The following is a 57,406-nucleotide window of genomic DNA, read 5'->3' on the forward strand; positions in this document are numbered from 1 at the left end:
CCAGGAAGAGGAAGTCGACGTTGTCCGTGATCTCGGACAGCAGCGCCACCCGGGAGTGGGCCAGGGGCGCGACGGCGTCGAACACCTGCTGGTCGAACTGCTCCGGCGTCCACGGCGCGGCCGGGGCCTGGAGCCACGGCGTGCAGGCCGCCGCGAAGTCCTCGACGCTCAGGGCGCGGATGTACTCGCCGTTGAACGCGGTGAGCTTCTTGATGTCGAAGAACGCGGACGACGAGTTGATGTCCTCCACGCGGAACCGGCGCACCAGCTCGTCGAACGGGAGGATCTCCTCGTCGTTCCCGGGCGCCCAGCCGAGCAGCATCAGGTAGTTCACCATCGCGTCGGGCAGGATGCCCTCGGCGAGGTAGTCCTCCAGCGCCACCTTGTCGCGGCGCTTGGAGAGCTTCTGCCGCTTCTCGTTGACGATCACCGGCATGTGCGCCCACTGCGGCGGCGTCTTGCCCAGGGCCTCCCAGAGCAGCTGCTGCTTCGGGGTGTTGGGCAGGTGCTCCTCGGCGCGCATGACGAGCGTGATGTTCTCGTCGATGTCGTCCACGACGTTGGCCAGCAGGAACACCGGCGAGCCGTTGCCGCGCGCGATGACGAAGTCCTCGAGGTTCGCGTTCGGGAACGTCGGGTTGCCGCGGATCAGGTCGACCACCTGGGTCTCGCCCTCGTCGGGCGTGCGGAACCGCAGCGCGCGGCCCTCGGCGTACTCCAGGCCGCGACCGCGGCAGAAGCCGTCGTAGCCGGTCTGCTGATTCCCGGTGCGCGCGATCAGGGCCTCGCGGGTGCAGTCGCAGTAGTACGCCTTGCCCTCGGCGAAGAGCCGCTGCGCGGCGTCCTTCTGGATCCCGGCGTTCTCGGACTGGAAGTACGGGCCCTCGAAGGCCGGGTCCTCCTGGCGGATGCCCAGCGCCTCCATGGCCGACAGGATGCCGTCCACCCACTCGGGCTGGTTGCGCGAGGCGTCGGTGTCCTCGATGCGCAGCACGAACGTGCCGCCCTGCTGCTTCGCCACGGCCCAGTTGAACAGGGCGGAGCGGGCGCCACCCACGTGGAACATGCCGGTCGGGGACGGCGCGAAGCGGACGCGCACGGCGGCGCCCTCGGGCGCGCCGTCGGTGGGGGTATCGGTCACGGAAGTCACGCCCACAGCCTAGGCGTTGCGGGGCCCGGCGGCGGAGCCGGGCCGACGGCGGGACGTCCGGCCGCGCCAGCCACGGACCAGCAGCGCGACGGCGTAGGCAGGCCACACCGGGATCGAAGCGACCGCGGGCCCCACCACGTAGAGCAGGCTCCACCCCTCGTCGCCCGCCGGCAGGCTCGCGGCGATGGCGGCGTAGCAGACCGCCAGAAGCACCGTCGCCAGGATGAGCCCGGTGCCCAGCGCGGCCCAGTCGCTACGTACCGCCAGCAGCCGGAGCAGCGCGGCACCGGAGAGAATCATCAGGAACGCGCCCACCGTGACGATGACAGCGCTCACGACGCCCAACCAGACCCCGCCCCACGAGAAGTCCTCGCGGTTCTGGAGGTAGACGAGCACCGCCGCGGTGATGCCGAACGCCAGGGGGGTCAGGGCGAGAAAGCGCCGCATTGTCTGCACCGGACCATGATGCGTGTCGCGCTCCGGGGGGACCACGAATTGAGCGGCCCGCGCGTCGCATCGGTCCGCCCTGCTACCGCAGGCGGCGCGGCTACCGCAGGCGGCGCGGCTACCGCAGGCGGCGCGGCTACCGCAGGCGGCGCGGCTACCGCAGGCGGCGCGGCTACGGCAGGTGGCGCACGTACCGCCGTGTCGCGACCGGCACCGGCCCCAGCGGGGTCTCCGCCTGGTAGTCGAGCGGGCCGCCGTCGGACCAGCCTGCCCGTTCGTAGAACCGCCGCGCGCGGGTGTTGCCCGCCACGACGGCGAGCCACGCCTCGGGATGTCCGGCCGCCGCGATCCGGGCCTCGCCCGCGGACAGCAGGTCGGCCGCGACACCAGAGCCCCGGTGGGGCGCGGCAACGAACAGCTGCTCCAGCTCCTCGCCCCGGACGGTCACGAAACCGACGACGCGGGACTCCGCAGGCTCGGCCGGTCCGTCCACGACGGCGACGGTCGTGCCCGGCACCCGGGCCACGGCGCGCGGTCCGAACGAGTCCCGCGTGCGGGCCGCCTCCAAGGCGGCCGGTACCAGCCCGCGATGCCCGTCGCCCCAGGCGGCGTGCCAGACGTCGGCGATCGCCGGGGCGTCCTCCGGGACGGCGCGCCGGAGCTCCACGTGGCGCACCGCCAGCGGCTCGACGAGGAACCGGTCCTCGTCCTCCAGCACCACCGGCTCCGTGCGCCACCGTGGACCGGCGTACGCCGCGAGCGCCGCGGCGTCCCGCCAGCGGCTCACATAGGTGAGCGTGCCCGGGCCCGACCCGGCCGGTCTGACGACGATCTCGTCGCTCACGAACCCGTCGAGCGCGGCGAACCCCACGGTGCCCGCCTCGATGAACGCCCGGAACTCGTCGAGCAGACCGGGCCGGACGCGCGCCGTGGAGCGCCTGATGATCATCGTCCGATCATGCTCCACCAGCCTGGTCCGGGCCAGGCCGGTCCGGGCCAGCATGCTCCGGGCTGGTCCGGGCGCGGGCCAGGCGCACGAGCTCGGTCAGCTCGGGATCCGGCAGCGCGTCAGCGGGCCACCAGCGCAGGGCCAGCGACTCGTCCGACAGCGCGGTCTCGGCGTCGGGCCCCGCGACCGCGACGAACCGGACGTCGAGGTGGTGCACCGGGCTGTCCGGGTCGCCCGTCCCGGGCCGGCAGAACGGCACGACGTGCTCGTCGAGGTGCACGGGGACGGCGTCGACCACGAGGTCGGCGATGCCCGACTCCTCGCGGGCCTCGCGGGCGGCGGCGTCGGCCAGGGTACGGTCCCCGGGCTCGAGGTGCCCGCCGAGCTGGAACCAGCGCCGTGCCTTGGCGTGCAGGGTGAGCAGCACGCGCGCGCCGTCGTGCGAGAGCACGAGGGTCGATGCCGTCAGGTGGTCCGGGACGGATTCACGGAGCACCCCGAGACCGGGCGTACCGGCGGCATTCTCCCCTGTGGGCCTCTCCCCCGCGCCGTCCTCCCCTGCGCCGTCCTCCCCTGCGGACTCGAGGTGCGCGACGTACCGCGCCCGCAGCCGCTCCTGCTCCGGCGTGGCACCCGTCCAGGCGCGCAGGGTCGCGAGGGCATCCCGGTGCAGGGCGGCGCCGGTCTCATGGGAGGCACCGAGGTCGGCCCCCGGTCCGGCACCGGAGCCGGACGCGGGCCCGGCCCCCGGTCCGGCACCGGAGCCGGACGCGGGCCCGGCCGTCGCGTCGTTCGCTGTGCCGTTCCCTGTGCTGTTCCCCGTGCTGTTCGCTGTGTTGTTCGATGTGTTGTTCGCTGTCTCGGCCGTCACGTCAGCGGCGCCGCAGCACCGGGTTGGCCAGGACGCCGACGCCCTCGACCTCCACCTCGACACGATCGCCCTGGTCGATGCGGCCGACGCCGGCAGGCGTGCCGGTGAGGATCACGTCGCCGGGCAGCAGCGTCATCGCCTCGGAGATGTACGAGACGAGGAACGGCACGTCGAACACCATGTCGCGGGTGCGGCCGTCCTGGCGCGGCTCCCCGTTGACGCGCGAGCGCACGGCGACGTCCTCCGGGTTCAGGTCCGTGTCGATCCACGGCCCCAGCGGGCACGAGGTGTCGAAGCCCTTGGCGCGGGCCCACTGCCCGTCGGTGCGCTGGGCGTCCCGTGCGGTGACGTCGTTGGCCACGGTGTAGCCGAGGATGTACGACGGCGCGTTCTCGGGCGTGACGTCCTTGCAGACCTTGGAGATCACGACGGCCAGCTCGGCCTCGTAGGAGACCTCCTGCGTGAAGTCGGGCAGCACGATCGGGTCGTCCGGGCCCACCACCGCGGTGTTCGGCTTGAAGAACAGCAGCGGCGTCGTCGGGACGTCGCCGCCCATCTCCTTGGCGTGGTCGGCGTAATTCTTGCCCACGCACACGATCTTGGAGCGCGGGATCACCGGGGCGAGCAGCCGGACGCCGTCGCCCAGCTCGATGCGCTCGCCGGTCGGCATGGCCGGCATGTAGAGGGGGTCGCCGCCCAGCACGGCGAGGAAGGTCTTGTCGCCCTCCTGCTGCACGAGGGCGAAGCGGGGGTCGTCTCCGGTGGTGAATCTAGCGATACGCACGGGCTCAGCGTATGCCGGACGCCGCCGTGCCCGGGAGCGGTGGGCGCCGCACTGTCCGCTATCCCGCCCGCTCTCTCGACGAACCGCGACTCTCGCACGTCCGGCGTAGGCCCTCTCCGGGTCGGATCAGGGGCCGGTCAGGGGCGCGGCCCAGGTGATCCCCGATGCCTGAGTCACGTTTCCTTTCCTAGCGTCTGCGGACAGGAGAGCCCGCCGCGCACGGCGCCGGGCCGCGGGAGGACACGGCGACGAGGAGCTCGGATGAGGAACGACCGGATCGGGGCGCGGCGGGTGCGCCTCCGCGCGGCCCGAGGCATCGCGCTCCTGACGGCGGCGGTGATCGCGTTCGCCCCGGCGGCGGTGGGGGCTGCAGCGCCGCCGGGGGCCGCGTCGGCAGAGGCGGCGCCGGCAGGAACTGCGTCCGCAAACGGAACAGGCGCTCCGTTCCGGGAGAACGTGAGCTCGGCCCGGGCAGACGGTTTCGGCTCCGACAGCGGCGCGGCGGACGGTGTCGACGCCATCGACGAGCACCTCGCCGAGTACCTCCGCGTGCACCGCACCCCCGGCCTGGCGCTGGTGACGCTCGCCGACGGCGACGTGCGCGTCCGGGTGCACGGGACGACGGGCGCCGGCGAGCCGGTCGGCGAGGACACGCCGATGCGCATTGGCTCGATGAGCAAGGCGTTCACCGCGCTGGCCGTGCTGCAACAGGTCGACGCCGAGCGGTTCGACCTGGACGACCCGGTCGCGGGGCTGCTCCCAGAACTGCACATGGTCGACGACCGGTACCGGTCGATCACCGTGGAGCACCTGCTGGCCCACCGCTCGGGCCTGGCCGCGACGGCGCTGGAGTACGCGTCCGACCCGGCGTCGGCGCCCGCGGAGACCGTGGCGCGGCTGGCTGACGAGGGGCTGGCCAGCGCTCCCGGGACGGCCACCCTGTACAGCAACGCCGGGTACGCGGTGCTGGCCCGGCTGGTCGAGCGCACTGCCGACGCGGACTTCGGTGACTACCTGGAGCGGGAGATCTTCACGCCCCTGGGCATGGCGTCCACGATCACGACCGACCGTTGCGACGTCGAGCCGGCGGGCCTCGCCCGGGGCTTCACGCTGTTCGGCCCCGTGCGGCTCGCGGTGCCGGAGCTCCCGCTCGCCTGCGCGGGCAGCGGTGGGATCGTCTCCACCGCGCGTGACATGGCGGCCTGGCTGCGGTTCCAGGTGGGCGACGGCACGTCGCCCGACACCGGCGAGGTGCTGCTGCGCCCGGAGACCTTCGCCGCGTTCCACAAGGTGCCGGACGACGAGGCTCGGGGCGACGAGGGGCCCGACGAGAGTACGTACGGCTACGGCTGGCACAGCACGACCGCCGACACCCCCACCAGCACCCCCGGCGGCAGCGACGCCGGGACCGACGGTGAGGGTAACAGCGAGAGGGCCCAGCTGGTCGGCCACGGCGGCACGCTGGCGACCTTCGCCTCCGGGATCGAGTTCTCCTCGCGCACCGGCGCCGGCGCCGTCGTGCTCGCCAACGGCGCCGGCGACCCCATGGTGCTGACGCACAACGCGATCGTCGCGGTCGACGGCGGCACGACGCTGCCGACCAGCAACCCGTTCGACACGTTCAACGCCGTGCTGTCCGGTATCGCGGCGCTCGTGCTGCTGGGCGGCGTCCTCGTCGTGGTCCGGTCCCGTCGTTGGGCCGAGCGTCGGGCCGGACGCAGGGCAGAACGCCCCGCCGAAGGCAGGACTGAAGGAAGGACCGAAGGAAGCATCGCCAGGACCCGGCTCGCCACGGTGCTGCGGCTCGTGCCGCTCGCCCTGTTCTTGCTGCTCGGGGCAGCGCTCCCCTGGCTCGGCGCCACGCTCATGGGCGTGGGCGAACCCGTGGCCGCCTACCGGATCGTCCTGTGGCTCTACCCGGCCGTGCTGCTGCTCGGCGTAGCGATCGTGCTCGCCGCAGGCAGCGGTCTGACGGTGCGCCTGGTGCAGCTGATGCGCCACGAACGGCCCCGGCAGGTCAGGCAGCGCACGCCGGTCACGCCCGGGCGAGGACCTCGCCGTTGAGCACCGCGAACCATCCGTCTGGCGCGGCGGCCCACTCGCGCCAGCCCTGGGCGAGCTGCTCCAGGGCGACGTCGTCCGCGAGACCCGAGTCCTTGGCCTGCACGGCGAAGTTGGACTCCGTGCAGCGCTCGGCCCACAGGCCGCCCCACCAGGTGCGGTCGTCGGGGGTGGCGTAGCACCAGACGCTCGCGCCGGGTTCGATCGTGGCGGGGTCGAACCCGGCGTCGCGCACCCAGGAGGCGAGGCGGCGTCCGGCGTCGGGCTCGAAGCCGTAGGCGTGCGTGACCTCGTGGTAAAGCATGTTCCACTCGGTGAGCTCGGCGGACTCCGGGTACCAGGTCATGGCCTCGTAGTCGGCGTCGCGCACGGCGACGAACCCGCCCGGCTTGGCGACGCGCTTCATCTCGCGCAGGGCCGCCACCGGGTCGGAGAGGTGCTGGAGCAGCTGGTGGGCGAAGACGACGTCGAACGAGTCGTCCTCGAACGGCAGCTCGTAGGCGTTGGCGTGCTCGAAGGTGATGTTCTTGGTGCCGTGCGCGTCCGCGAGGCCGCGGGCGGACTCCAGCACGTCGTCGGAGGCGTCGACGCCCACGACGCTGCCCTGCGTGAGCCGCTCGGCGAGGTCCACGGTGACGGTGCCGGGGCCGCAGCCGACGTCGAGCAGCGTCATGTCGGACAGCAGGTGGGGCAGCAGGAACGCGGCGGAGTTGGCCGCCGTCCGGCGCCGGTGCGAGCGCAGCACCGACTCGTGGTGCCCGTGCGTGTACGACTCGGACTCCTTGGTCAGGTCCGTGCCGGCACCCGGGCTGTCGGGGCCCTCCTGCCCGGCGGCACCTGTGCCGCCGGTTCCGCGGGTCAGGCTCGACAGGCTGCTGGGAGCGTCGACCGCGTCGATCGGGTCGGTGCCCGCGGGCTTGGTGCGGTCCCGGGCGGGACCGCCGCTCCCCTCGTTCGCGGGGAACCTACCGCCGAACGTGTCGCCGAGCTTGTGGCTGGGCGCGTCGGTTCGGGCCGTGTCGATGCGAGCGATGTCGTGCTCGTTGGCGCTGCCGGTCATGGCCGCACTGTATGTGCGCCGCGCCACGCTGCACATCCGCGTTCTCATCCTTCGGGACGGCTGTCCAACAAGCCGGCCCCGGCGGGTCCCACGAGCGTCGGGCCTCGGGACGCGCAAGGATGCGCGCATGTCCACGCTTGCTCAGCCGTCCGGGGCGTCGTCCGAGGCATCGTCCGGAGCCTCGTCCGAGGCATCGTCCGGGGCTTCGTCCGGAGCCTCGTCCGGCCAGCTCGCCGGTTCCTCCGGCGGCCGGCTCGCCGGTTCCTCCGGCGGCGGGCTCCGGAGGGTGCGCGACAACCTGCTCGGCGGTCCGGGCCGTGTGCTGGGGGCGGACATCGCCCGGGGCGTCGCGGTGCTCGGCATGTTCACCGCGCACGTCGGGGTCACCTCGGACGACCTCGCCACGTTCGAGGGCTGGCTGAGCCTGGCGCACGGGCGGTCTTCGATCCTGTTCGCGACGGTCGCCGGGCTGTCGCTGGCGCTGGTCACGGGCGGGTCCCGGCCGCTGACGGGCGAGGCGATGCGCACGGCGCGCGCCCGGATCCTCGTACGGGTCGTGCTGCTGCTGGCCCTGGTCGCGGTGCTCGACCTGTTCGGCACCCGCGTGCTGCTCATCCTGGGCTTCTACGCCGCGTACTTCGTGCTCGCGCTGCCGTTCCTGCGCCTGCCGCCGGCTCGGCTGGCGGCGATCGCGGTAGCCATCGCGGTGGTCGGGCCCGTCCTCGTGTACTACGGACCCGAGGCGCTGGCCCGGGCCGGGCTGCGGTCACCTCACGACGGGTCGGGGGCGGCCACCGATTTCCTTCTCACGGGCCACTACCCCGCTCTGGTCTGGATGGCGTACGTGCTCGCCGGGCTCGCGGTGGGCCGCTGCGACCTGCGGTCGCCCACGGTGCACCTCGGCCTGGTCGCGGGCGGGTTCGGGCTGGCGGCACTGACGTCGGTCGCCTCGGCGGTCATGGTGGCCGACGCCGGCGGGCTGACCGCCGTCGAGGGGCAGGTCGCCGTGACGTCGTCGCAGTACGTGCAGCCGGCACCCGCCTGGTCCGATCCGTGGCCACCCCTGGCCGGGCTCTACCTCGAGGGCCCGCACGACGACACGACGTTCGAGACGCTCGGCTCCGGCGGCTTCGCACTGGGCGTGCTCGGGCTGTGCCTGCTCCTGGGGTCGGTGGCCCGGGGCGGCGGGCAGTACGGCGGGCAGTACGGCGGAGCTGACGACGGGCAGGACCATGGGCAGGAGAACAGGCTCCGGCGCATCGCACGCGGGATCGTGCTGACTGTCACCACGCCGCTGGCCGCCGTCGGTGCGCTGGCACTGACCGTCTACTCCCTGCAGATCGTCACCATCTGGTGGTGGACGCGCACCTACTGGGACCTGCTCGACCCCGCGACCAACACGCCGCTGGGCTGGATGGTGGTGGTCACCCTCGTGCTGGCGACGGCGTGGCGGGCGCTGCTGGGCCGCGGCCCGCTGGAGCGCCTGTTCGGGTGGGTCGCCAGGCGGGCCTTCCCGGACCGGCCGACGGCCCGGGGCACCAGTTCCTAGAGCGCCACCTCGCCGACGATCGTGGTGACGGTGTCTCCGCCGACCCACACCTCGCCGTCGGGCAGCTTCTCGACATGGACGCGGCCCGCCCGGCCCATCGCGGTCCCCTGCGACGCGACGTACGACGACGGCAGCACGTCGCCGGCAAGCCACTGGCCGAGACCGGCGTTGAGGCTGCCCGTCACCGGGTCCTCCCCCACTCCGATGGACGGGACGAAGGCGCGCACCTCGACGGCGGGGACGCTCTGCTCCGCCGTCTGCGGGGCGGTGGCCCGGACCGGCGCGTACTCGCCGACGACGCCCAGCTTGAGGTCACCCATCACCACCAGGTCCGGCTCCAGGCCGAGCACGACGTCGGCGTCCCGCAGCTGGACCGCCACCCAGCCGGGCCCGTTGTCCACCCAGGCCGAGCGGACGACGTCGGACACCTCGAGGCGCAGCGAGCGCGCGATCTGGGCGAGGTCGGCGTCGTCGACGGCGCCGGAACGGATCAGGGCCGGGCCGGCGAACGCGAGACGCTGACCCACGCCGGTGTTCTCGCGGCGGACCCGCACCAGGCCCACACCGCACTCCTGGACCACGTCCTGCCCGCGCGGAACGCCGCCGGCCTCCAGCCAGGCGTGCGCGGTGCCGAGCGTGGGGTGCCCGGCGAAGGGCAGCTCGCCGCCCGGGGTCCAGATGCGGACGCGGTAGTCGGCGCCGGCCGCGCGGCCGGCCTCGGTCGGGTCGAGCAGGAACGTGGTCTCCGATAGGTTGGTCCACCGGGCGAAGTCAGCCAGCTGCTCGTCGGTGAGACCTTCGGCCCCGTGCACGACGGCGACGGGATTGCCGGCCGTCGGCTGCGCGGAGAAGACGTTGACCTGGCGGAACGGACGGTTCATGCCCGTCACGCTACCCCGACTGCGCGCGTGCCCGGCCGGGCGGGTCCGGTTGGGATCATCCAGCCGGGCTCAGCCCGGCAGAGTGGCCGGGCCGGGCCGTCAGACCGAGCCGGGCCGTCAGACCGGGCCCGGCCGTCAGACCGGGCCCGGCCGTCAGACCGAGCCGGGCCATCAGACCGGGAAGATCTCGTCCAGCTCCGCGAGGTCCTCCGCCGTCGGCGTCCAGGTCCAGGCCCGGGCGTTCCCTCGGACCTGTTCGGGCCGTGTCGCCCCGGCGATCACCGACGACACCTCGGGCCGGGTCAGCAGCCAGGAGAACGCGACGTCCGTCTCGGTGACGCCGCGCTCCCGGCAGAAGGTGCCGAACCGGTCCAGGGCCGCCCATGGCGCCGTGTCCAGGAGCTGCTGCTTGGTCGTGACCAGACGGGAGCCGTCGGGCCGGGCACCGCCGGTGTACTTCCCGGTGAGCAGGCCGTTCTCCAGCGGGTGGTACGGCAGTACGCCGATGCCGTACTCCCGTGCCGCGGGCAGCACCTCACGCTCCAGGCCGCGGGCCAGCAGCGAGTACTTGTTCTGCGCGGAGACGAACCGGGTGCCGCCCGTGCCGCCGGTCCTGCCGGTCCCGCCGGTCCCGCGAGCCACGTGCTCGGCGTCCGCCACCTGCCAGCCGCGGAAGTTGGAGTGGCCCACGTAGCGGACCTTGCCCGCGCGGACCAGGTCGTCGAGCGCGGCGAGCGTCTCGTCGAGCGGGGTCGCCGGGTCGGGGGCGTGCAGCTGGTAGAGGTCGATCCAGTCGGTGCCCAGCCGGCGCAGCGACGCCTCGGCCGCCCGCACGATGTACCGGCGCGACCCGCGAGCGCCGAAGTCCTGGCCGTTCGCGCCGTGCAGGTCGAGCCCGAACTTCGTCGCGATCAGCATGTCGTCGCGCCGGCCCCGGAGCGCGGCTCCGAGCAGCTCCTCGGACAGCCCGGGACGCGCGCCGTAGGCGTCCGCGGTGTCGAAGAAGGTCACGCCGGCGTCGATGGCGGCGTCGATCAGGGCGGCGGTGCCCTCCGCGGTCTCGGTGACGGTGCCGGTGCGGCCGAGGTTGTTGCACCCCAGGCCGACGACGGGAACGGACAGGCCGGAGCGCCCGAGGCGGCGCAGGGGGAGGTCGGACATGGTCGCACCCTACGGCGTCCGGACTGCGGGGCTGGTGGTGCCCTGCCCAGCTGCGAAGCCGGGTACGTCCGGGGACCGCCGTACCCTGGACCGGTGAGCACAGTCCTCGACGGGCCGACCGCGCCCCGTGGGCGCGCCACCGTCCTGCACCCGGCCGAGGTGGCTCGCCAGCCACTCGCACAGGACGAGCCGGGTGTGGCGCCGGACGGGCCGGACGCCGGTGCGGGCGCTGGTCTGATGGGCGCTGGTCCGGGCGCTGGTCCGGAGCCCGCGCTGGACACCGCTCGGGACCAGGCAGTCCTGCCGCCCGACGAGTGGCTGCCCCTCGCGACCGCGCACGCCGAGCGCGCCGACGCGCTCACGGCGGTATGGCGCGCGGCGCGCGCGGAGGGCCGCAAACACGCGATCGAGGACTTCCTCTTCACCTACTACCCGACGCGGATCGCGCACCTGCGCCGGTGGCATCCGGGCGCAGGCGTCGCACTGCTGCTGCCCGGTACCGGCGTGACCAGCCCGGCCGACGGCGAGAGCTCGAACGGCAGCGGCGCGAACAACGGTGCCCCCGACCCGGACGACCGCACGACCTGGCGCTGGCACCGGACGACGCGGCTCGACGGCGCCACCCACGGCGGCGCCACTCACGACGGCGCCACCTACGACAGCGCCACCCACGGCGCCGCCCAAGACGTCGTCGACCTGGACGCCGCAGCATTCCTGGCCGACCGGGGTGACACGGTGCGGTACGTCCGCGACCTGCTCGCGGCGACGTCGTCGCGTCCAGGGACGTTCGGCTGCTTCGGGCTGCACGAGTGGGCGATGGTCTACCGCGACCGGGAGGCGGGCCGGGACCAGCGACACCCACTGCCGCTCCGGCTCGGACACGCGGGCACCGACGCCGTGGTCGAGGCCAACCCCGTGCGCTGCTCGCACTTCGACGCGTTCCGGTTCTTCACGCCGGAGGCGACCCCGCGCAACCAGCTCCAGCCGACCCGCGCCGCGCAGGTCGGCATGGAGCAGCCGGGCTGTCTGCACGCCAACATGGACCTCTACAAGTGGTGCCTCAAGCTCGGTCCGGCCGTGCCCGGGGACCTCTTGCTCGACGCGTTCGAGCTGGCCCGGGACATCCGGTGGACCGACATGGCGGCGTCCCCCTACGACGTCTCCGGGTACGGCGTACCGGCAGTGCAGATCGAGACGCCGCAGGGCAAGGCCGAATACGTGCGGCGACAGCGCGAGTTCGCGCAGCGGTCCGGCGAGCTCCGGCTGCGGCTGCTCCGGGCCTGCGACGCGGTGCTCGACGCGGCACCCGCTGAGTCGTAGCCGGCGCGGCGCCGTGGTCGGCGCCGGGGCGTGACCCGCGCCGCGGCTGCCGACCGCCCGCCGCTGACGCACCGGCCGACGGTCGGACCGCACCGCCCGTCGGACCGCACCGCCGTCGCACCATCTCGCTGTCGCACCGCGCTGCCGTCGCACCGCCCCGCCGTCGGACCACCCCGCCGTCGCACCATCTCGCCCAAAACGCGCCCCGAACTGCTTACACGTACCCGCACCCGAGTACGTAGTTGCCCTACTTGTCGCCGGGTACCGCCGTTTTCTAGCGTCGGATCGTCGCACCCAAGCACTCAGGAGTAGTCCAGGAACTTCCCAACTTCAGATCACGAGGTGAGCGCCATGAGAGCAACCGCACCGCACACACCCGCCACCCGAGTCGTGCTCGGCATCTTCGCCGTGCTGGCCCTGACCCTGACGGCACTGGTCGCCACACCCAGCGCCATGACCCCCCGGGCCGAGGCCCACGGCTGGGTCGTCTCTCCGCCGAGCCGCCAGGACCACTGCGCCAAGCGGACCGTGAGCTGGTCCTGCAACGGCGTCGAATGGGAGCCGCAGAGCGTCGAGGCGCCGAAGGGGTCCATGCTCTGCTCGGGCGGCAGCCGCTTCACGACGCTCGACAACGCCTCGCTGGCCTGGCCCCGCACGAACATCGGCAGCACGCACACCTTCCAGTGGACACTGACCGCCTTCCACCGCACGGCCAGCTGGGAGTACTTCGTGGACGGCCGGCTGTTCAAGACCGTGAACGACAACGGGGCGACGCCGCCCGCAACCGTCACCCACACGCTCTCAGGCCTGCCGAGCGGCAACCACACGATCCTCGCCCGGTGGAACGTGTACGACACCGCGATGGCGTTCTACGCCTGCATGGACGTGAACATCGGCGGCGGGTCCAGCGCCGCCAAGACCGCTGTCGACGCCGACCGGCAGCTGGGCGGAGGGCGCCTGCTGGCCGCGCAGCTGTAACGGTTCGCTGAGGCCCGAACGGCAGCAGAGACCGCGTCACCAACCGCACGAGGGTCCGCACGGAGCGGCCGTTGTCCCGACTCGGGGCAGCGGCCGCTCTCGCGTTCAGCGACCAGCGACCGGCGACCGGCCGTCAGCGACCGGCCGGACGCTGACCCAAGGCCGATCTGGCGCCGATCCGGAGCCGTTCGGGGGTCGATCGGGCACCACTCCGGACCCGTTCCAGAGCCATTCCGGACCCGTTTCGGACCCGTTCCGGGGCCGCCCCGGAGCCATTCCGGGGTCGATCCGGGAGTCGGTCCGGGAGTCGATCCGGGTCGGCAAGGTGCCGAAATACGGGGAACCGCGTACGAATTCACCCTCATTGTCAGCAACGCGAACATTTCCTAGGTTCGATGCCATCACCGAATTTCACCCGCTGGTCCAGCGCAACCCCGGCAGACCGCCAAGCCACGCCCGGACCAGCAGTCCCGCTCGAACTACGGAAGGCATCACCGTGAATCGTGCACGCACCGCCAGCCCGCCGACCCGACTCCTGCTCTCCGCACTCGCCGCCATGGCACTCGCAGGAGCCTTCCTCGTCTCCGCCCCGAACGCCCTGCTGCCGCAGGCGCAGGCTCACGGCTGGATCACCAGCCCGCCGAGCCGCGCGGACCACTGCGCCACAGGCACCGTGAGCTTCGACTGCGGCGGCCTCCAGTACGAGCCGCAGAGCGTCGAGGCACCGAAGGGCTCCACCCAGTGCTCGGGCGGCAGCGGCTTCACCGTGCTCGACGACGACTCCCTGGCCTGGCCGCGCACCACCATCAGCGGCAACACCACGTTCCGCTGGCAGATCACCGCCCGACACTCCACGTCCACCTGGGAGTACTTCGTCGACGGCCAGCTCTTCAAGACGTTCGACGATGGCGGCGCACAGCCCGGCGCGACCGTCGAGCACACGCTGAGCGGCCTGCCCGCGGGCGACCACACCATCTTCGCCCGCTGGAACATCGCCGACACCGTGAACGCGTTCTACCAGTGCGTCGACGTGACCGTGTCCGGTTCGGCCGCCGCCGACGTCGACGCCGAGTCGGGCTCGCAGGCCCCAGCCGCCCTCGGGACGAAGAAGCTGGGCGCAGGCGCCCTGAGCGCGGTCTGACGGGACCCGACCTCCCATACCGGACCGCATAACCCGCCCGCATCACACCGTCCCGGAGCGCACCGTCCCGAGCGCACCGTCCGGGCATGCACCGTCCGGGTATGCGCTGTCCGGGTATGCACCGTCCGGGTGCACACCGTCCGGGTGCACACCGTCCGGGTGCACACCGTCCGAAAGCGCATCATCCAGGCACGGCCCAGAAACGCACCGTCCAGAAACGCACCGCACCGTTCCGGCCCGAGCCGGGTGCCCGACGCCGTCACACGCGTCGGACACCCGGCCCGGACGCGTTCCAACGCTCGCGAGGTGGCGGCGCCCGCAGACGGGCAACGCTCACATGGTGCTCATGCAAGGCCCTCGCACAAGGCCCACACCCGAGACCCACACGCGCGACCCTCATGCAAGGGTGGGCTCACACCACGGCGGTGCCCACGCGTTGACTGCAACCCGAGCTCCTGGCGCTTCGGTTGCCCGGTGCCCGCCCGCGCGGTGAACTCGGAGCCATTTTTCACCCGCTCTATGGGACGATGGTTCCGTGTCGAGCGCGCTGGTCGGCATCAGTCCGACGCCCGTCCAAGTTCCGCCCGTCGTGCACATCCTGGCCGGACGACTGCGGCCCGGCACGACGGTCGTTCCCGTGTGGCGCAACGAGTACGGCGGTTTCACCGCTCGCCTTGAGGACCGGCGGACGCAGCCGGGCGCAGCGGCTTCCCGGTCAGTGCCGGATCCGTTCCCCGGGAGTCCGCACTCCAACGGCCAGCGCCTCCAGAATCAGCACTCCAGGGGCCAGGACTTCTGGATCCCGCCCCGTGAGCACCGGTACGCCAAGAGCTCGTACCTCAAGTGGGTGCCCCGTTTCTCGTCCTGTCCTGACCCGGTCGCCGAGGCCGACCGGCTCGTCTGGGCCGGCACATTCACCACGGTCCCCCGCGTGCTCGACGCCGGGCGCGACGCACACGGCGCCTGGCTCCTGACCGAGGCTGTCCAGGCAAACGACGCGATCGCGACGTCCGCCATCGAGCCCCGGTGGCGCACCCGCGCCCAGCAGTCGGCGATCGCGATCGGCATGGGCCTGCGCCGATTCCACGATGCGCTCCCGACGGACACCTGCCCGTTCGTCCGCACCGCGGAGCTGAGGGTCGCAGCCCTGCAAGGTAATGGCCTCGGGCCGGCCGTTGCCTTGGAGGCGCCCGCAGCCCTGGGGACGTCCCCAGCCCCCGCGAAATCCCCAGCGCCCGCGAAATCCACAGTCCCAGCGAAGTCCGAGGCGCCAGGGATCACCGGGCCCGCGGTCCGCTCAAGGGCTTCAACCGTCCCGGTGCCCCTGGGAAGCCCACCGTCCGAGCGCGCTGCTTCCATCGGACCCACCTCGCTCTCCGCATCCTCCTCGTCAGCCGCGCCTCCCACATCCGGCGCGTCTCCCGCGTCCGGCGCGTCCTTCACATCCCCCACGTCTCCCGCATCCCCCGCATCCTCCGCATCCCCCGGATCCCCGGGATCCCCGGGATCCCCCGGACCGAACCACGTCCGGTTTCCCGCCGCGCTGGCCGACCCGCCGCCCGTCGACCGCCTCGTCGTGTGCCATGGCGACGCCACGGTCCCGAACACGTTGCTGGACGGCGCCGGCCGGTTCGCGGCTCACGTCGACGTCGGCAACCTGGGCGTGGCCGACCGCTGGTCGGACATCGCCGTCACCACACGCAGCGTCACCCGCCGCTACGGCCCCGGTCTGGAGCCGCTGGTGCTGGCTGCCTACGGCATTGCGCCCGACCCCGAACGCACGGCGTACTACCGAGCCCTGTGGGACGCCGAGGAGGCGGTCCGAGTACGCCGCGCGGAACGCCCGCGCCGACGGACCGACCCGCATCACCTGCGCCGCGCGTCGTAGACCCGGTGCATCACGAGCTCGATCGGGCCGCGCGACCACCGCCGCAGCCACAGGGGCGCCGCCACCATGAGAATCAGCGAGATGACCGCCCAGATCAGAACGACCTGCCACGCGTTGCCTCCCGCGAGGCCGAGGCCCCAGTCGTAACAGATCACCGAGGCGAGCACGTTCTGCAGCACGTAGCAGGACAGCGCCGTTCGACCGATCCCCTCGACGCCGCGCCGCAGCAGGCCCAGCCCGCTTCCCGACCCGCGCGCCGGTCCGCTCCCCGTGTGCGCTCGGGCGACGAGCGTGGTGCCGAGCGCGAGGATGCCCAGCGCCACCAACGGCGGAACCAGGTACCGGTCGACGAGCACCCAGGTCGGCCCGGCCCAGGTCGTCAGCGCGTTCAGCGGGATACCGAACCCGAGCCCGGCCCACGCGAGCCGACGGCGCAGCCGCGCGCCGTCCGGCGTCGTGGAGAACATGCCGGCACGCACGAGACGCGAGCCCACCAGGAACAGCACGGTGGCCGACGGCACGATCAGAAGCAGCTCGATGCGGAAAACGTCCATGTAGGTGAGTCGCACCAGAACCTGGTCCAGCCAGCTCGCCGTCGACAGGGACGCCCCACCCCCGGTTCCGGACGCACCAGCCGTAGAGGCACCAGTCGTGGACCCACCAGCCGTGGACGCGTCTGAGGTCACGGCCAGGAGTGCGGTGAGGCCAGCGATCGCCACGACGTAGACGCCGGCCACCACGCCGCCCCAGACCCGCACCGCCCGATCGCTCCGCCCAATCAGGTAGGCGGCGAGCACGGACGCGATCGCATACCCCATCAGCACATCGAACTCGAAGACGAGGACGTAGTGCAGGAAGCCCTCGACCAGGAGGATCCCGGCCCGCAGCAGGTACCGGCCGGGCCATGGCATGCCGCGCCGCACCATCGACCGGTACTGCAGCTCCAGCCCCACCCCGAACAACAGCGTGAGCAGCGCGAGGAACTTCCCGTTGGACAGGGCCTGCAGCACCGTCCGCGCCGGGTCGTCCGTCGCGAACCCGTCCGAGATCCACGCGGCGGGGCCGCCCGGGGTGCTGAACAGCCAGACGTTGCTGGCGAGCGTGCCCAGGATCGCGATACCCCGCAGGACGTCGAGCGCGAGGATGCGCCCGGTCGCCCCCGTTGGACCTGACGACACCGTCGCCGGCTGCGCCGATTCCGGCAGAGCCGAATCCGGCAGGACTGAATCAGGCAGGGCCGAATCAGGCAGGGCCGAATCCGGCAGGGCCGAATCCGGCAGGACTGAATCAGGCAGGGCCGAATCAGGCAGGGCCGAATCAGGCAGGACTGAATCCGGGACGGCTGACGCTGGCGGTGCCGATGCCCGCGGTGATGATGCCTGCGGTGATGATGCCTGCGGTGATGACGTGCTCGACGACGGGTTGGTGGCCATGGTCCGAGCCTGTCCCGGCCGCACCGCGGCCGCGTCGGCCGTTCGGGCGATCTGGGCGGGCGCACATACATCCTTCGGCGGAGGCGGAACCGGCACACCGCACGCGCGCGGAATTCACCTCGTGGTCAGGCGACCCGGTCTGCCACGCTGACCCCATGACCATCCCCACCGAAGCGGCCTCGGTGCCCGACGTCGTGCGTGACCTGGCCGGCGCCGGACTCATCACCCCGGCCTGGCGCAACGAGCTCGGCGGCCTCACGTTCCGGGTCGACCCGGGCGGCCGGCATCACCCCTACTTCGTCAAGTGGATGCCCTACAACGACCGGGCCACGACCGAGAAGGTCGACCTGACCAACGAGGCCGCCCGTATGCGGTGGGCAGCGCCGTACACGCCGGTGCCGCAGGTCCTCGAGGTGGGGTCCGACGACGAGGCACAGTGGCTGGTCACGGTCGCGATGACCGGCCGCTCCGCCGTCGACCCGCGCTGGCTGGTGGAGCCAGAGACCGCGGCCCGGGCCATCGGGGCCGGGCTCCGGGCGCTCCACGACGCCCTGCCGGTCGAGGAGTGCCCGTGGACCTGGAGCGTCGAGGACCGGATCGCAGTCGCCGAGGACCGTGCCGCCCGGGGTCACGCTGCCGTCGGCTGGTCGGTCGAGGCGCGGGCCCGCGCCGCCGATGCTCCCGACCACGACCGCCTCGTGGTCTGCCACGGTGACGCCTGCGCGCCCAACACCCTGCTCGACGACGACGGCGCGTGGGCCGGGCACGTGGACTTCGGCGGCCTCGGCGTCGCCGACCGCTGGGCCGACCTCGCCGTCGCGACCTACAGCCTCGCCTGGAACTACGGCGACGGTTACGACCACCTCGTCTACGAGGGCTACGGCATCGACGAGGACCCGGACCGGGTGGCCTACTACCGCTTCCTGTGGGACCTCGGATGAGCGGGGGAACGGTCGACCACGTCGTCCCGGGGCTGCTCGTCGTGACCGGCCCGCCCGGCTCGGGCAAATCCACCGTCTCCGAGGCCCTGGCCGACCTCTGGGAACCGAGCGTGCTGGTGGAGGGCGACGCGTTCTTCCGGTTCCTGCGGCGCGGGATGATCCCTCCGTGGCTCCCGGAGTCGCACACCCAGAACGACACGACCGTCCGCGCCGCGGCGGCCGCCGCAGGCGGCTTCGCCGCGGGTGGCATGGCCGTGGTCTACGACGGCGTGATCGGCCCGTGGTTCCTGCCTACGTTCGCCCGGCTGAGCGGCGTCGAGGCGCTCGACTACGTGGTGCTGCTGCCGCCCGTGGAGACCTGCCTGAAGCGGGTCGAGACGCGCACGGGCCACGGTTTCACGGATCTCGACGCGGCCCGGCACATGCACGAGGACTTCGTCCGGGCGACGCTCCCCGGCGCGGTCGACCCCGCCGGCTCGCTGGGCTCAGAAGATCCAGCCGGCTCGGCCCCCTCGCTACGCCCCGCCGGCCCGCCCGGTGCCGTGCTGCGTGAGCTGCCGGACGACGTCGCCGGGGTAGCCGAGGCGATCGTCGCCGCCATGGCCGCGGGCAAGACCCGCTACACCGTCGAGCACTGATCCCCGGTTCTCCCGTTCATTCGGCCGGCTCCATCCACTCAGTCCGCCCGATCCGCTCAGCCAGCCCGATCCGCTGAGCCGGCCCGATCCGGTCAACCGGCCTGGGCCGCCGTCGCCTGGTTGGCGCGCCGCGCGCGGTGGGCGGCCTGGGCATTGCGGTTGCTGCAGGTCGTGGAGCAGTACCGGCGCGACCTGTTGCGAGACAGATCGAGAACGATCCCCTCGCAGTCGTTGTCGGCGCACACCGCGAGGCGGGAGAGCTCGTCGTCGCGAATCACGTCGACCATCGCCATCGCCGTCTCGACCAGGATGCGGGCGGCGAGGGGCGCATCGCTCGGCACGGCGTGGATGTGCCAGTCGGCCGGCGGGTGTCGCACGAGCTGCGGCACCGCGCCGGCGTCGGCGAGCATCTCGTTCACGAGACCGGCCGCCGAGTCGCGGTCCGCTGTGAGCAGCTCGCGGAGCCGAGGCTGCAGGCTGAGCACTTCGTCCAGCTCTGCCTGGGTGCTGTCGTGGCGGCCCGTGTACCCCTGCCCGGCGAAGAACTCGTCGAGGTCCGCAACCGTCGAGATCGAGACCGGTGGCTCGGCCGCGTTCACGAGCATGACGGCGGCCTGGAGCGATTCCTCGGTGTCATGAGTGAAAACCACATTGACACATTACTCGCCCCACCCCTAGCGTCAGGACTCATGGGCACTGTGACACCTGACACCAACGAGCCGGGCATCTCCGGGCCGGGCGGGCCGGGCGTCCCAGAGCGGGGGATCATGACGCCTCGCGTTCCGAGCTCGGGCATTCCTGGGACGGGCGTCGCGCCCCGGAACGGACTTCCAGCGAACAGGCGGCGGTTCGCCCCCTCCCGACCGTCACGACACCTCACCTTGGGCCTGCTGTTCGCCGGCGCGTCCGCCGTGGCATTCAGCCTGTCCGGGGTGTTCGCCAGCGGCCTCCTCGACACCGGGTGGAGTCCCGGTGCGATGGTGCTCGTGCGCGTGGCGATCGCGACTGTGGTGGTGCTGCCGCTCGGCATCGTGTCGCTGCGCGGTGACTGGCGACCCGTGCGGAAGAACCTCGGGCTGATCGCGGTCTACGGCGCGGTTTCGGTCGCAGGCTGCCAGTTCGCCTACTTCTCGGCGGTCCAGCACATGCCGGTCGGCCCGGCGCTGCTCATCGAGTACACGGCCCCGGCGGCCGTGGTCCTCTGGTTCTGGCTGCGACACGGACAACGCCCGACCCTGGCCACGATCGGCGGCACGCTGCTCGCAGCCGTCGGGCTGGTACTCGTGCTGAACCTGATCTCGGGCGCGCCGGGAGCCACCGCCGTCGATCCGGTCGGAATCGCCTGGGCCCTGGTGGCGATGCTCGGTGTCTCCACCTACTTCGTCATCAACGCGGACGTCGACACGGGTCTGCCGCCGCTCGCCCTTGCCGCCGGGGGCCTGACGACGGCCACCGCGGCTCTGGGTGTGCTCGGCGCGACCGGGCTGATGCCGCTCGAGTACGGCACGGCGCCTCCGGTATACGCGGGCACGGCGGTGCCCTGGTGGTTACCCGTGGTCGGCCTGGGCATCATCACCGCCGGCTTCGCTTACGTCGCCGGGATCGCTGCAGGCCGCCTGCTGGGCCCCCGACTGTCGTCCTTCGTCGGGCTGTTCGAGGTCGTGTCCGCCATCGGCTTCGCCTGGCTACTGCTGGGTGAGCTGCCGCAGCCGATCCAGCTCGTCGGCGGCGCGCTGATCCTCGCGGGAGTAATCGCGGTGCAGGCCGGCGAGAAGCGCGTGGACGCGAGCCCGGCCAACGCGCCAGCGGGTGACCAACCAGCGGGTGACCAACCAGCGAGTGACCAACCAGCGAGTGACCAACCAGCGAGTGACCAAGCAACGGGTGACCAGCAAGCGAGTAACCAGCCGACCGGCATCACGCAGACCGAAGCTCGGTAAAGAGACCAGACACCGCCACAAGCGATAGCGCGGCGATACGGAGGCAATACCGGTCGATACCGGGGCAACCAGCCGATACAGGCACTGCCAACGCCACAAGCGCTGCCTGCCGGGCGCGGCAGGATGCCGCCGGCGTAACAAGCGCCGCCTACCGGCGCCGCAGCCATCGCCGAGCGCCACGAGCGATGCCAGGCGCCGCCAGAGCTCGCCGCCAGAGCGCCATCACGCGGCCCAGTCCGGCGGCTCGCCCGGACCGAGCGGGATCGCGGCCTCGGCCGGTGCAGCGGGATCGGCGATCGTCCGGCCGTGCCGATCCCGGAAGGACCACCCGCCGACGCCCTCGCGCCAGCGCATGGTGACGTCGGTCGTGTCGACCAGATCGTGATGGTGGTAGCAGAGCAGGGCGCCGTTGGCCACGGAGGTCTCACCGCCGTCGGCCCAGTGCCTCACAGCATGGTGGACCTCGCAGCGGGACGGCGGCTGGTCGCACGACGGATAGACGCAGTGCCGATCTCGGGCGATGACCGCTCGGCGCATCTGGCCGGTCACCGTCCGGTGCGCCCGCCCGACGTCGAGCACCGCGCCGTCCGGGCCGAAGACGACCCGCGTAATGGCACTGTCGCAGGCCAACCGACGGAAGAGGCTCCTCGGGATGACGCTGTCGCGCCCGTCCCCGGTGAGTGTCGGCGGGATCGACTCGAACGCTGCACCCGGCCGCGCGGAAGCGGCTCCCCCGCTACCAGCGGCCCGTCGCGCGCCCCGCCCCCGCCCCCGCCGCGGACCCTGGCCCGGACCCGGACCCGCCCCCGGACCGGCGGGACCGCCGACACCATCGACACCGGCATGACCGCCACAGCCACCGCCGCCACCGCCGCCACCAGCAACGGCAACGGCACCAGCACCAGCACCAGCACCAGCACCAGCACCAGCACCAGCAGCCTCGCTTCCAACCCGCGCGACCAGGCGTTCCATCTCGCCGAGCGACACCAGCACGCTGATCTGCGGCCGCACCGCAGACCCCGAACCGGTGCGGCCGTTGTCGAGCGCGGAGCGCGCAAGGTCCGCGAGCGCCTGTGCGCGCAGCTGGGTCGCCGTCCGGTCGTCGCCCGGCGCCGGCCTGCCCATCACGGACCCGAGGGCCGCGCTCAGCGCGTGACCGTGCTCGTCGGTGAGGAACCCCCTGACGTGGAAGCCATCGAGCGTCTTGGAGAGCTCGAGATGCTCGCGCTCCTTCGCGACCCGGTAGCCCCGCTCGTCGGCGTCCGGGTCCGCGTGGTCGGCGAACCGGTCGACGATGCGCCGGAAGCCGTCCGGAGTGTTCAGGTCGATGTGGGTCAGCAGCAGTTCTTCGCCCGTCATCGTCCCGCCGGTCGGTCCGGCGCCGCCATCAGCAGCGTCACCATCAGCGGCGCCGCCGTCAGCGTTCTCGTCGCCAGTGCCCCCGGCGGCCTCGCCGGAGTCGCCGTCGTCGGGCCCAGCACCCTCGGCCACCTCGCGCTCGGTCACGCCAGGGTCAACCAGGATCTCTTCGGCGAGAGCCTCTGCGCGCAGGTCCGAGGTCGGCGCCTTGTCGATCATCGCGCGCAGCTGCTCGGGTCCCACCCGGCCGGCCAGGGCGCCGGCGAGGGTGGCCGGCAGGTGCGCGGCGAGCCGACGTCCGGCTTTCACGTCGCGGCTCGCCGTGCCGAACCGCACGCCTTCTCGCCGGGAGAGCCACGCCGGGAACGTCCGGGACCCGTCGGTCGCCCAGAGGCCGTGTGCCTCGATCCTGGGCAGCCAGGACACCCGCAGCACATCGAGGCGGTGCACCGCCCTGCGGAGCAACGGCGACAGGACCGTGAGCCGGTCGGCCACCTCACCGACACCGACGCCAGCACCAGCACCAGCACCAGCACCAGCACCAGCCGACTCCAGCACGTCCAGCGCCTCCGGACCCGCCACCTCCACGAGCTCGTCGACGATCCGTCCCAGGTCGGCGACGACGTCCGCCACCCCACGCGGGGAACCCGCCCCGCCTCCCGCCGGAGGCATCGCCTCGAGAACCACGGCCGTCACCTCCTTCCCACACCACCACGACTCGAACAGGACCGTGCCAGCACCAGCCAGTACCAGATCCAGATCCAGAACCAGAACGAGCACCAGATCGAGCCCCAGAAAACAGCAGTCAGAGCCGCGATCCATCACCACCGTAGAGAACAAACGTCCACCACAAAGCCCAGAACCGAAATCTGTGCACAACTCGTCGATGACGCCCCCTGTGGTCGCACTCCCTCGGCGCAACAACGGCACGACGGTCTCCACACCCTGCGAACACCTCGCCCATGACGGCGAGCCCACCCGACATCGTCGTCCCGCTTCACCCCCTGCAAGAATGGGCGGCATCATGACCGCGCCCTCCTCGACGACGTCGACAACCTCGACCCCCACCTCCGCCGACCGACCCGCCACGTCGGGCGCCCCGAAGCCGGCGGGGACCTTGATCCCCTACCTGCCCGCGCCCACGGGCAAGGACCCCGATCCGGACGTCCTGTTCGAGAAGTTCGGCGAGTGGGCCGCGGCGGGCGGGCGCGCGCTCTACCCGCACCAGGAGGAGGCCCTCCTGGAGGTCATGACGGGCTCCCACGTGGTGCTGGCGACCCCCACGGGTTCCGGCAAGTCGATGGTCGCGATGGGTGCGCAGTTCGCCGCCCTGGCCGCGCACCGGTCCGGGCGCGGCGGGCGCACCTACTACACGGCACCGCTCAAGGCGCTGGTCAGCGAGAAGTTCTTCGACCTGGTCGCCGCGTTCGGCTCGAAGAACGTCGGCATGATGACGGGTGACTCCGCGGTGAACCCGGACGCCCCGATCATCTGCTGCACCGCCGAGATCCTCGCGAACCTCGCCCTGCGGCGCGGCGACGCCGCCGACGAGACGGACACCGCCGCCGACGACGACACGATCGCCCAGGTCGTGATGGACGAGTTCCACTACTACGGCGACCCGCAGCGCGGCTGGGCGTGGCAGGTGCCGCTGCTGGAGCTCACGAACACCCAGTTCATCCTGATGAGCGCCACCCTCGGTGACACCACCCGCCTCCGCGAGGACCTCGAGGAGCGCACGGGCAGGCCGGTCGCCGAGGTCGCGGGCGCCGAGCGCCCCGTGCCGCTCACCTTCTCGTACGTGGTCGAGCCGCTGACCGAGGTGATCCAGGAGCTGGTGACCACGCACCGCGCCCCGGTGTACGTCGTGCACTTCACCCAGAAGGACGCCGTCGACCGGGCACAGTCGCTGCTGTCGATGAACGTCTCCAGCAAGTCCGAGAAGGAGGCGATCATCGCGGAGATGGGCGCCTTCCGGTTCGGCACCGGGTTCGGCAAGATCCTGAGCAAGTTCCTGCGGCACGGCGTGGGCGTGCACCACGCGGGCATGCTGCCCAAGTACCGCCGCCTCGTGGAGCGCCTCACACAGAAGGGCCTGCTCAAGGTCGTCTGCGGTACCGACACCCTCGGCGTCGGCATCAACGTGCCGATCCGCACGGTGCTTCTGACGAGCCTCGTGAAGTTCGACGGCGAGCGCATGCGGCACCTCAGCGCTCGCGAGTTCCACCAGATCGCCGGACGCGCGGGCCGCGCCGGGTACGACACCGTGGGCGAGGTGCTGGTCATGGCGCCCGAGCACGTCATCGAGAACCGCAAGCTCCTGGCCAAGGCCGGCGACGACCCGAAGAAGCTCAAGAAGATCGTCCGCAAGAAGGCACCGTCCGGCAGCGTGAACTGGACCGATGCCACGTTCGAGCGCCTGCGCGACGCCGATCCCGAGCCCCTGGTCTCCCAGTTCCGCGTGAACCACGCGATGGTGCTCAACGTGCTGGCCCGCGCCTCCAGCCACGGCACCAGCACCGGCACTGGCACCGGCACCGGCCCGGGTCACACCGCCCCGACCGACCCCGTGGACGCGATGCGTCACCTCCTGACCGCCAACCACGACTCGGAGACGCAGCAGGCCGAGCACGTGCGGCAGGCTTTCCGCATCTACCGCTCGCTACGGCTCGCGGGTGTCGTGGAGAAGGTCCGGGTACCGGACGCCGACGGCCGGCTCCGTCCGTCGGCCCGCCTCATGGTGGACCTCCCGCGCGACTTCGCGCTGAACCAGCCCCTGTCGCCGTTCGCCCTGGCCGCCATGGACCTGCTCGACGTCGACAGCCCCACGCACGCGCTCGACGTCGTCTCTGTCATCGAGGCGACGCTCGACGACCCCCGCCAGGTGCTCATGGGGCAGCAGAACCGGGCGCGCGGCGAGGCCGTCGCCGCCATGAAGGCCGAAGGGCTGGAGTACGAGGAGCGCATGGAGCTGCTGGAGGAGGTCACGTGGCCCAAGCCGCTGGCCGACCTCCTCGAACCCGCGTTCCAGACCTATCGCCGCACCAACCCGTGGGTGGCCGACGCCGAGCTCTCGCCCAAGTCCGTGGTGCGCGACATGGTCGAGAAGGCCATGACGTTCGCCGAGATCGTGAGCGTGTACGGCCTGGAGCGCACCGAGGGCGTGGTGCTGCGCTACCTCGCCGACGCCTTCCGGGCCGTGCGCCAGGTCGTCCCCGACGAGCACCGCACCGAGGAGGTGCAGGAGATCATCGAGTGGCTCGGCGAGCTCGTGCGCGGCGTGGACTCCTCGTTGCTCGACGAGTGGGAGCGCTTGGCCAATCCTGTGGATGACGATGCCGACCTCGTGACCGACGGCGAGCTCGCCGACGCCGGTGCCGAGGCACCAGCGCGACCCGTCACCGGGAACCCGCGCGCGTTCCGGCGCCTGGTCCGCAACGCGATGTTCCGGCGCGTCGAGCTGATCGCACGCGAGGCCTACCCGGCACTGGCCGCGCTGGACCAGGGCTGGGACGCCGACGCGTGGGGCGACGCGCTGGACCCCCTGTTCGACGAGCAGGGCGACGACGCCGTCGGCATCGGACCAGAGGCACGCTCGGCCGCGCTGCTCACGATCCTCGAGCCGGGCGCGGAGCTGCCGACCAGCGGCGGCAGCAGCAGCGGCAGCGCGGGCTCGGGCGGGCAGGACGGCGTGAGCGGCCGGGTCGAGCCCGGCACGTGGTGGGTGCGGCAGGTGCTCGACGACGCCGACCGGAACCGCGACTGGGCGATCACCGCGCTCATCGACCTGGCGGCGAGCGACGAGGCCGGCGAGGTCGTGCTGACCGTGCTGTCCGTGGGCCAGATCTAGGCCGGCTGCCGGGCCGGGCCAGGCCCGGCAGCCGACATCGTCCGGAGGAACATTTCCCGGGCGATTTACCGTCTATTTACCCAAGTTCGGCCTTGGCATAAACTCCGGTATTGAAGATCCGGTCAGCAGCGCCGCTCGGGCGCTGCCTGGACACAGGAGTGCCAATGACGACGCACCTGCCCTCTCCCGACCGCTCCGGCCCCCGACGAACCAGACGAACCCGCCGCCCGTTCGCCCGACGCCCCCTCAGCAGCTACCTGACCGGCTGCCTCGCCGTCTCCCTCGCCGTCTCCCTCGCCACGGTCGCGGCCCTCGCGGTCGCGGTGCCGGCAGCCGCCCCGGCGACCGCGGCTCCCCTGCCCGCCGACGGCCCCGGCGTCGGCACACCGTGGGTCGTGACACTCGGCGACTCCTACATCTCCGGCGAGGCCGGACGCTGGGCGGGCGCCTCCAACAGCGACTCGGACCGGGCCGACGCCCTCGGCCCGTCCGCCTACTTCGACAACGCCTCCGGCACGGGCGAGACCATCCCGCGCTGCCACCGTGCTTCCTCCGCGGAGGCCTACATCGGCGGTGGTGTGGAGGGCCTCAACCTCGCGTGCAGCGGGGCGACGACCGCCACCTCGACCGGCACGAACTTCAAGCCGGGCATCGACTTCTACGAGGGATCGGCCGGCAAGGGCCAGGCCCGGATGCTCCAGGAGGCCGCCGCCACCAGGAACGTGCGCATGGTCGTCGTCTCGATCGGTGGGAACGACTTCGAGTTCGCGAGCGTCGTGCAGTCCTGCGTCGTCAACTTCCTCACCTCGCCCACCTGGTGGAAGAACTACTGCCACGACGACAGCTCGGTCGCGGCCAACTTCACCGCCGCGAACGTCGCCGACGTACGGTCCCGGGTGGTGGGGGCGCTCGACAACGTCGCGACAGCGATGAGCAACGCCGGGTACAGCACCAGCCAGTGGACCCTCGTGGTCCAGACCTACCCGTCGCCCGTGCCGAACGGCTCGGGGATCCGCTACTCGGAGTCGGGGTACACCCGCCAGTCCACGGGCGGGTGCGGACTGTGGAACCGGGACGCCGACTGGGCCAACTCCACGGCCCTGCCCACCATCAACGGCGCGCTGCTGGGTGCCGCCGACGACGTCGGGCTGCCGAACGTCCGCACCCTCGACATGACGCACGCGTTCGACGGCAAGCGCCTGTGCGAGAACGGCGTCGGGCTGTACGAGGAGGTGGGCCTGCCCAGCTGGCAGTCGGCAGGCGCGGTCGACCGGACCGAGTGGGTCAACCAGATCCGGACGGTGTCCACCATCGGCGACTCGCCCTACTACGTCCAGGAGTCGCTGCACCCCAGCTACTGGGGTCAGCTCGCAATGCGCAACTGCCTGCGCCAGGTCTGGAACGCCGGCAGCCCGCGCAGCGGGAGCTGCACCGTCGGCAACCTCGGGGCGGCCAGGCTCACGCCGTCGGGCGAGCCGTCGATGGTCCTGGGGCCGCTCGAGTAGCCCTTCCCCGTCAGACGTACAGGTCACCCCCGGTGACCTGTACGTCTGACACGTCCGGGCTGCCACGTCGGGGCTGCCACGTCCGGGCTGTCCCGTCCGGACAGGACAGAGTGCCGGGCCAGGAGGCGGGGTCAGGAGGCGGGGTCAGGCGAACAGCCCGAGCAGCCCTCGGCCGAGGGTCGCGAACCCACCGATGTAGGCGAGCGTGACGAGCACCTTGCGCGTCGCGCTCGCCGAGATCCGCCCTACGAGCAGCTCTCCCAGCCCGATCGCCGCCACGAGCGCGACGCCGACGGTCAGCCACTCCCAGACGGCGAAGCCGGGGAACGTGACGTCGGCGACCAGGAGCTTGGCCGTCATCGCGGCGAGTGCGTTGGTGAGGAAGATCGGCTGGGCGGTGGCCGCGAAGTCGCGCGGGTCCCACCGGTCGAGCACGGAGTACACGGCGATGGGCGGCCCGCCGATCCCGGCAGCGACGCTGCCGAACCCGGCCGCTGCACCCGTGACCAGCAGCGGCAGCCGGGCCTCCGGCGCGAAGGGCCGCTCCGCGCCCCGCAGCCGCGAGGTCACCAGCGCGAGGGTCATGGCCACGACGACGACGCCGCCCACCCCGATCTCCAGGGCCGACGCGCTCGCCTCTCGGATGACCAGCGCCGCCGGCACGCTGACCGCCACGGACGCGCTCACCAGCCAGCCGTAGCGGCGCCAGTTCACGTGACGGATCGTGCGCCCGAGCACGAGCAGCGCCATCAGCGCGCCCACGAGGTTGACGAACATGACGCCCTCGATCGGGCCGACGAGGAGCACGATGAACGGTCCGGCGACGAGCCCGAAGCCCATTCCCGCCACGCGTTGCAGAGAGCCCCCGACGAGGATGGCGAGGACGAGGAGGGCGAGCACTCTCCCTACGCTAGCCACGCAGTTTCCGACCGGACTCCAGGGGATTGGCCCGGCACCCGAGCCGACGACGCCGTCCGTACCGCAAAACCGTTGCGCCGGCCCGCGGCCCGCACGGCACAATCGCCTCGTGGCCAAGAACTCGAAGTCCGCCCGCGCCAGCCACGGGACGCCTGCCGTCGTCACGCTGGAGAAGTCGGGCGTGCCGCACACGCTGCACCCCTACGAGCACGATCCGGCGAGTGAGCTCAGCTACGGCATGGAGGCCGCGGAGGCGATCGGCGTCGACGCGCCGCAGGTGTTCAAGACCCTGTTGGCCGACGTCGACGGGAAGCTCGTGGTGGGCATCGTGCCCGTGGACCGCAAGCTGGACCTCAAGGCCCTGGCCCGCGCGGCGGGCGGCAAGAAGGCCGCCATGGCCGATCCGGCGGCGGCGGAGCGGGCCACCGGCTACGTGGTGGGCGGCATCTCGCCGCTGGGGCAGAAGACGCGGCACGTGACGGTGCTGGACGAGTCGGCCGAGGCGTTCGACGTCGTCTACGTGTCGGGCGGCAGGCGCGGGCTCGACGTGGGCCTCGCACCGGCCGACCTGCTGACGCTCACGAACGGGACGACGGCTCCGATCGCCCGCGACTGAGCACCCGGCCTGAGCACCCGGCCCGGGCGCTCACCCGGGCGCTCAGGCCGCGGCGACCTGCTTGCGGTAGGTCGGCAGCAGGGCGTCGCTCGGGACGATCTGCTTGCCGAGCGGCATGAGGGAGACCGGGATGAGCTTGAGGTTCGCCCAGGCCATCGGGATGCCGATGATCGAGATCACCAGCGGGATCGCGGTGATGACGTGGCCCAGCGCGAGCCACCAGCCGGCGACGATCACCCAGATGACGTTGCCGATCAGGGAGAAGATGCCGGAGCGGGGGCTCTCGATGACCTCACGCCCGAACGGCCAGAGGGCGTACCCCGCGATGCGGAAGGACGCGACGCCGAACGGGATGGTGACGATGAGCAGGCAACAGATGATCCCCGCGAGCATGTACCCGAGCCACAGCCCGAACCCCGCGAAGATGACCCAGATGATGTTCAGCAGCGTTCTCATGGAGCCCATCCTTCCGTAGAGCAGCAGGTCAGGGAACCAGGCACCCCCCTGATCCGACCCTGAGCCTTCGTTCCACCGCGACCTCCCGTCCAGTCTGCCGACGTCCGTCTGCCCCGGCACGCCGAAATAGACTCACCCCGTGTCCGACCATCCCCAGCCCACCCCCGCCCAGCACTCGCCCGGCACGGTCGCCGGCCGGCTCGCCGTCGTCCGCGAGCGCATTGCCACGGCCGCCGACGCCGCCGGGCGCCGCCCGGACGAGGTGCGGCTCCTGGTCGCGACCAAGACGCAGACGGCGGACGCCGTGCTGGAGGCGCTGGCCGCAGGTGTCGACCTGATCGGCGAGAACCGAGTGCAGGAGCTCGTCGCGAAGGCGCCGGCCGTGGCCGACCGGGTCGCCGACGGCGCGCTGCAGGTGCACATGATCGGTCACCTGCAGCGCAACAAGATCAACCAGGTGCTGGCCACGGCCACGGGCCTGGAGACGCTGGACTCGCTGGAGCTGGCCCGCGCGATCTCGGACCGCTGTGTGCGCGACGACCGCACCGGCGACCGGGCCCTGGACGTGATGGTGCAGGTCAACGTCACCGGCGAGGAGAGCAAGTCGGGCATCGAGCCGCAGGACGCCGCAGCGCTCGCCACCGCGGTCGCCGCCCTGCCGGGCCTGCGCCTGACCGGGTTCATGACGATCGGCGCCCGACTGACCGCGGCCGAGGGCCCAGCAGGTGAGGCCGAGCAGACTGTCCGGGCCGGTTTCGCGCGGCTGCGCGCGATCCGGGACGAGGTGCTCGCGTCGGGCGCCCCGGGCACGGCCTCCGCGACGGAGCTCTCGATGGGCATGACCGGCGACCTGGAGCTCGCGATCGCGGAGGGCGCGACGATCGTGCGCGTGGGGACGGCAGTCTTCGGCCCGCGCGTGACCGCCACCACTCTTTGACCCAGGTCACAGACGTGCGAGGGGCTCCGCGGCTAGTGTCTTCGGGTTCCCCTGCCGACTCCTTGGAGTGATCGAGCCATGTCCACGGCCACCGTCCTGCGCCCCGCGACCGACGCCGACATCTCGCACCTGGTGACGCTGAACAACGCCTCCGTGCCCGCAGTGCCGGACACCCCGGCCGACGACATGTCCGAGCTGCTGGACGCCTCGTCGCTCGCCCTGGTCGCGATCGACCCGGCGGTGCCCACGGACCCCCTGGGCTTCGTCGTGGCGCTCGAGGGTGGCGAGGACTGGGCCGGCGAGAACTACGCCTGGTTCGAGGAGCGCGGCCTGGACCACCTGTACGTGGACCGGATCGTGGTGGGCGAGGGCGCCCGCGGCCGCGGCATCGGCCAGCTCTTCTACGACGCCGTGTTCGACGCCGCCCGCACCGCGGGCCACGACGTCGTCACCTGCGAGGTCAACCTGAACCCGCCGAACCCCGGCTCGATGCGCTTCCACGGCCGCCTCGGCTTCTCGGAGCGCGGTCAGCAGCTCACCAAGGGCGGCGACATCCTGGTCGCCAAGCTCGCGGCGGACGTCCGCGACGCGAGCAGACGCCGGACCCCCGCCGCGGCCTGACCCACCCGTTCCAGCAGAACCAGCCTCATCAGCAAGGGCGGCAACCAGCCCTGAGATCGGCACGGGCCCGTGCCGATCTCAGGGCCAGATCTCAGGGCCAGATCTCAGTGCCAGATCTCAGTGCCGACTGCCGGCCCCGCCGCGGACCACCGAACGCGCGCGTCAGGCCGGCTCGATGCCCAGCCGCGCCAGCGCCTCGCGCACCGACGGGCCGCTGAGCCCACCGGGCTCGACGGCGAGCGCCGCCACGGCCGCGGACCGGTCGACGCCCGCGACAAGCATGACGAGCGCGGCCCGCAGGTCGCCGTCGGTCGCCGCGAGCGCGTTCTCGCACACGTCGGCCTCCAGGTCCGTGGCCTGCGTGAGCAGGCGCACCAGGCGCTTGCGCAGCTTCTCGTTGGTGGCGAGCACCTCGACCATGAGGTTGGAGTAGGTCTTCCCGAGCCGCACCATGACCGCCGTCGAGAAGGTATTCAGCACCATCTTCTGAGCGGTGCCCGCCTTCATGCGGGTGGACCCCGTGATGGCCTCCGGCCCCGTGTTCACCAGGATCGGCACGTCGGCCTTCGGCGCCAGGGCCGCGAAGGGGTTGGACGCGAGCAGCACGGTGCGTGCCCCGCGCGAGCGGCCCATGTCGAGCGCTCCCCCGACGTAGGGGGTGTTCCCGCTGGCCGCGATGCCGAACACGACGTCAGCGGGCCCGACGTCGGACACGAGCACGGCGCCTGCCTCGACGTCGTCCTCGGCGCCCTCCGCCGCCTTCTTGAAGGCGCCCAGGCCGCCGGCCAGGTGCGGCACGAACATCTCCTCGCCCACGCCGTAGGTGGGCAGGAGCTCGGCCGCGTCGAGCAGGCCCATGCGGCCGGACGTGCCCGAGCCGACGTAGTGCACCCGTCCCCCGGCGCGGATCCCCTCCACCGCGAGGTCGATCGCCTCGACGATGCGCGGGTGTGCCGCGCGCACCGCGGCGATGACGGCGGCGTCCTCGTCGGTGATCATGCGCACCATGTCCGCCGTGGAGACCACGTCGATGTCACGGGTGCGCGGGTTGCGCTCCTCGGTGGGTGAGACCGGGCGCGGCGCCGACTGTGCGTGCCGTTCGAATCCCGCCTCCGCGATCATCGGTGAGCCCCCTTCGTTCTTCTTGCTCTGTGCTCTTGGACTTCGCTCTTGGACTTCGTGCTCGTCCGGACCCGTGCTCGTCCGGACCTCCTGCTCGTCGTTCATGACTGCTCTACCGCGACTTCTCGACTGCTCCTGCCCGACTGCGACCGCGACCGCTCAAGCGCGCCACGGCCGCCGCGGCGTTCGCCCGCCCGGTCCCGCACGCCACCACGACCGCGGGGCCCCCACCGCTCAGCGTCCCGAACCAGTCCCCGACCGGCCCCGGGAGTCCCGTGTGCACCACCACCAGGTCCGGCCGGACGGCGTACAGCCGCTCCAGCCGGGCGCGTTCCACCGAACCCGGGACAGGTTCCCGGGTGATCACGACGAGCGGCTCGGCACCACGCGGAGCACTCGCGGGATCCTCCGCAGGAGGCCGCCCAGGAAATTCTGCGCCACGTTCGGTACCGATCCTGTCGAGATCCGCCGATACACCGTACCGGGTGAATCGGGCAATAGGCACTGGAAGTCCATCATCGTCCAGTCCGGGCCACCGGGACGACCCCCCGGGCGGGTCCGTCTCCGGGAACATCCTGGCCCCGGGCCACCGGGCGGCGACCGCGGTCTGGACGTGCCGGGCCTTGCGTCCGGCGGCGTGGTCCAGCCGGACCCGCAGGTCGACGACGTCGGGCGCGGCGTCGGGCCCCAGCGGCACCAGATCCGCACCAGCCACGTGCACGACGGCGTCGGCGATGCCTGCCCCGAGCTCAGCCAGGTCCGCGAGCGCCTGACGCGCGATCACGGCGTCCGTCACTGCTCCCGCCGCGGCCTGCCGCTCGCGGACCGCCGCCACCATCGCGCGCGTGCGCGCCCCGGACTCCTCGAGCCGCTCGACGCGTACGCGTCCGGAGGCGACGGCCCGGCTCAGCGCGTCGTACGACTCGGTGTACAGGCCGGGGTCGAGGCCCAGGCAGAGCAGGTCGGCTCCTGCCTCGATCGCGCGGACGGCGGCCTCGCCGACCGAGCCGGTGAGCTGGCGCAGGGCACCCATGTCCAGGGCGTCGGTGATGATCGGGCCGTCGTGGCCGAGGTCGCGCAGCAGGCGCGTCGCCGCCGGTTCCACGGACGCGGGCGCCGGCCCGACGGCGGGGAACAGCACGTGCGCCGTCATCACCGCATCCAGCCGGGACTGGTCGAGCCCGGCCCGATCCAGCCCGGCCCGATCCAGCCCTGCCCGACCCAGCCCTGCCCGACCCAGCCCTGCCCGACCCAGCCCTGCCCGACCCAGCCCTGCCCGACCCAGCCCTGCCTGCCCCACGTCCGCTCGCCCCTCAGGACGCAGTGCCCGTGCGAACGGCACGAGGTCGCGCTCCCGCACCACGTCGAGCGGCTCGTCCACCACGGGCAGGCCCACGTGCGAGTCCACCGTGGTGGCGCCGTGGCCGGGGAAGTGCTTGCCGCACACGCCCACGCCGGAGCTGCGCACGCCACGGGCGAACGCGATGCCGTGCCGCGCGACGGTGTCGGGCGTGGTGCCGAACGCGCGCACCCCGATCACGGGGTTGTCGGGTGCGGAGACGACGTCGAGCACCGGGCCGAGCAGCAGGTCGATGCCGGTCGCGGCGAGGACGCGGCCGAGCGCCCGCCCCGCGTCCAGCGAGATGGCGCTGGGCAGCTCGCCGAGCGCGGCCGCGCCGGGCAGGGACGATCCGTCGGCCGCCTCCAGCCGCGACACGTCACCGCCCTCCTCGTCGACGGCGATGACAAGGCCCGGCGAGATCGCGTGCAGGGCCGCCGAGAGCGCCGCCGTGGTCGGGACGTCCGGTGTGTTCCGCGCGAAGTAGACGACGCCGGCCAGCCCGGCCCGGGCGGCGTCCGCCAGCCAGGCGGGGACCACGCCGCCGGAGCTGCCGACGGTGCTCTCGAACCCCGGCAGGAGCACGCCGTTGACGGCCCGCTCCGTCCGGGTCGGCCCCGCCGGCGCGGCGGTCATTCCTTCGCCCCGGTCATTCCTTCACGGCCCCCGCCGTGAGACCCGAGGCGAGCCGACGCTGGACCAGGATGAAGAAGATCATCACCGGCACCGTGATGACCGTGGAGGCCGCCATGATGGCGCCCCAGTCGTTGGAGTGGACGCCGAAGAACGAGCGCAGGCCGATCGCCACCGTGTAGTTCTCGGTCGCCCCGCCGAGCATCGTCATCGCGAAGATGAACTCGTTCCACGCCGTGATGAAGCCGAAGATGCTGGTGGCGACCAGCCCGGGCGCGACCAGGGGCAGCAGCACGGACCAGAACATGCGGCCCCAGCTCGCGCCGTCGAGGTAGGCGGCCTCCTCCAGCTCGACCGGCACGGCCGCGACGAACCCGCGCAGCATCCAGATGCCGAACGGCAGGGCGAGCGCGACGTACACGACGATCAGGCCCGTCAGGGTCTCCAGCAGCTGGAGGTCGCGAACCTGCACGAACAGCGGGATCACGAGCGCCTCGAGCGGCACCATCTGCACGATGAGCACCAGCATCAGGATCTGGGTGCGCATCCGGAACCGGAAGCGGGCCACCGCCACCGATGCCAACAGGGCGAGCGCCGAGGAGACGACCACGGTGCCGAGCGCGACGAGCAGGGAGTTGCGCAGGAAGGTGCCGAACCCGCCCTCGGTAAGCACGAACACGTAGTGCTCGAGCGTGGGCTCGGCGGGCCAGAAGCTGCTCGTGTGCCCGGCCTGCGCGTCGAGCGAGCTGTTCAGCATCCAGTAGACGGGGAACAGCGTGAACACGAGCAGCAGCGCCACGAGCACGCCCTTGCCGAGCTGGCGCAGGGGCGACCGGCGCCCGCCGCGGCGCAGCACCTGCGGGCCCGGCAGGGTGCGGCTCACCGCGCGCGGGGGCGTGCGGGTGGCGCTCATCGTTCCTCCTCCGCCAGAACGGTCCGCACGTAGACCGCGGTGATCGCGAGCAGCAGCAGGGTCAGCAGCACGGCGATCGCCGAGCCGAAGCCGTACCGGTTCTGCCCGAACGACTCGACGTAGGACCACACGCCCAGGTTGAGCACGGACCGGTTGGACCCTGCCCCGCCTGGCATCAGGTAGACCTGCGCGAACACCTTGAAGTCCCAGATGGTCGACAGGATGATCACGACGGCGAACACCTGCCGCAGCTGCGGCACGACGATCGAGAAGAACCGCCGGAACGACCCGGCGCCGTCCATCTCGGCGGCCTCCAGCATCTCCTTCGGCACCCCGAGCAGCCCCGCGAGCACGGTCACGGCCACGAACGGGAAGCCGTGGTGGATCACGTTGAGCAGCACGATCGCGTAGAACGTCCACCGGTTGGTGAACCAGTTGGTCGGGTCGTCCAGCAGCCCGAGATTCATCAGGACGTCGTTGAAGACCCCGCGGTCGGCGTCGAAGATCCACACCCACACGTACGTGCCGGTGACGGCGGGCATGGCCCACGCCGCCATGATCGCGCTGGAGGTGACGGTGCGCCAGAAGGTGCCGAGCGACGCGAGCAGCACCGCGACCGCCGTGCCGAAGGCGACGGTACCGACAACGGACAGCACGGCGAACCCGACGGTGTTGGGCAGCACCACGGTCCACAGCTCGGGCGTCGTCAGGATCTCGCGGTAGTTCTCCAGGCCGATCCAGTTGGGCTCGCCCGTGGTGATCTCGCGCAGGCCGTAGTCCTGCAGCGAGAACAGGCCCACCCGCACCAGCGGCCACAGCAGCAGGACCGCCAGGACGAGCAACGCGGGCGCGAGCAGCAGCCAGGGCCGCACGGCGGCGGCGCGCGCCCGGCCCGCCCACCCGCCGGCCACCCTGCCTGCCGCGCCGCCGCCGGCCCCGGCCGGGGCCGGCGCGCGCGTCGAGGGCGTGGGCGGGGCGGGCGCCGTCATCCAGCGCCGTTCAGGATGCTCGTCATCTCCTCGGCGGCGGCGGTCGACGCCGTGGCGACGTCGGCGTCACCCGAGAGGATCGACTGCATCATCGTGCTGGTGGTGAGCTTGGCCTGCACCGCGCCGTACGTGGGCGCGGCCGGGACGGACGCGCCGCCGTCGACGAACTGCTCGGCGAACGGCGCCACCAGCGGGTCCGTGCTGGCCAGGGTCTCGTCCAGCAGCGACACCTGCCCCGGGAAGTACCCGGACTGCTCGGCCCACTGCTGCGCGAACTCGCCGGTGGTCATCATCTCGACGAACGTCCAGGCGAGGTCCTTGTCGTCGGCCGTCTCGAACATGCTCAGGTGCGACCCGCCGAGCACCGACGGGGCGATGCCGCCGTCCTGACCCGGGATCGGCACGGCGGCGAACTTGCCCTCCATGTCGGGGTTGGCCTCGACGATCGCACCCGGGGTCCACGACCCCATGACGGCCATGCCGACGTCGCCCGCGGCGAACGAGTCGAGCACGTCGGTCTCGCGCCAGGTGGTGGCGCCGCTGGAGGAGTACCCACCCTCGGTGGCCAGGCCCGTCCAGAACGCGATGCCCTCCTGCGCCTCCGGGCTGTCGAGGCCCGAGGTCCAGGTGCCGCCGTCGAGCGTGGCGACCTCGCCGCCCGCGGCCCACACCCACGGGTAGACGGTGAACTCGGCGTCACCGGGCACGGCGACGGCGACCTTGTCGGGGAACTCCTCCTTGAGCGCGGCCGCGGCGTCCTCCAGCTCGGCCCACGTGGTAGGCGGCTCGACGCCGGCCTGCTCGAACATCTCCGTGTTGTAGACCAGGGAGCGCACACCGGCGTACCAGGGCATGCCGTAGAGCTGCTCGTCGTAGGTGCCCGCCTCGACCAGGCCCTCGACCAGGTCGTCGGTGACCCCGGCGCCGTCGACGTACTCGTCGAGCGGGGCGAGCGCGCCCGCGTCGGCGAACTCGGGGGTCCAGGTGGTGCCGGTCTCCGCGACGTCGGGGGTGGTCCCGCCCGCGATGGAGGTGACGAACCGGTCGTGGGCGTCGCCCCACTCGACGAACTCGACGTCGAGCGTCGCACCCGTCTCCTCCTCGAACGCCGTGGAGACGTCGGCGAAGAAGTCCTCGGCGTCGGGGTTGGTGCCCTGCATGATCCAGACGCTGAGGGTGCCGTCGCCCTCGCTGTCACCGCCGCCACCACCGCCGCAGGCGGCCGCCGTGGCCGCGACGAGCACTGCTCCGGTTGCCGCCGCCAGAGAACGTCGCATCGCTCGGGTCATCGTCTGGGCTTCCTTCCGCTGGTCCTGCGCTGGGTCGTGCGCCGAGAGCCGCGAGAGTAGCCAGGTCTCATTTCCAAGAAATGAAATTCCCAATACGCGGCATTGCGTGGAGATTACTGACCGGGTGAAGCATCTGCTAGGGGTGTTACCAAACCGTGATTGCCCATCATGGCACGCCCCCTTTTCGCCCGCCGTTAAGGCACGCGCGCGGTCCATTCCGGTGTGCCGAACTTCGAATCGACCAGGGCCTGGGCCCGCCGCCACTCGTCGGGCGTGACCTCGCCCCGCACGGTCCGGTACCGCTCGCGGAACGCGGCCTCCAGCGCGTCGAGCACCTCGGCGCGGGTCAGCCCCGTCTGCGACCGCAGCGGGTCCACGCGCTTGTTGGCGCTGCGGGTCCCCTTGTCGCTGAGCTTCTCGCGGCCGATCCGCAGCACGTCCGTCATCTTGTCGGCGTCCATGTCGTAGGCCATGGTCGCGTGGTGCAGGACGGCACCCCCGGCGAGCCGCTTCTGGGCGGCGCCGGCGATCTTGCCGGCCGGCGACGCGATGTCGTTCAGCGGCACGTACGTGGCGTCGATCCCGAGCCCGTGCAGCGCGCCGATCACCCAGTCGTCGAGGAACGCGTAGGACCGCTCGAAGCTCAGCCCGTCCACGAGCGAGCCCGGCACGTACAGGGAGTAGGAGATGGTGTTGCCGGGCTCCATGAACATGGCCCCACCCCCCGAGATCCGCCTGATCACGCGGGCGCCGTGCCGTGCGGCCCCCTCAGCGTCGACCTCGTTGCGCAGCGACTGGAACGACCCGATGATCACCGCGGACTCGTCCCACTCCCAGAACCGCAGGGTCGGCCCGCGGCGCCCCGCGCCCAGCTCCTCGGTGAGCACCTGGTCGAGCGCGACGTTCAGCAGCGGCGAGACGGCCGGGGTGCGGATCACCTCGAACTCGTGGTCGTCCCAGGCCGTCGCGTGGCCGAGCGCGCGCCGGGTGGCGACGGCCACGGCGTCGGCGTCGAAGCCGACGGCGGTGGCACCGTCCAGGGCGGTCCGCACCGCCTCCGCGAGCTGTGCCTTGGAGGCGTCGGCGGGCATCCCGTCGAGGGCCTCGCCCATGGCCTCCAGGGCCTCGTCGGGCTCCAGGAAGAAGTCTCCGCTGACCCTGGTGCCCACCAGGCGGCCCGGCGGTCCCGCCGCCGAGTCCACCTCGGTCTCGACACGAACCAGCTTTCCGAGTGGAACCTTGAACTCTCCTCGCACGTGTTCACACTAGGCGACGGTGCCTGTGGTGCCCGACGTCGGAGCCGCCTTAGGTACGGAAGGCAGGCGCCGACGTCGGGCACGTCCGATATTTGGCGAGAAGGCGCAGCAGAACAGACCAGAATTTCCTCTTCTCTTTAGACAACCTTGCCCTGGTTTCGTGTCAGAATGACCTGGTGTCGGAACTCTCACAGGGTATTGATGGAGTGGCGGTCGAGGCCGTTGACGCCTGGGTCGTCGCTCTCGACGTAGGCGGTAGCGGCTCGCGCCTTGTCGCCGAGTTCGGCAACTCCGTGAACCCCGAGCGCATCAGCCTGAGCGGGCGCGCCGTCAAGGTGAATCACCACGGCAGCGACGCCTCGGCAGTCGTCGCCTCCCTGTGCCAGTCGTTCAACGCGTGGGCCGCCCGCATGGGCCACCACGGCATGAGCGACGGCAGCACCGCACCCGTCTCCTCGGCCGCCGTCGGCGTGACCGGGCTGACCTCCCTGGTCGAGAAGCCGCTCGACATCCACGACATCCTGGCGCGCGAGCTGCGGACCAACCGCACCGCCGTCGCCGGTGACGCGCTCACCGCCCACCTCGGCGCCCTGCGCGGACGTGCCGGTGCGGTGCTGTCCGTCGGTACCGGTGCCGTCGCGTTCGGCTACGACGGCGTGAACCGCTGGCGCCGCGCCGACGGCTGGGGCCACCTGCTCGGTGACCTCGGTGCGGGCGTCTGGGTCGGCGGAGAGGCGCTGCGCGCCGCCGGTCGCTACCACGACGGCGCGAGCCGTGGCGCCTCGAAGCGCCTGCTCGAGGCGGCCGTCGCCAAGTTCGGCCTCATCGAGAGCTGGCCCAACCAGTTCTACAAGAACGCCGAGCGCGCCAAGCAGCTCGCGTCGATGGCTCCCGAGGTCATGATCGCGGCCGCCGAGGGCGACGGCACGTCGATCCGCATCCTCGAGGAGGCCGGCCGGCACCTCGCTGACACGCTCGCGAGCGCACTGGGCCGCGACATCCCGCCGCTGGCCTCCACGACCGGTCGCCTGGTCCAGGAGGAGTCGCCGCTCACGGTGTCGCTCACCAAGCACCTCTCCGAGGACCGCCCCGACGTCTCGCTGGTGCCGAGCCAGGGCTCGCCGCTCGACGGCGCGCTCCACCTGGCCCGCCGGCTGCGCGAGGCGCCCCACTCGGTGACCGGGTTCCGCCCGTGGCTCACCATCCGCGTCGACGGCCACCACACCAGCCGCGACACGCCGGAGGACGTGGGCGCCGCCGACGTGCTCACGGCCCAGCTGTCTGCCACCGACCTGCCCGGTGACGAGCTTCAGTGAACGACGGCAGTCACCCGCATGGTCCTTCACTGACGTGCTGTGCCCGGATCCCCGGTACGGGTGTATGTTCTCGACCCAGCCTCACCACACCACTCCGGGAGATGCGACATGACAGGTGACGTCCTCGTCCGACTCAGGCGCGCACTGCCGACCCTGCGACCCGCGGAGGCGCGAGTGGCGCAGACGGTCCTCGACGACCCGAACACCGTCGTCGCCTCGACCATCACGGAGCTCGCCGGGCACGCGGACACGTCACAGGCCACCGTGGTGCGGTTCTGCCGCGCCGTCGGCTACGCCGGCTACCCCGAGTTCCGCATCGACCTGGCGCAGGCGACGAGCCGCCGCGAGGTAGAGATGGAGCGGTCGGGCATCGCCGAGGGCGAGATCAACCAGACCGACGACATCGAGGCAGTCGTCTCCAAGATCGCGTTCCACGAGGCACGCACCATCGAGGAGACGGCCCGCATGATCGACACCGACGCGATCGAGCGCGTCGCCACGGCGATCTCCGAGGCCAAGCGGGTCGACGTCTACGGTGTCGGGTCGTCCAACCTCGCCGCGGCCGACCTCGCGATGAAGCTGCAGCGCATCGGCGTCTTCGTGTTCAGCTCGCCCGACCCGCACCAGCAGCTCGCCTCGTCGGCGCTGCTCGAGCCGGGCAACGTGGCCGTGGCCGTCTCGCACTCGGGACAGACCCGCGAGACCAACCAGGCCCTGGAGATCGCCCGCAAGCGCGGCGCGCTGACGGCGGCGATCACGAACTTCCCCGACGCCCCGATCGGCCTGGTGTCCGACGTCGTGCTGGCCACCACGGCCCGCGAGACGCAGTTCCGGGTCGGTGCCATGTCGAGCCGCATCGCGCAGCTCACTGTCGTGGACTACCTGTTCGTCCGCGTCGCGCAGCGCACCTACGACCGCTCGTCGATCGCGATCAAGGCGACGTACGACGCGGTGCGCGACCAGCGCCTGGACTTCGGGACCACCAAGGCCGAGCAGCGCCCGCCGGCCCCGGTCGCCTGACCTGCCGCTCGACCGCTCATCGCTCGACCGCTCATTGAGCGAGACCCGTTGAGTGCGGGGTATTTGTGGGTCCGACGGGCGTCGGACCCACAAATACCCCGCACTCAACGTTTCCGGGGCGGAGCCGGAGCCAACCCGGTCAGGGGCGCGGGTCCACGCCCGACTTCAGGAGGCCGTACACGTACGCCTCGGTCACGGCCTCCCACGCGGCCTCGACCACGTTCGGCCCCACGCCCACCGTCGACCACGACCGCTCGCCGTCGCTGGTCTCGGTCAGTACCCGCGTGATCGCGTCGGTGCCGAGCTCGGTGTCCAGCAAACGCACCTTGAAGTCGATGAGCTCGAACCGGGCCAGCTCCGGGTAGACCTGCGACAGCGCGGTGCGCAGCGCCTGGTCCAGCGCGTTGACGGGGCCGTTGCCCTCCCCCGTCGTCACGATCCGCTCGCCGCCGGCGCGCAGCTTGACGGTCGCCTCGGCCACCGCGACGGCGTCGGGCGCGTGGACCGACGGCGGGGCCGCGCCCGCGGGGACGGTCTCGACGATGGTGCGCCACGACTCGACGGTGAAGAAGTCCGGCCGCTGCCCCAGCTCGGACCGCAGCAGCAGCTCGAACGAGGCGTCGGCGGCCTCGTAGGTGTAGCCGGCGGCCTCATCGTCCTTCACGCGGTTGGTCACACGGGAGAGCAGCTCGCCCTGGCCGGCCAGGTCGAAGCCCAGCTCGCGGCCCTTGAGCTCGATCGAGGCGCGGCCCGCCATGTCGGAGACCAGCATGCGCATGTCGTTGCCGACCAGCGTGGGGTCGGTGTGCTGGTACATGTCGGGGTCGACCCGGATGGCGCTGGCGTGGAGGCCGCCCTTGTGCGCGAACGCGCTCGCCCCGACGTACGGCTGGCGCGCGAACGGCGAGATGTTCGTGATCTCGCTGATGGCGTGCGAGATCCGGGCGGCCTCGCGCAGGCCGCCGTCCGCCAGGAGGGTCATGCCGGCCTTGAGCTCCAGGTTCGCCACGACCGTGACGAGGTCGGCGTTGCCGGTGCGCTCGCCGTAGCCGTTGACCGTGCCCTGCACGTGCGTGGCGCCCGCCTCGACGGCGGCGAGCGAGTTCGCGACGGCGCAGCCCGTGTCGTTGTGCGCGTGCACGCCGAGGATCTGCTCCGGCCCGACGCCGGTTCCGGCCCGCAGCTCGCTCACGATCTCGCCGACCCAGGTGGGCAGCATGCCGCCGTTGGTGTCGCAGAGCGTGACCACCTCGGCCCCGGCCTCGAACGCGGTGCTGACGGCGCTGGTCGCGTAGTCCCGGTCGAACCGGTAGCCGTCGAAGAAGTGCTCGGCGTCCAGCACCACGCGGCGTCCCTCGCCCACGAGGAAGCTGACGGTGTCGCCGATCATCGCGAGGTTCTCGGCCCGCGTCGTCTTCAGCGCGCGCTCCACGTGCCGAACGTCGGACTTGGCGACGAGGGTCACCACGGGGGTCGCGGCGTCGAGCAGCGCCCGCACCTGCGGGTCGTCGCCCGCGCGGACGCCCGCGCGCCGGGTGGCGCCGAACGCCGCGAGCACGGCGTTCTTCAGGGTCAGCTCGGTGGCGGCACGGGCGAAGAAGTCGGTGTCCTTGGGTACCGCGCCGGGCCAGCCGCCCTCGATGTAGCCGACGCCGAGCTCGTCGAGCAGCGCCGCGATCGCGAGCTTGTCGGAGACGGAGAGGTTCATACCCTCCTGCTGCGCGCCGTCACGCAGCGTCGTGTCGTACACCTGGAACGAGGCGGTGGTCATCGATGCTCCCAACGATGTGTCTGGCTTGCGTGGCTGAGGTCAGATCTTCAGGCCAACAAAAAAGACCCTCCAGGGTGTGGAAGGTCTGCGCGTCCGGTGCGGTTCTCGCCGGACGCGCTACGAAATGATGATCACCTGTCGCAGGGTGGAGCTCAGGGTGAGGCACTGATTCATGCGGGTCATAGTGCCACAGCGTGGCGGGAGCCGGTAGCGGTGACCACCTGCCGGGCGGCGACCGTCCAGGGGTGCACGCCTCCCCGCCCCTGGCCGAGGCGCCGGGAGATCCCGCCGATGTCGGGAATCTCGCTTATCGCGAACGACTTTGAACTTTTGTTTGCTAATCGCCATAAGTGGGACTAGCGTGCTCGCGACGACGCCGTCGGAATGGGGAGCGATGATGCACCACGCCTCTGCACGCCACAAAGCAGCCGCACGAACCGGTATCTGGTTCGTCGGGGCCCGCGGATCGGTGGCGAGCACCGCCACCGTAGGACTCGCGGCCATCGCCGACGGTCAGGCACCACCGACGGGCTGCGTCACCGCGCGGGAGCCGTTCGCCTCGGCAGGCCTCCCGGCGTTCGCCGACCTCGTGGTGGGCGGGCACGACATCTCCTCGGTCACCATGACCAAGCGCGCGGAGTGCCTGGTCGAGACCGGCATGATCGGACCGCGCCTGTTCGCCGCCACCCACGACGCCCTCGAGCGGGCGGACGCCGAGGTGCGTCCGGGCTACGACCCGCACACAGACGGCCCGCGGACCGAGTCCCAGCAGGCTGTCGCCGAGCGGCTCGCCGCCGACATCACGTCGTTCCAGGAGCGGCACGACCTCGCACGCGTCGTCGTCATCGACCTGTCCTCGACCGAGCCGCCCGTGGTCCCGTCTCCCGAGCACGACGACGTCGACGCGCTGCTCGCAGCCCTGGCCGACCCGGCCCGCGCCGTGCTGCCGGCGTCCTCCGTCTCGGCGTACGCGGCGATCCTTGCCGGAGCCGCGTACGCCGCGTTCACGCCGTCGGCGGGCATGGGCCTGCCCGCCCTGACCCGGCTCGCCGGCGAGCGCGGCATCCCGGTGGCCGGGCAGGACGGCAAGACCGGGCAGACCTGGCTGCGCACCGTGCTGGCGCCCGCGTTCGCCGCCCGCGGCCTCAAGGTGCTCTCGTGGGCCGGCACCAACCTGCTGGGCGGGGGCGACGGCGCCACCCTGGCCGACCCGGACGCCGTGCGCAGCAAGCTGGCCAGCAAGAACCGGGGCCTGACAGCGCTGACCGGCAGCGACACCACTCCCCTGCACATCGACAACGTGCCCGACCTGGGCGACACCAAGGTGGCCTGGGACCATGTGCACGTCGAGGGCTTCCTCGGGTCGCGGCTCACGCTGCAGACCACGTGGAGCGCCCACGACTCGATGCTCGCCGCGCCGCTCGTGCTCGACCTGGCTCGCCTGCTCGCGCTCGCGCACGCCGCCGGGATCAGCGGTCCGGTGCCCGAGCTGGGCTTCTTCTTCAAGGATCCCTGGGGCTCCGACGTGCACGACGCCGCCGACCAGGCCCGGGCCGTCGAGGAGTGGGTGCGCGGCACCGCGGCACAGGTCGGCCGATGAGCCCCCGGCCGACGAACGCTCGGCAGACGAACGCTCGGCAGACAAACGCACGGCAGACGGACGCACGGCAGACGGACGCACGGCAGAGGGGCACGCGCCAGACGGCCGGGCTTCCCGGCCTCGCCGACGTCGCCGAGCTCGTCCGCGCCCCCGCCGCGCTCAGCGTCGTGGGCGACACCCTGGCCGGGCTCGCGGCCGGCCGGGCCGGCGCGCGCGCCTCGTCCGGGGTACCGACGCCGCTCCGCGCCCGGCACGCCCTGCTGCCCGTCGCCTCCGCCTGCCTCTACCTGGGCGGCATGGCGCTGAACGACTACGCCGACCGGCACGTCGATGCCGTCGAACGGCCGGAGCGACCGATACCCTCGGGCCGCGTCACGCCGCGGACGGCGCTGGCGATCGGTACGACGCTCACGGCGGGCGGTATCGCGGCGGCAGGTCTCGCGGGCGGACGGCGTGCGCTCGCCGTCGCCGTACCGCTGGCCGCTTGCGTCTGGACGTACGACCTGGTCGCCAAGGACCGGGCGGCCGGACCCGTCGTCATGGCCGCCTGCCGCGGTCTCGACGTGCTGCTGGGTGCCACGCCCGGCCGCCTGCGGTCGGCTCTCCCGGCCGCCGCCGGCCTGACGGCGCACACGCTCGGGGTCACCGTGCTCTCGCGCGGCGAGGTGCACGGCACCACGCCGCAGGTCGCGGGCGGGGTAGCCGCCGGAACGGTCGCGGGCGCGATCGCCGTGGCGGCCGCCCGCCCGGGCGCGGGCGTCGCTCTCGGTGCTCCCGCCGCCCCTGTAGCCGGCACTGGTGTGCCCGCGGCGGCCGGCAAGCCCTGGACCACCGCTCGCTGGACCGCCGTCGCGGCCGCGGGCGCCTATGCCGCGGCCACGCTGCCGGGGCAGGTCCGGGCCGCGGCCCGGCCCACGGCCGCCAACGCGCGGACCGCGACCCGGGCCGGGATCCAGGCGATGGTCCCGCTGCAGGCCGCGTGGGCGGCGCGCGCCGGGAGTCTCGGCACCACGGCGCTCCTGGCCGGCGTCGCGGCGGCCGGCCACGGGCTGCGCCTGCTGGGCCGCCGTCGCGGACGGGCCGGGGTGAGCATCACGTGAGGCCCCCGTTCCTGCTCGGGTACGGCACGAACGGCTTCGGGGACCACCCGCTCCGCGTCGCCCTGGACGTGCTCGACGACGTCGGGTACGACGCCGTCGCGGTCACGCTCGGATTCCCGCACCTGGACCCGTTCGCGCCCCTCGCCGGCGACGACGTCACCGCCCTGCGCGCCCATCTGGGCCGGATGCGCGGTGGTACCGGGGCCGCCGCGGTCGTGGAGACCGGCACCAGGTACCTCCTCGACCCGCTGCACAAGCACCGGCCCACGCTCGTGGACCGGGACGCCACACTGCGCATGCGGTACCTGGAGCGCGCGGTCGAGATCGCGGCGGACCTCGACGCCCGGTGCGTCTCGTTCTTCTCCGGCATCCTGCCCGACGACGCGAGCGCCGCCGACGGCTGGGCCCGGCTCCGCGAGCGCGTCGGTGAGCTCGTCGAGGTCGCCGGGGAGCGCGGCGTACGGCTGTCGCTCGAACCCGAGCCGGGCATGCTCGTCGAGACGGTCGACGACGCGCTGCGGCTCCTGGGCGACCTGGACGCGCCGCCCGAGCTGGGCATCACCGTCGACGTGGGGCACTGCCTCGTGGTGGAGCCCGGCGGCGTCGAGGGGGCGCTGCGCGCCGCCGCGCCGTACCTGAGCAACGTGCAGCTCGACGACATGCCCGCCACGCACCACGAGCACCGGCCGTTCGGCGAGGGCGACATCGACCTGCCGCTGGTGCTCGCGACGCTCGCCGACATCGGCTACTCGGGGGTGGCCGCCGTCGAGCTGCCCCGGCATTCCCACGACGCGCCCCGGCTCGCCCGGGACAGCCGCGCCGCCCTGATGCGGGCGTGGGCTCAGGTCAGCGGGGTGCGCCCAGACCCGGCGGGCACAGACACGACCGGCACAGACACGGCCAGTCCTCAGGCGACCAGTACCGACACGATCAGCGCAGACGCCCACAGCAGCAAGGAGGCCCTGTCATGAACGTCGACACCACCGCCGGTCCGAACAGCGTCGTGGGCGACTCCCCCGGTGCTGCCTGGCTGGACGAGGCGCGCGCCGAGGTCGCGCGGGACCCCGACAGCGTGACCCGCGCGTTCGCGTTCGCGGCCCGCCGGGTGGGGCGCGCGCCGCTGCACCCGGAGACCGACCCGGGCGGCGTTGTGCACGGGACGGTGGACGACGCCGCGCGTGCCGCGCTCCTCGTCTCGCTCGCCGACACTGTGGGCGTCGGCATGGGCGTCGGCACAGCCGTGGGCGCGGACGCCGAAAAGGACTTCGCGGACCGACTGGTGCTCCTGTACCGGCAGGGCGACGGCGCCGAGCGGCGCGGCGTGCTGCGGGGGCTGGACGCGCTCACGACCCTGGGCGACCTGGGCCCGGGCGGCGAGCCCACCCCCGTCGTGGCCGCCGGCCTGGAGCTGGCCGCCGACGCGCTGCGGGCGAACGACCCCGGCCTGGTCGCGGCCGCCGTCGGCCCGTTCGGGGCGCGGTACCTGGACCAGCACACGTGGCGGCACGCGATCCTCAAGCTCGTGTTCCAGGGCACGAGCCTCGCCGCCGCGAGCGACCTGGAGCGCCGGGCCGACGAGGAGCTGGCCCGCATGGCCCGTGACTTCGCCGCGGAACGCCGGGCGGCGGGCCGGCCCGTCCCGGACGACCTCGACCGCCTCACGGCCGCCCGACCCACGAACGCCCAGCCGGCAGACACCCGGCCGACGGTCACGGCGACCACGGACACCCGGCTCAGCACCACGAAGGAGTGACGTTGCGCATCCTCGACTCGCACATCCACATGACGAGCCGCACCACCGACGACTACGAGGCGCTGTACGCCGCGGGCGTGCGCGCCGTCGTCGAACCCGCCTTCTGGCTGGGGCAGCCCCGTACCAGCGTCGGCTCGTTCACCGACTACTTCGACTCCCTGCTGGGCTGGGAACGGTTCCGGGCGGCGCAGTTCGGCGTCCGGCACCACGCGACGATCGCGCTCAACCCCAAGGAGGCGAACGACCCGCGCTGCCGCGAGGTGCTCGCCGAGGTGCCGCGCTACCTGCTGAAGGACGGCGTCGTGGCCGTGGGCGAGGTGGGCTACGACTCGATGACGCCCGAGGAGGACGAGGTGTTCGCGGCCCAGCTCGAGATGGCCAAGGACGCCGAGCTGCCCGTGCTGGTGCACACCCCGCACCGCGACAAGCTCGCCGGCACGCGCCGCACCCTCGACGTCGTGCGCGAGTCCGGGATCGCGCCGGAACGGGTGCTGGTGGACCACCTCAACGAGACCAACGTCGCCCTGGTGCGCGACGCCGGGGCGTGGGCCGGGTTCTCGATCTACCCCGACACCAAGATGGACGAGCACCGCATGGTCGCCCTGCTGCAGGAGTACGGGACCGACCGGATGATCGTGAACTCGGCGGCGGACTGGGGCCGCTCGGACCCGCTGAAGACCGTCCGCACCGGCCAGGAGATGCTCGCGGCCGGCTTCTCCGACGACGACGTCGACCAGGTGCTGTGGCGCAACCCCGTCGCGTTCTACGAGCAGTCGGGCAACCTCGTGCTCGACCCGGTGCCCGGGTTCAGCGCGGGCGAACCGCCGACGCCGGGCGTCGAGTTCGAGGGATCGTCCGTGCTGCGCGGCGCGCGGGCCTGAGCGGGCCTGAGAAGGGATTCCCAGATGCTTCTCTCCTACTGCACCAACGTGCACCCCGCCGAGGACCTCGACGGGGTGATCGACCAGCTCGCCCGGTACGCCGGGCCCGTGCGCGAGGCCGCCGGCCTGGACACCCTCGGTGTCGGGCTCTGGCTGCCCGCGGAGCTGGCGCACCGCCTGGACACGTCCGCCGCGGACCGCGAGCGCCTGCGCGGGGCGCTCGCCGAGCACCGGCTCCAGGTGCACACGCTGAACGCGTTCCCGTACGGCGGGTTCCACCGCGAGGTCGTCAAGCTCGCGGTGTACTCCCCCACCTGGGCCGAGCGGGCGCGGCTGGAGTACGTGCTCGCGTGTGCCCGGGTGCTGGCCGACCTGCTGCCCGAGGGCGTCGCCGGCTCGATCTCGACCCTGCCGCTCGCGTGGCGCGCGCCCTGGACCCGCGCCGACGACGACGAGGCCACGCGCGCCTTCGCCACGCTGTCCGCCGAGCTGCGCGAGCTGGCGCGGCGCACCGGCCGCACGGTGCGGGTCGCCGTCGAGCCGGAGCCGGGCTGCGTGCTCGACACCGTGGAGGACGTCGTGGCGTGGCTGGCCCCGAGGACCGGCGCCGAGTTCCCGGCGGATCGGCGCATCGACCCCGAGCACGTGGGCGTCTGCCTGGACACGTGCCACCTGGCGGTGTCGTTCGCGGATCCGGCGGGCGCCGTCCGGCGGATCACGGACGCGGGCCTGCGTGTGGTCAAGGTGCAGGCGTCCGCGGCGCTGGAGGTCGCGGACCCGTCCGCCACCGGCGCGCGGGACGCCGTCGGCCGGTTCGTCGAGCAGCGGTACCTGCACCAGGTGCGCGAGCTGACGGCGGCGGGCGACGTGCTGGCCTCGGACGACCTGCCGGTGGCGCTCGGCAACGAGGAGCGGCGGCCCGGGCTGCCTGGCGACGGGCCGTGGCGGGTGCACTTCCACGTGCCGCTGCACCACGAGCCCGCGGCTCCGCTGGCCGCGACCACCGACGTGCTGCGCGACGCCGTCGCCGCGGTGCGGGAGGCGCCGCACGGGGCCGACGCCCACCTCGACGTCGAGACGTACACCTGGTCGGTCCTGCCGCCTGACGCCCTGCCCACGCAGCGGCCCGACGGCGCGGACGAGCTCGTCGCGGGGATCGCGGCCGAGCTGCGCTGGGCCTCAGAGCACCTGCTGACCGAGGGAGTCAGCGTCGCCCCCGAAGGAGTCAAGGCATGAAGCCCGTCCTGCTGCTCGACGTCGTCGGGCTGACCGCCCGCGCCCTGGCGCACATGCCGCGGCTGCGGCGGCTGGCCGAGTCCGGCTGGCACTCCGAGCTGGCCACGGTGCTGCCCGCGGTGACCTGCAGCGTGCAGTCGACGATGCTCACCGGCCTGATGCCGGCGGAGCACGGCGTCGTGGGCAACGGCTGGTACTTCCGCGAGCTGGGCGACGTCTACCTGTGGCGGCAGCACAACCGGCTGGTCGGCGGCGAGAACGTGTGGGAGGCCGCCCGCAAGCAGGCCCCGGGCTACCAGGCCGACAACGTGTGCTGGTGGTACGCGATGGGCATGTCCACCGACGTCACGATCACCCCGCGCCCGATCTACCACGCCGACGGCCGCAAGTCGCCGGACGGGTACGTGCGGCCGCCCGAGCTGCACGACGAGCTGATGGGCCGGTTCGGCGACTTCCCGCTGTTCCAGTACTGGGGTCCGACGGCGTCGATCGCCTCGACCCGGTGGATCGTGGACGTGACGCGACACCTGCTGCGCACCCGGACGTCGAACCTCACCACGGCCTACCTGCCGCACCTGGACTACGACCTGCAGCGGTTCGGTCCGCAGTCGCCCCAGGCCGACCGGGCGGCGGCCGAGCTGGACGCCGCTCTCGCGCCCCTGCTCGACGACGCCGAGGCCGCGGGCGTGACCGTCGTCGCCGTCTCGGAGTACGGCATCGGGCCGGCGAACCGGCCGGTGGACATCAACCGGATCCTGCGCCGGGAGGGTCTGCTGGAGGTCTACGTGCAGGACGGGCGCGAGCAGCTCGATCCGTGGACGTCGCGCGCGTTCGCCGTCGCGGACCACCAGGTGGCGCACGTCTACGTGGACGACGCCGCTGACCTGGCACGGGTCGCGAGCCTGCTGCGCGAGGTGCCCGGCGTCGACGAGGTGCTGGACCGTGAGGCGCAGGCCAAGTACGGACTGGACCACGAGCGCGCCGGTGAGCTGGTGGTCGTGGCGGAGCCGGGCGCCTGGTTCACGTACTACTTCTGGCTCGACGACGACCGTGCGCCCGAGTACGCGCGCGGCGTCGACATCCACCGCAAGCCGGGCTACGACCCCGCCGAGCTGTTCTTCAACCCGGCCGACCCGCTCGCCAAGGCGAAGGCCGGCCTGAACCTCGTGCGCAAGAAGCTGGGCCTGCGGTACGCGATGGGCACCACTCCGCTCGACGCCTCGTACGTGCGCGGCACGCACGGCCGCCTGCCGGACTCGTCCGAGGACACCCCGCTCGTCCTGTGCTCGGACGGCCAGGTGCCGACGTCGGTCGCCGACTGGGTCGAGAACGACGCGGGCCAGGTGCCGGCGTCGGCCGTGAAGGGCCTGGTGCTGGACCTGCAGGGGCTGCGCTGACTCCACCTCCGACGTGTCAGACCCACGGGTGCCTCTGGTGACCTGTGGGTCTGACACGTGCGCCGTGCGACGTCGTCCGATCCGTGGTCTAGTGGACATAGGGCTACACAAACCGGGAGGTAACGCGATGAGCGACCCGAACCGCCCCTATGACGCCGACTATGGTGAGCAGCCGCCGCCGGCGTACCCGCCGCCGGCCCAGACGCCCGGTGTGCCCACGCAGCCCGTGGGCCAGCCGCCCGCCGACGCGCGGGCCCAGGCTGTCACGTCCGGCACCGAGAACCCCCGGCTCGCCCTGGAGGTCGGCCGCTACTGGGCCGGTGCCCTGGCGACCATGCTGGTGGCCGCGCTCATCGGCCTGGCCGCGAGCTTCATCCTCGAGGAGGTGCTGGGCCTCGACGTCCAGCCGCAGGCCGACCTGCTCGGCACCGGCTCCGACACCATGGCCTGGGTGGTGGCGGGCGCGCTGTTCGCCCTGCTGGCCGCGATCGTGCTCTACCTGCTGGTGCTGAGCACACCACGCCCCCGGTCGTTCTTCGGCTGGGTGGTCGCCCTCGCCACGGTGATCCTCGCCGCCGTGCCGTTCGCCGGGCGGGCCGACCTGGTGCCGGCGATCCTCGCGGCCGTGGTCTGGATCATCATCGGCTCGGCCGTGTACTCCCTGCTCACCGGCACCCTGAGCCGCACGGTGGTGCGGCGCACCTGATCCTTCGCTGACCCGGCCCGGCTCCCGGGGCGGGTCAGCGCGGGCACGGTCAGGCCAGGCCTGCGTCCCGGGCGGCGATCGCCGCCTGGACGCGGGAGGTCACGCCGAGCTTGGCGAGTACCCGCGACACGTGGGTCTTGGCGGTGGCCTCGCTGATGGTCAGCGCGGCGGCGAGCTCGGCGTTCGACAGGCCCGAGCCGAGGCCCGCGAGCACGTCGCGCTCCCGCGGGGTCAGGTCGGCGGGGAGGCTCGTCGCACCGCTCCCGTCCCCGTTCCCCCAGCCCCTGGCTCCCCGGCCGGCACCGTTCGAGCCGGGACCGTTCGGGCCTACACCGTTCGAGCCGACGACCCCGTTCCGGTGACCGGGACGGGCGCGGGGCGCGGAGAGCTCCGCGATGATCCGCCTGGTGACCTCCGGCGCCACGACGCCGTCCCCGGCTGCGACGTGCCGGACCGCGTCCACCAGCGCGGACGCCTCGGCGGTCTTCAGCAGGAAGCCGGCGGCGCCGGCCCGGAGAGCGCCGAACACGTACTCGTCCAGGTCGAAGGTCGTCAGCACCAGGACCTCCGCCAGCCCCTCGTCGACGATCTGCCGGGTCGCGGTGACGCCGTCGGTCCCGGGCATGCGCACGTCCATCAGCACCACGTCAGGACGCAACGCGCGGGCGTTCGTGACCGCGACGGCGCCGTCGCCGGCCTCGCCGATCACCTCGATGTCGCCGGCCGTCGCGAGCAGCATGCGCAGGCCCGCCCGGATCGCCGCGTGGTCGTCGGCGAGCAGGACGCGGATCACGCGCGGACCCGGTCAGGAAGGGGCAGGACCGCGCGGACCAGCCACCCCGACCCTGCCGCGGCGTGGGGCGACCACGGTTGGTCGGAGCCGGCGTCACCCGGACCCGCCCAGAACGAGCCACCGAGGGACTCGACGCGCTCCCGCATCGACACGAGGCCGATCCCGGTCCCCTCGCCGACGTCCCCGGCCACGTGAGACCCCGGCGCGTCAGATCCCAGCGCGTCAGATCCCGGCGCGTGAGACCCCGGCACGTGGCCCGTCCCCACGTCACGCACCTCGATCCCGAGCTGCCCGCCGGCGGCGAAGGTCAGGTCGGCCCGCGCACCGCCGTGCCGGTGGACGTTCGTCAGCGCCTCCCGGACCACCCGGTAGACCGCGTGGTCCACCGCGGCGGGCAGGGGCGTCGCGCCCGTCAGGACGCCGTCAGGGTCGGAGACGGTCAGCTCCAGGCCGGCGAGCCGCGCCTGCTCGATCACCGGGGTGAGCTGGGCAGCGCGCGACGGCGCCACGTCCTCCGGCTTCACGCCGTCGGCCCGCAGCACGCGGATCATCGCCTGCATGTCCTGCAGCGAGGCCAGGCTCTCCGCGCGGATGCTCCGCAGCGCGGCCCGGTCCCGGTCCGGCTCGGCGGCGCCCGCGAGCGCCCCGCCGGAGGTGATGGCGATGGCGGAGAGGTGCGAGGCGACGACGTCGTGCAGGTCGCGGGCGACGGTGGCGCGCTCGGCGCGGACGGCGTCGTGCCGCGAGGCCTCGGCGAGGCGGAGCAGCGCGGCGGCGCGTTCGCGCTCGAGCCGTTCCCGTTCGCGGGCGGCGGCGGTGAGCTCGCGGCCCTGCCGCACGTTGGTGCCCCACCACATGGGCGTGACCAGCAGGGTCAGGGCCTGGAGCCCGACGAGGACCGTCGGCCGGAGCCCGCCCGTGACGACAGCGATGGTGATCATCAGCGCGGTGGTCAGGATCGCGACCCCGACGATGCTGACCCGCCGCGCGGTCCGGGTGCCGTGCAGGTGGACGGCGTAGATCGCCTCCCAGAGCACGACGATGAGGCCGACGCTGCCGCCGAGCACGACGTCGAGCACGAAGGCGACGGTGGCGACGCCGAGCACGGCAAACGGGTGGACCCGGCGCCAGATCAGCGCGGTGCAGCCGATGGCGGCCGGGATCGCGAACCACCAGGACGGGGCGTCGGGCAGGCCGCTCCAGGACGTCCGGATGAGGCCGAGCGCGTCGAGCGCGAGGGCCGTGACCAGGATTCCTGCCGCCGTGATCATGTCGCCGCGCCGGTCCTCGGCCGTGACGACCTTGACGACGGGCGCGATCAGCTCGGACAGGCGGGACATGCGTCCATCTCAGCACGGCGCGGCGCGCGACGGGTCATCCGAAGGATGTACGGGCCTCGGCGGTTCGGCGGATGTGCTCGTGCGCGGTGGGCATCAGGGTGGACGGCATGGACCTCATCTCCGACGAGCTCACAGGTGCCGCGCTGATCGGTGCGCTGGCCGTGCTCGCGCTCATCGACTCGACGAGCTTCGGCACCCTGCTCATCCCCGTGTGGCTGCTCATGTCGCCCGGCCGGGTGCGCGTGGGCCGGATGATCGTCTACCTCGGCTCGATCGCGGGCTTCTACGCCCTGGTCGGGCTGGCGATCCTCCTGGGGGCGGGCGCGCTGGGCGACACGCTGTCCTCCCTGTCGAGCTCGCGCCCGTTCCTGGTCGCGCAGCTCCTGGTCGGTATCGGCCTGTTCGCGTGGAGCTTCAAGCTCGAGCCGTCCAAGGAGCAGAAGGCCGCCGACGCGGTGGCCGCGGCGCAGGCGGGCGGAGCAGCGGCAGGCGCGACGCCGACCGGCACCGCCACACCGGCGGCCGGCGCCGCGGACGCCGCGCCCGGCGCGACAGCCCTCCCGGCCGCGCGCCCGGGCAGGCTGAGCCGCTGGCGTGAGCGCGCGCTCGGGAGCGAGTCCGGCAGCTGGCCGGCGCTGGCCGGGCTGGCTGTCGGGGCAGGCCTGGTCGAGGTGGCGTCGATGCTGCCCTACCTCGCCGCGCTGGGCCTGATCGGCACGCAGGGTCCGGGGTGGCCGACGTCCGGCCTCTGGATCCTGGGGTACTGCCTGGTCATGATCCTGCCGGCCCTGGTGCTGACCGCCGCGCGGGTGTTCGCGTCGCGGCTGGTGGAGCGGCCGCTCGGCCGCCTCGACGGCTGGCTGACGCGGAACGCGGCGAGCACGACGGCGTGGGTCGTCGGCATCGTCGGGTTCCTCGTCGCCCGCGACGCGATCGGCCGCCTCTGGGGCTGACCGACCGCGCCGGCAGTGCTCAGGCCAGACGGCGCATCCAGCCGTGCCGGTCCTCGGCGCGGCCGTACTGGATGTCGGTGAGCTCCTGGCGGATGGCCATCGTGAGCTCGCCGGGCTCGCCCCCGTTGACCTCGTGGTCGAACGTCGAGCCGGCGAGCCGGCCCACCGGCGTCACGACGGCGGCGGTGCCGCACGCGAAGAACTCCTTGACGGCGCCGGACTTGAGGCCCGCGACGACCTCGGCGAGCGGGATGCGCCGCTCCACCACGTCGTAGCCGCGGTCGGCGGCGAGCTGCAGCACGGAGCCGCGCGTGATGCCCTCCAGGATGGAGCCGAGCTCGGGGGTGTGCAGCGTGCCGTCCTCCATCACGACGAAGACGTTCATGCCGCCGAGCTCTTCGAGGTAGGTGTTGGTGGCGGCGTCCAGGAAGCACACCTGGTCGAAGCCCTCCTTCTGGGCCTCGAGCTGCGGCAGGAGGCTCGCGGCGTAGTTGCCGCCGAACTTCGCGTCGCCGGTGCCTCCGGGCGGGCCTGCCCGGTGGTACTCCTGGGACACGTAGATCGACACGGGCCGCACGCCGCCCGCGAAGTACGGCCCCACGGGCGAGGCGATCACCAGGTACTCGGCCTCGAGCGACGGGCGCACGCCGAGGAACACCTCGGACGCGTACATGAAGGGCCGCAGGTAGAGGGAGGAGTCCTCGCCGTCCGGCACCCAGTCGATGTCGGTACGGACCAGCGCGGCCAGCGAGCCGATGAAGTCGTCCACGCTCAGCGGCGGCAGCGCGAGGCGGTGCGCCGACCGGGCGAAGCGCGCGGCGTTCTGGTCCGGGCGGAACGTCCAGACCGAGCCGTCGGCGTGCTTGTAGGCCTTGAGGCCCTCGAAGATCTCCTGCGCGTAGTGCAGGACGGCGGTAGCCGGGTCGAGCAGCAGCGGACCGTACTTCTCGATCCGCCGGTCCTTCCACCCGTCGGCGCTGCTCCAGGAGATGCGCGCCATGTGGTCGGAGAACTTGGTCCCGAACTTCGGGGCGCGCAGCGCCTCGACGCGGTCCTCGTCCGACGTCGGCGCGTCGGTGGGCCGCACGTCGAAGAGCGCCACCAGGTCTTCGAGCCTGGTCGGGAGGATGGGGTCCGTCGTAGTTGTCATGTCGATGCCTTTCACCGGAATACTGCTGTCAGTCTTCCACGCCCGGCAAGGCGGCGGAGCGATCCGAGCCGGACGTCTGCCCGGACGGCTCCCGACATACGAGAGCGGCGCCCGGGGATCGGTCTGCGAGACCCGGGCGCCGCCTTCGTGAAGCGTGCTACCCGATCACGCGGGCCGTGATGTCGCGGCCTACCTGGTCGGTCGTGCGTACTACGTCGCCGCGCGCCGCGAGGTCGGCGGCGACGGCGTCCTGGACGCGCGCGGACTCGGCCGCGAAACCCAGGTGGTCGAGCAGCAGGGCGACGGAGAGGATCGTCGCGGTGGGGTCGGCCTTGCCCTGGCCGGCGATGTCGGGCGCGGAGCCGTGCACCGGCTCGAACATCGACGGAGCGGTGCGGTCCGGGTTGATGTTGGCCGACGCCGCCAGCCCGATGCCGCCCGAGATCGCGGCGGCCTGGTCGGTGAGGATGTCGCCGAAGAGGTTGTCCGTGACGATGACGTCGAACCGGCTCGGGTTCGTCGTCAGGTAGATGGTCGCGGCATCGACGTGCGCGTAGTCGGTGGTGACGTCGGGGAACTCCGCGTTGACCGCCTCGACCGTCCGGCGCCACAGGTGGCCGGCGTGCACCAGCACGTTGTGCTTGTGCACCAGCGTGAGGTGCTTCCGGGGACGGGCCGCGGCACGCGCGAAGGCGTCCCGGACCACGCGCTCGACGCCGAACGCGGTGTTGACGCTGACCTCGGTGGCGATCTCGGCGGGGGTGCCGACGCGCAGCGCGCCGCCGTTGCCCACGTACGGGCCCTCGGTGCCCTCACGGACGACCACGAAGTCGATCTCGCCCGGCTCGGCGAGCGGGCTGGAGACGCCCTCGTAGAGCTTGGTCGGGCGCAGGTTCACGTAGTGGTCCAGCGCGAAGCGCAGCTTGAGCAGCAGCCCGCGCTCCAGCACGCCGCTCGGGACCGACGGGTCACCGATCGCGCCGAGCAGGATCGCGTCCTGGGTCTTGATCCGCGCGAGGTCCTCGTCGGTGAGGGTCTCGCCGGTCGCGTGCCAGCGCCGCGCACCGAGGTCGAACTCGGTGGTGGAGAGCTTGGTACCCGACGGCGCCAGCGCCGCCTCGAGGACGGAGAGACCCTGCTCCACGACCTCGGTACCGATGCCGTCACCCGCGACCACCGCGAGATTGATGCCGTCTGTAGTAGCCACCTGTGCCATGTCCGGAGCCTACGCGTGCCGTCACCCCGCTGAGACGCGGGTCTCACGGTATGGACGGAACCCGGGGCCGGTCGGCAGGCGAGCAGCCGGCTCGGTTCAGTCGAACTCGAAGGACGTCGCACCACCCTCCCCCCGCACGTGGAGCGCCGTCGCCCGGGTGGGCGTCACGCGGTAGACGT

49 protein-coding genes (1 of these 49 cut by a window edge) are annotated in these 57,406 nt (G+C 72.6%); 25 read left to right on the top strand and 24 right to left on the bottom strand.

Going from position 1 to position 57,406, the window contains the following annotated elements; translation table 11 throughout:
• From gltX to ACH47X_RS07230, 5 genes are all read right to left on the bottom strand, one after another.
• Positions 1-1,150: the 5' portion of a glutamate--tRNA ligase gene (gene gltX, locus ACH47X_RS07210; protein WP_397402787.1), read on the bottom strand. It extends 368 nt beyond the left edge of the window; 1,150 of the gene's 1,518 nt are visible here — the first part of the coding sequence; its start codon is at positions 1,148-1,150; its stop codon lies beyond the left edge, outside the window.
• A 9-nt stretch (positions 1,151-1,159) separates the two neighbouring features.
• Positions 1,160-1,606, bottom strand: coding sequence for a hypothetical protein (locus ACH47X_RS07215; protein WP_397402789.1), 447 nt, complete (start codon positions 1,604-1,606; stop codon positions 1,160-1,162).
• A 163-nt stretch (positions 1,607-1,769) separates the two neighbouring features.
• Entirely contained in the window at positions 1,770-2,546 is a 777-nt protein-coding gene (locus ACH47X_RS07220) for a GNAT family N-acetyltransferase (RefSeq protein ID WP_397402791.1), read from the bottom strand.
• 7 nt (positions 2,547-2,553) lie between these two features.
• Positions 2,554-3,417, bottom strand: a complete 864-nt coding sequence (locus ACH47X_RS07225; protein ID WP_397402793.1) for an NUDIX hydrolase — start codon at positions 3,415-3,417, stop codon at positions 2,554-2,556.
• Position 3,418: 1 nt separating this feature from the next.
• Positions 3,419-4,201 carry a fumarylacetoacetate hydrolase family protein gene (locus tag ACH47X_RS07230; protein WP_036971387.1) on the bottom strand — a complete coding sequence of 261 codons (783 nt, stop codon included), beginning with the start codon at positions 4,199-4,201 and terminating at the stop codon, positions 3,419-3,421.
• 261 nt (positions 4,202-4,462) lie between these two features.
• On the opposite strand from ACH47X_RS07230, the gene ACH47X_RS07235 reads away from it, so the two are divergent.
• Positions 4,463-6,265: a serine hydrolase domain-containing protein gene (locus ACH47X_RS07235; protein ID WP_397402795.1), complete on the top strand. Its 1,803-nt coding sequence runs from the start codon at positions 4,463-4,465 to the stop codon at positions 6,263-6,265.
• Here ACH47X_RS07235 and ACH47X_RS07240 read toward each other — a convergent pair.
• Entirely contained in the window at positions 6,237-7,052 is an 816-nt protein-coding gene (locus ACH47X_RS07240; protein WP_036971525.1) for a class I SAM-dependent methyltransferase, read from the bottom strand. The genes ACH47X_RS07235 and ACH47X_RS07240 overlap by 29 nt on opposite strands.
• Positions 7,053-7,449: 397 nt before the next feature.
• Here ACH47X_RS07240 and ACH47X_RS07245 point away from each other — a divergent pair, with 397 nt between their 5' ends.
• The gene (locus tag ACH47X_RS07245) at positions 7,450-8,871 is read left to right on the top strand and encodes a heparan-alpha-glucosaminide N-acetyltransferase domain-containing protein (protein ID WP_397402797.1); all 1,422 of its coding nucleotides are present in this window, start codon (positions 7,450-7,452) and stop codon (positions 8,869-8,871) included.
• Here ACH47X_RS07245 and ACH47X_RS07250 read toward each other — a convergent pair.
• Together ACH47X_RS07250 and ACH47X_RS07255 are read right to left on the bottom strand one after the other, a co-directional pair.
• A complete protein-coding gene (locus tag ACH47X_RS07250) occupies positions 8,868-9,752 on the bottom strand; it encodes a PhzF family phenazine biosynthesis protein (RefSeq protein ID WP_397402799.1) in 885 nt (294 codons plus the stop codon). The two genes, ACH47X_RS07245 and ACH47X_RS07250, sit on opposite strands and share 4 nt — an antisense overlap.
• A 171-nt stretch (positions 9,753-9,923) precedes the next feature.
• Positions 9,924-10,913 carry an aldo/keto reductase gene (locus ACH47X_RS07255; protein WP_397402801.1) on the bottom strand — a complete coding sequence of 330 codons (990 nt, stop codon included), beginning with the start codon at positions 10,911-10,913 and terminating at the stop codon, positions 9,924-9,926.
• A gap of 237 nt (positions 10,914-11,150) precedes the next feature.
• Between ACH47X_RS07255 and ACH47X_RS07260 the strand changes: the two genes are divergently transcribed.
• The 4 genes from ACH47X_RS07260 (at position 11,151) to ACH47X_RS07275 (ending at position 16,240) form a co-directional block, all read left to right on the top strand.
• Positions 11,151-12,233: a 3-methyladenine DNA glycosylase gene (locus ACH47X_RS07260; protein ID WP_397402892.1), complete on the top strand. Its 1,083-nt coding sequence runs from the start codon at positions 11,151-11,153 to the stop codon at positions 12,231-12,233.
• A gap of 351 nt (positions 12,234-12,584) precedes the next feature.
• Positions 12,585-13,211: a lytic polysaccharide monooxygenase auxiliary activity family 9 protein gene (locus ACH47X_RS07265; protein WP_397402803.1), complete on the top strand. Its 627-nt coding sequence runs from the start codon at positions 12,585-12,587 to the stop codon at positions 13,209-13,211.
• A 496-nt stretch (positions 13,212-13,707) separates the two neighbouring features.
• Positions 13,708-14,352, top strand: coding sequence for a lytic polysaccharide monooxygenase auxiliary activity family 9 protein (locus ACH47X_RS07270; RefSeq protein WP_397402805.1), 645 nt, complete (start codon positions 13,708-13,710; stop codon positions 14,350-14,352).
• 1,066 nt (positions 14,353-15,418) lie between these two features.
• Entirely contained in the window at positions 15,419-16,240 is an 822-nt protein-coding gene (locus ACH47X_RS07275; RefSeq protein ID WP_397402894.1) for a phosphotransferase, read from the top strand.
• On the opposite strand, the gene ACH47X_RS07280 is transcribed toward ACH47X_RS07275, so the two are convergent.
• A complete protein-coding gene (locus ACH47X_RS07280; RefSeq protein WP_397402807.1) occupies positions 16,219-17,418 on the bottom strand; it encodes a DUF418 domain-containing protein in 1,200 nt (399 codons plus the stop codon). The two genes, ACH47X_RS07275 and ACH47X_RS07280, sit on opposite strands and share 22 nt — an antisense overlap.
• A 410-nt stretch (positions 17,419-17,828) precedes the next feature.
• Between ACH47X_RS07280 and ACH47X_RS07285 the strand changes: the two genes are divergently transcribed.
• Positions 17,829-18,614 carry a phosphotransferase gene (locus tag ACH47X_RS07285; RefSeq protein ID WP_397402809.1) on the top strand — a complete coding sequence of 262 codons (786 nt, stop codon included), beginning with the start codon at positions 17,829-17,831 and terminating at the stop codon, positions 18,612-18,614.
• Positions 18,611-19,252, top strand: a complete 642-nt coding sequence (locus tag ACH47X_RS07290; protein ID WP_397402811.1) for an AAA family ATPase — start codon at positions 18,611-18,613, stop codon at positions 19,250-19,252. The genes ACH47X_RS07285 and ACH47X_RS07290 overlap by 4 nt, the downstream gene beginning before the upstream one ends.
• Positions 19,253-19,344: 92 nt before the next feature.
• Here the strand turns inward: ACH47X_RS07290 and ACH47X_RS07295 are convergent, their stop codons facing one another.
• On the bottom strand, positions 19,345-19,902 hold the full coding sequence (locus ACH47X_RS07295) for a CGNR zinc finger domain-containing protein (protein WP_397402813.1): 558 nt from the start codon (positions 19,900-19,902) through the stop codon (positions 19,345-19,347).
• 231 nt (positions 19,903-20,133) lie between these two features.
• Here ACH47X_RS07295 and ACH47X_RS07300 point away from each other — a divergent pair, with 231 nt between their 5' ends.
• Entirely contained in the window at positions 20,134-21,192 is a 1,059-nt protein-coding gene (locus ACH47X_RS07300; RefSeq protein WP_397402815.1) for an EamA family transporter, read from the top strand.
• Positions 21,193-21,414: 222 nt separating this feature from the next.
• On the opposite strand, the gene ACH47X_RS07305 is transcribed toward ACH47X_RS07300, so the two are convergent.
• A complete protein-coding gene (locus tag ACH47X_RS07305; protein ID WP_397402817.1) occupies positions 21,415-23,238 on the bottom strand; it encodes an HNH endonuclease signature motif containing protein in 1,824 nt (607 codons plus the stop codon).
• A gap of 337 nt (positions 23,239-23,575) precedes the next feature.
• On the opposite strand from ACH47X_RS07305, the gene ACH47X_RS07310 reads away from it, so the two are divergent.
• A complete protein-coding gene (locus tag ACH47X_RS07310) occupies positions 23,576-26,401 on the top strand; it encodes a DEAD/DEAH box helicase (protein ID WP_397402819.1) in 2,826 nt (941 codons plus the stop codon).
• A gap of 164 nt (positions 26,402-26,565) precedes the next feature.
• A complete protein-coding gene (locus tag ACH47X_RS07315) occupies positions 26,566-27,906 on the top strand; it encodes a hypothetical protein (protein ID WP_397402821.1) in 1,341 nt (446 codons plus the stop codon).
• 144 nt (positions 27,907-28,050) lie between these two features.
• On the opposite strand, the gene ACH47X_RS07320 is transcribed toward ACH47X_RS07315, so the two are convergent.
• Entirely contained in the window at positions 28,051-28,806 is a 756-nt protein-coding gene (locus tag ACH47X_RS07320) for a sulfite exporter TauE/SafE family protein (RefSeq protein WP_036971410.1), read from the bottom strand.
• 127 nt (positions 28,807-28,933) lie between these two features.
• Between ACH47X_RS07320 and ybaK the strand changes: the two genes are divergently transcribed.
• Positions 28,934-29,440 (top strand): Cys-tRNA(Pro) deacylase, encoded by a 507-nt coding sequence (gene ybaK, locus ACH47X_RS07325; protein ID WP_397402824.1) that lies wholly within the window; start codon positions 28,934-28,936, stop codon positions 29,438-29,440.
• 42 nt (positions 29,441-29,482) lie between these two features.
• On the opposite strand, the gene ACH47X_RS07330 is transcribed toward ybaK, so the two are convergent.
• A complete protein-coding gene (locus ACH47X_RS07330; protein WP_020013676.1) occupies positions 29,483-29,896 on the bottom strand; it encodes a YccF domain-containing protein in 414 nt (137 codons plus the stop codon).
• Between the two features lie 139 nt (positions 29,897-30,035).
• Here ACH47X_RS07330 and ACH47X_RS07335 point away from each other — a divergent pair, with 139 nt between their 5' ends.
• Positions 30,036-30,833, top strand: coding sequence for a YggS family pyridoxal phosphate-dependent enzyme (locus ACH47X_RS07335; protein ID WP_397402827.1), 798 nt, complete (start codon positions 30,036-30,038; stop codon positions 30,831-30,833).
• Between the two features lie 78 nt (positions 30,834-30,911).
• The gene (locus ACH47X_RS07340; RefSeq protein ID WP_397402829.1) at positions 30,912-31,454 is read left to right on the top strand and encodes a GNAT family N-acetyltransferase; all 543 of its coding nucleotides are present in this window, start codon (positions 30,912-30,914) and stop codon (positions 31,452-31,454) included.
• A 162-nt stretch (positions 31,455-31,616) separates the two neighbouring features.
• Here the strand turns inward: ACH47X_RS07340 and murQ are convergent, their stop codons facing one another.
• From murQ to ACH47X_RS07370, 6 genes are all read right to left on the bottom strand, one after another.
• Positions 31,617-32,576, bottom strand: a complete 960-nt coding sequence (murQ, locus tag ACH47X_RS07345) for an N-acetylmuramic acid 6-phosphate etherase (protein ID WP_397402831.1) — start codon at positions 32,574-32,576, stop codon at positions 31,617-31,619.
• A gap of 112 nt (positions 32,577-32,688) precedes the next feature.
• Positions 32,689-34,551 (bottom strand): glycoside hydrolase family 3 N-terminal domain-containing protein, encoded by a 1,863-nt coding sequence (locus tag ACH47X_RS07350; protein WP_397402833.1) that lies wholly within the window; start codon positions 34,549-34,551, stop codon positions 32,689-32,691.
• A 13-nt stretch (positions 34,552-34,564) separates the two neighbouring features.
• Positions 34,565-35,461: a carbohydrate ABC transporter permease gene (locus tag ACH47X_RS07355; protein WP_397402835.1), complete on the bottom strand. Its 897-nt coding sequence runs from the start codon at positions 35,459-35,461 to the stop codon at positions 34,565-34,567.
• Positions 35,458-36,450, bottom strand: a complete 993-nt coding sequence (locus ACH47X_RS07360) for a carbohydrate ABC transporter permease (RefSeq protein WP_397402837.1) — start codon at positions 36,448-36,450, stop codon at positions 35,458-35,460. Before ACH47X_RS07360 ends, ACH47X_RS07355 begins: the two co-directional genes overlap by 4 nt.
• Positions 36,447-37,727 carry a sugar ABC transporter substrate-binding protein gene (locus ACH47X_RS07365; RefSeq protein WP_397402839.1) on the bottom strand — a complete coding sequence of 427 codons (1,281 nt, stop codon included), beginning with the start codon at positions 37,725-37,727 and terminating at the stop codon, positions 36,447-36,449. Before ACH47X_RS07365 ends, ACH47X_RS07360 begins: the two co-directional genes overlap by 4 nt.
• 206 nt (positions 37,728-37,933) lie before the next feature.
• Positions 37,934-38,995, bottom strand: a complete 1,062-nt coding sequence (locus ACH47X_RS07370) for a biotin/lipoate A/B protein ligase family protein (RefSeq protein ID WP_397402841.1) — start codon at positions 38,993-38,995, stop codon at positions 37,934-37,936.
• Between the two features lie 176 nt (positions 38,996-39,171).
• Between ACH47X_RS07370 and ACH47X_RS07375 the strand changes: the two genes are divergently transcribed.
• Both ACH47X_RS07375 and ACH47X_RS07380 read left to right on the top strand, forming a co-directional pair.
• A complete protein-coding gene (locus ACH47X_RS07375; protein ID WP_169736647.1) occupies positions 39,172-40,311 on the top strand; it encodes an N-acetylglucosamine kinase in 1,140 nt (379 codons plus the stop codon).
• Between the two features lie 108 nt (positions 40,312-40,419).
• Entirely contained in the window at positions 40,420-41,331 is a 912-nt protein-coding gene (locus ACH47X_RS07380) for a MurR/RpiR family transcriptional regulator (RefSeq protein WP_051433511.1), read from the top strand.
• Positions 41,332-41,470: 139 nt separating this feature from the next.
• On the opposite strand, the gene cimA is transcribed toward ACH47X_RS07380, so the two are convergent.
• A complete protein-coding gene (cimA, locus tag ACH47X_RS07385) occupies positions 41,471-43,102 on the bottom strand; it encodes a citramalate synthase (protein ID WP_397402844.1) in 1,632 nt (543 codons plus the stop codon).
• Between the two features lie 397 nt (positions 43,103-43,499).
• Between cimA and ACH47X_RS07390 the strand changes: the two genes are divergently transcribed.
• From ACH47X_RS07390 to ACH47X_RS07425, 8 genes are all read left to right on the top strand, one after another.
• The gene (locus tag ACH47X_RS07390) at positions 43,500-44,702 is read left to right on the top strand and encodes an inositol-3-phosphate synthase (protein ID WP_397402846.1); all 1,203 of its coding nucleotides are present in this window, start codon (positions 43,500-43,502) and stop codon (positions 44,700-44,702) included.
• On the top strand, positions 44,699-45,802 hold the full coding sequence (locus ACH47X_RS07395; protein WP_397402848.1) for an SCO3242 family prenyltransferase: 1,104 nt from the start codon (positions 44,699-44,701) through the stop codon (positions 45,800-45,802). Before ACH47X_RS07390 ends, ACH47X_RS07395 begins: the two co-directional genes overlap by 4 nt.
• Positions 45,799-46,773 carry a sugar phosphate isomerase/epimerase family protein gene (locus ACH47X_RS07400; RefSeq protein WP_397402850.1) on the top strand — a complete coding sequence of 325 codons (975 nt, stop codon included), beginning with the start codon at positions 45,799-45,801 and terminating at the stop codon, positions 46,771-46,773. The genes ACH47X_RS07395 and ACH47X_RS07400 overlap by 4 nt, the downstream gene beginning before the upstream one ends.
• Positions 46,770-47,555, top strand: a complete 786-nt coding sequence (locus ACH47X_RS07405; protein ID WP_397402852.1) for an EboA domain-containing protein — start codon at positions 46,770-46,772, stop codon at positions 47,553-47,555. The genes ACH47X_RS07400 and ACH47X_RS07405 overlap by 4 nt, the downstream gene beginning before the upstream one ends.
• Before the next feature lie 2 nt (positions 47,556-47,557).
• Entirely contained in the window at positions 47,558-48,436 is an 879-nt protein-coding gene (locus tag ACH47X_RS07410) for a TatD family hydrolase (RefSeq protein ID WP_449582150.1), read from the top strand.
• A gap of 24 nt (positions 48,437-48,460) precedes the next feature.
• Positions 48,461-49,672: a metabolite traffic protein EboE gene (gene eboE, locus ACH47X_RS07415; RefSeq protein WP_397402856.1), complete on the top strand. Its 1,212-nt coding sequence runs from the start codon at positions 48,461-48,463 to the stop codon at positions 49,670-49,672.
• A complete protein-coding gene (locus ACH47X_RS07420; protein WP_397402858.1) occupies positions 49,669-51,069 on the top strand; it encodes an alkaline phosphatase family protein in 1,401 nt (466 codons plus the stop codon). Before eboE ends, ACH47X_RS07420 begins: the two co-directional genes overlap by 4 nt.
• A gap of 127 nt (positions 51,070-51,196) precedes the next feature.
• Positions 51,197-51,775, top strand: coding sequence for a DUF6069 family protein (locus ACH47X_RS07425; RefSeq protein WP_397402860.1), 579 nt, complete (start codon positions 51,197-51,199; stop codon positions 51,773-51,775).
• Between the two features lie 49 nt (positions 51,776-51,824).
• Here the strand turns inward: ACH47X_RS07425 and ACH47X_RS07430 are convergent, their stop codons facing one another.
• Positions 51,825-52,568, bottom strand: coding sequence for a response regulator (locus ACH47X_RS07430; protein ID WP_397402862.1), 744 nt, complete (start codon positions 52,566-52,568; stop codon positions 51,825-51,827).
• On the bottom strand, positions 52,565-53,908 hold the full coding sequence (locus ACH47X_RS07435) for a sensor histidine kinase (protein WP_397402864.1): 1,344 nt from the start codon (positions 53,906-53,908) through the stop codon (positions 52,565-52,567). The genes ACH47X_RS07430 and ACH47X_RS07435 overlap by 4 nt, the downstream gene beginning before the upstream one ends.
• 107 nt (positions 53,909-54,015) lie before the next feature.
• On the opposite strand from ACH47X_RS07435, the gene ACH47X_RS07440 reads away from it, so the two are divergent.
• Positions 54,016-54,861: a GAP family protein gene (locus ACH47X_RS07440; RefSeq protein WP_397402866.1), complete on the top strand. Its 846-nt coding sequence runs from the start codon at positions 54,016-54,018 to the stop codon at positions 54,859-54,861.
• Between the two features lie 19 nt (positions 54,862-54,880).
• Here the strand turns inward: ACH47X_RS07440 and ACH47X_RS07445 are convergent, their stop codons facing one another.
• A complete protein-coding gene (locus tag ACH47X_RS07445; protein WP_397402868.1) occupies positions 54,881-56,011 on the bottom strand; it encodes a branched-chain amino acid aminotransferase in 1,131 nt (376 codons plus the stop codon).
• 157 nt (positions 56,012-56,168) lie between these two features.
• On the bottom strand, positions 56,169-57,227 hold the full coding sequence (locus ACH47X_RS07450; protein ID WP_397402870.1) for a 3-isopropylmalate dehydrogenase: 1,059 nt from the start codon (positions 57,225-57,227) through the stop codon (positions 56,169-56,171).
• Positions 57,228-57,406: the final 179 nt, after the last annotated feature.

The sequence above is a fragment of the Promicromonospora kroppenstedtii genome (genome assembly GCF_044389675.1).
Classification (GTDB): Bacteria; Actinomycetota; Actinomycetes; order Actinomycetales; family Cellulomonadaceae; genus Promicromonospora; species Promicromonospora kroppenstedtii.

What these genes read in the sequence shown, in the direction of transcription:
- ACH47X_RS07245 (WP_397402797.1), top strand. Translation starts at nt 7,450, where the DNA reads ATGTCCACGCTTGCTCAGCCGTCCGGGGCGTCGTCCGAGGCATCGTCC.
- cimA (WP_397402844.1), bottom strand. Translation starts at nt 43,102, where the DNA reads ATGACCACCGCCTCGTTCCAGGTGTACGACACGACGCTGCGTGACGGC.
- ACH47X_RS07360 (WP_397402837.1), bottom strand. Translation starts at nt 36,450, where the DNA reads ATGACGGCGCCCGCCCCGCCCACGCCCTCGACGCGCGCGCCGGCCCCG.
- ACH47X_RS07330 (WP_020013676.1), bottom strand. Translation starts at nt 29,896, where the DNA reads ATGAGAACGCTGCTGAACATCATCTGGGTCATCTTCGCGGGGTTCGGG.
- ACH47X_RS07405 (WP_397402852.1), top strand. Translation starts at nt 46,770, where the DNA reads ATGAACGTCGACACCACCGCCGGTCCGAACAGCGTCGTGGGCGACTCC.
- ACH47X_RS07395 (WP_397402848.1), top strand. Translation starts at nt 44,699, where the DNA reads ATGAGCCCCCGGCCGACGAACGCTCGGCAGACGAACGCTCGGCAGACA.
- ACH47X_RS07440 (WP_397402866.1), top strand. Translation starts at nt 54,016, where the DNA reads ATGGACCTCATCTCCGACGAGCTCACAGGTGCCGCGCTGATCGGTGCG.
- ACH47X_RS07380 (WP_051433511.1), top strand. Translation starts at nt 40,420, where the DNA reads ATGACAGGTGACGTCCTCGTCCGACTCAGGCGCGCACTGCCGACCCTG.
- ACH47X_RS07315 (WP_397402821.1), top strand. Translation starts at nt 26,566, where the DNA reads ATGACGACGCACCTGCCCTCTCCCGACCGCTCCGGCCCCCGACGAACC.
- ACH47X_RS07445 (WP_397402868.1), bottom strand. Translation starts at nt 56,011, where the DNA reads ATGACAACTACGACGGACCCCATCCTCCCGACCAGGCTCGAAGACCTG.
- ACH47X_RS07235 (WP_397402795.1), top strand. Translation starts at nt 4,463, where the DNA reads ATGAGGAACGACCGGATCGGGGCGCGGCGGGTGCGCCTCCGCGCGGCC.
- ACH47X_RS07290 (WP_397402811.1), top strand. Translation starts at nt 18,611, where the DNA reads ATGAGCGGGGGAACGGTCGACCACGTCGTCCCGGGGCTGCTCGTCGTG.
- eboE (WP_397402856.1), top strand. Translation starts at nt 48,461, where the DNA reads ATGCTTCTCTCCTACTGCACCAACGTGCACCCCGCCGAGGACCTCGAC.
- ACH47X_RS07250 (WP_397402799.1), bottom strand. Translation starts at nt 9,752, where the DNA reads ATGAACCGTCCGTTCCGCCAGGTCAACGTCTTCTCCGCGCAGCCGACG.
- ACH47X_RS07450 (WP_397402870.1), bottom strand. Translation starts at nt 57,227, where the DNA reads ATGGCACAGGTGGCTACTACAGACGGCATCAATCTCGCGGTGGTCGCG.
- ACH47X_RS07390 (WP_397402846.1), top strand. Translation starts at nt 43,500, where the DNA reads ATGCACCACGCCTCTGCACGCCACAAAGCAGCCGCACGAACCGGTATC.
- ACH47X_RS07255 (WP_397402801.1), bottom strand. Translation starts at nt 10,913, where the DNA reads ATGTCCGACCTCCCCCTGCGCCGCCTCGGGCGCTCCGGCCTGTCCGTT.
- ACH47X_RS07365 (WP_397402839.1), bottom strand. Translation starts at nt 37,727, where the DNA reads ATGCGACGTTCTCTGGCGGCGGCAACCGGAGCAGTGCTCGTCGCGGCC.
- murQ (WP_397402831.1), bottom strand. Translation starts at nt 32,576, where the DNA reads ATGATCGCGGAGGCGGGATTCGAACGGCACGCACAGTCGGCGCCGCGC.
- ACH47X_RS07340 (WP_397402829.1), top strand. Translation starts at nt 30,912, where the DNA reads ATGTCCACGGCCACCGTCCTGCGCCCCGCGACCGACGCCGACATCTCG.
- ACH47X_RS07435 (WP_397402864.1), bottom strand. Translation starts at nt 53,908, where the DNA reads ATGTCCCGCCTGTCCGAGCTGATCGCGCCCGTCGTCAAGGTCGTCACG.
- ACH47X_RS07425 (WP_397402860.1), top strand. Translation starts at nt 51,197, where the DNA reads ATGAGCGACCCGAACCGCCCCTATGACGCCGACTATGGTGAGCAGCCG.
- ACH47X_RS07260 (WP_397402892.1), top strand. Translation starts at nt 11,151, where the DNA reads ATGGGCGCTGGTCCGGGCGCTGGTCCGGAGCCCGCGCTGGACACCGCT.
- ACH47X_RS07220 (WP_397402791.1), bottom strand. Translation starts at nt 2,546, where the DNA reads ATGATCATCAGGCGCTCCACGGCGCGCGTCCGGCCCGGTCTGCTCGAC.
- ACH47X_RS07285 (WP_397402809.1), top strand. Translation starts at nt 17,829, where the DNA reads ATGACCATCCCCACCGAAGCGGCCTCGGTGCCCGACGTCGTGCGTGAC.
- ACH47X_RS07350 (WP_397402833.1), bottom strand. Translation starts at nt 34,551, where the DNA reads ATGACCGCCGCGCCGGCGGGGCCGACCCGGACGGAGCGGGCCGTCAAC.
- ACH47X_RS07420 (WP_397402858.1), top strand. Translation starts at nt 49,669, where the DNA reads ATGAAGCCCGTCCTGCTGCTCGACGTCGTCGGGCTGACCGCCCGCGCC.
- ACH47X_RS07310 (WP_397402819.1), top strand. Translation starts at nt 23,576, where the DNA reads ATGACCGCGCCCTCCTCGACGACGTCGACAACCTCGACCCCCACCTCC.
- ACH47X_RS07275 (WP_397402894.1), top strand. Translation starts at nt 15,419, where the DNA reads ATGGGCCTGCGCCGATTCCACGATGCGCTCCCGACGGACACCTGCCCG.
- ACH47X_RS07355 (WP_397402835.1), bottom strand. Translation starts at nt 35,461, where the DNA reads ATGAGCGCCACCCGCACGCCCCCGCGCGCGGTGAGCCGCACCCTGCCG.
- ACH47X_RS07265 (WP_397402803.1), top strand. Translation starts at nt 12,585, where the DNA reads ATGAGAGCAACCGCACCGCACACACCCGCCACCCGAGTCGTGCTCGGC.